The sequence below is a fragment of the Ralstonia chuxiongensis genome (assembly GCF_024158925.1).
Lineage (GTDB): Bacteria > Pseudomonadota > Gammaproteobacteria > Burkholderiales > Burkholderiaceae > Ralstonia > Ralstonia chuxiongensis.
The window spans coordinates 618165-672116 of the sequence record NZ_JAMYWC010000002.1; the positions used below are offsets into that span (position 1 = coordinate 618165).

The 53952-nt window shown below is 63.6% G+C and carries 58 protein-coding genes and 1 tRNA gene (2 of these 59 running past the window's edge); 28 read left to right on the forward strand and 31 right to left on the reverse strand.

Annotation, left to right across the window (positions count from 1 at the left end; genetic code table 11):
* The 4 genes from NKG59_RS07535 to NKG59_RS07550 all read left to right on the forward strand — a co-directional run.
* Positions 1-233, forward strand: the 3' portion of a protein-coding gene (locus tag NKG59_RS07535; protein ID WP_045202462.1) for a rhodanese-like domain-containing protein. 190 nt of this gene lie to the left of the window's left edge; only the last 233 of its 423 coding nucleotides appear in the window; its start codon lies off the left edge, out of view; it ends in the stop codon at positions 231-233.
* 18 nt (positions 234-251) lie between these two features.
* On the forward strand, positions 252-509 hold the full coding sequence (gene grxC, locus NKG59_RS07540) for a glutaredoxin 3 (RefSeq protein WP_004633497.1): 258 nt from the start codon (positions 252-254) through the stop codon (positions 507-509).
* 173 nt (positions 510-682) lie between these two features.
* Positions 683-1201: a protein-export chaperone SecB gene (gene secB, locus NKG59_RS07545; RefSeq protein WP_027678352.1), complete on the forward strand. Its 519-nt coding sequence runs from the start codon at positions 683-685 to the stop codon at positions 1199-1201.
* A 107-nt stretch (positions 1202-1308) separates the two neighbouring features.
* Positions 1309-2325 carry an NAD(P)H-dependent glycerol-3-phosphate dehydrogenase gene (locus tag NKG59_RS07550; RefSeq protein WP_253536178.1) on the forward strand — a complete coding sequence of 339 codons (1017 nt, stop codon included), beginning with the start codon at positions 1309-1311 and terminating at the stop codon, positions 2323-2325.
* 32 nt (positions 2326-2357) lie between these two features.
* On the opposite strand, the gene trmL is transcribed toward NKG59_RS07550, so the two are convergent.
* Complete coding sequence (gene trmL, locus NKG59_RS07555; protein WP_027678350.1) at positions 2358-2828, reverse strand: tRNA (uridine(34)/cytosine(34)/5-carboxymethylaminomethyluridine(34)-2'-O)-methyltransferase TrmL; 471 nt, start codon at positions 2826-2828, stop codon at positions 2358-2360.
* A gap of 111 nt (positions 2829-2939) precedes the next feature.
* The gene (locus NKG59_RS07560) at positions 2940-3662 is read right to left on the reverse strand and encodes a ComF family protein (protein WP_253536180.1); all 723 of its coding nucleotides are present in this window, start codon (positions 3660-3662) and stop codon (positions 2940-2942) included.
* Positions 3663-3770: 108 nt separating this feature from the next.
* Between NKG59_RS07560 and NKG59_RS07565 the strand changes: the two genes are divergently transcribed.
* The 7 genes from NKG59_RS07565 to NKG59_RS07595 all read left to right on the forward strand — a co-directional run bounded on the left by NKG59_RS07565 (position 3771) and on the right by NKG59_RS07595 (position 10256).
* Complete coding sequence (locus tag NKG59_RS07565; protein WP_253536182.1) at positions 3771-4712, forward strand: methyltransferase domain-containing protein; 942 nt, start codon at positions 3771-3773, stop codon at positions 4710-4712.
* 626 nt (positions 4713-5338) lie between these two features.
* On the forward strand, positions 5339-6595 hold the full coding sequence (coxB, locus tag NKG59_RS07570) for a cytochrome c oxidase subunit II (protein ID WP_253536183.1): 1257 nt from the start codon (positions 5339-5341) through the stop codon (positions 6593-6595).
* 41 nt (positions 6596-6636) lie between these two features.
* The gene (gene ctaD, locus NKG59_RS07575; RefSeq protein WP_253536186.1) at positions 6637-8241 is read left to right on the forward strand and encodes a cytochrome c oxidase subunit I; all 1605 of its coding nucleotides are present in this window, start codon (positions 6637-6639) and stop codon (positions 8239-8241) included.
* A 61-nt stretch (positions 8242-8302) separates the two neighbouring features.
* Positions 8303-8431, forward strand: coding sequence for a cytochrome oxidase small assembly protein (locus tag NKG59_RS07580; protein WP_232041850.1), 129 nt, complete (start codon positions 8303-8305; stop codon positions 8429-8431).
* 49 nt (positions 8432-8480) lie between these two features.
* Positions 8481-9089 (forward strand): cytochrome c oxidase assembly protein, encoded by a 609-nt coding sequence (locus NKG59_RS07585; RefSeq protein WP_253536188.1) that lies wholly within the window; start codon positions 8481-8483, stop codon positions 9087-9089.
* A gap of 4 nt (positions 9090-9093) precedes the next feature.
* A complete protein-coding gene (locus NKG59_RS07590; RefSeq protein ID WP_024976749.1) occupies positions 9094-9306 on the forward strand; it encodes a DUF2970 domain-containing protein in 213 nt (70 codons plus the stop codon).
* 89 nt (positions 9307-9395) lie between these two features.
* On the forward strand, positions 9396-10256 hold the full coding sequence (locus NKG59_RS07595) for a cytochrome c oxidase subunit 3 (RefSeq protein ID WP_045202471.1): 861 nt from the start codon (positions 9396-9398) through the stop codon (positions 10254-10256).
* A 129-nt stretch (positions 10257-10385) separates the two neighbouring features.
* Here NKG59_RS07595 and NKG59_RS07600 read toward each other — a convergent pair whose 3' ends face one another.
* Positions 10386-10595 (reverse strand): twin transmembrane helix small protein, encoded by a 210-nt coding sequence (locus NKG59_RS07600; protein WP_024976747.1) that lies wholly within the window; start codon positions 10593-10595, stop codon positions 10386-10388.
* 69 nt (positions 10596-10664) lie between these two features.
* Between NKG59_RS07600 and NKG59_RS07605 the strand changes: the two genes are divergently transcribed.
* The 5 genes from NKG59_RS07605 (at position 10665) to NKG59_RS07625 (ending at position 14876) form a co-directional block, all read left to right on the forward strand.
* Positions 10665-11435 (forward strand): SURF1 family protein, encoded by a 771-nt coding sequence (locus tag NKG59_RS07605; RefSeq protein WP_253536190.1) that lies wholly within the window; start codon positions 10665-10667, stop codon positions 11433-11435.
* Positions 11436-11487: 52 nt separating this feature from the next.
* Positions 11488-12144: an SCO family protein gene (locus tag NKG59_RS07610; protein ID WP_253536192.1), complete on the forward strand. Its 657-nt coding sequence runs from the start codon at positions 11488-11490 to the stop codon at positions 12142-12144.
* A gap of 3 nt (positions 12145-12147) precedes the next feature.
* Positions 12148-13239, forward strand: a complete 1092-nt coding sequence (locus NKG59_RS07615) for a COX15/CtaA family protein (protein WP_253536194.1) — start codon at positions 12148-12150, stop codon at positions 13237-13239.
* Between the two features lie 20 nt (positions 13240-13259).
* Complete coding sequence (gene cyoE, locus NKG59_RS07620; protein WP_024976743.1) at positions 13260-14201, forward strand: heme o synthase; 942 nt, start codon at positions 13260-13262, stop codon at positions 14199-14201.
* Between the two features lie 69 nt (positions 14202-14270).
* Entirely contained in the window at positions 14271-14876 is a 606-nt protein-coding gene (locus tag NKG59_RS07625; RefSeq protein WP_253536196.1) for an SCO family protein, read from the forward strand.
* A gap of 68 nt (positions 14877-14944) precedes the next feature.
* On the opposite strand, the gene rpoH is transcribed toward NKG59_RS07625, so the two are convergent.
* Positions 14945-15838 (reverse strand): RNA polymerase sigma factor RpoH, encoded by an 894-nt coding sequence (gene rpoH / locus NKG59_RS07630; protein WP_419177600.1) that lies wholly within the window; start codon positions 15836-15838, stop codon positions 14945-14947.
* A gap of 235 nt (positions 15839-16073) precedes the next feature.
* On the reverse strand, positions 16074-18992 hold the full coding sequence (locus NKG59_RS07635; RefSeq protein WP_253536198.1) for a sensor domain-containing diguanylate cyclase: 2919 nt from the start codon (positions 18990-18992) through the stop codon (positions 16074-16076).
* Positions 18993-19232: 240 nt separating this feature from the next.
* Between NKG59_RS07635 and NKG59_RS07640 the strand changes: the two genes are divergently transcribed.
* Positions 19233-19637 carry an OsmC family protein gene (locus NKG59_RS07640; RefSeq protein WP_045202480.1) on the forward strand — a complete coding sequence of 135 codons (405 nt, stop codon included), beginning with the start codon at positions 19233-19235 and terminating at the stop codon, positions 19635-19637.
* 13 nt (positions 19638-19650) lie between these two features.
* Positions 19651-20520: a pirin family protein gene (locus tag NKG59_RS07645; RefSeq protein ID WP_253536200.1), complete on the forward strand. Its 870-nt coding sequence runs from the start codon at positions 19651-19653 to the stop codon at positions 20518-20520.
* A gap of 14 nt (positions 20521-20534) precedes the next feature.
* On the opposite strand, the gene ybiB is transcribed toward NKG59_RS07645, so the two are convergent.
* From ybiB to NKG59_RS07670, 5 genes are all read right to left on the reverse strand, one after another.
* Positions 20535-21545 carry a DNA-binding protein YbiB gene (gene ybiB / locus NKG59_RS07650; protein WP_253536201.1) on the reverse strand — a complete coding sequence of 337 codons (1011 nt, stop codon included), beginning with the start codon at positions 21543-21545 and terminating at the stop codon, positions 20535-20537.
* A gap of 178 nt (positions 21546-21723) precedes the next feature.
* Complete coding sequence (locus tag NKG59_RS07655) at positions 21724-22527, reverse strand: ABC transporter ATP-binding protein (RefSeq protein WP_253536203.1); 804 nt, start codon at positions 22525-22527, stop codon at positions 21724-21726.
* Positions 22528-22547: 20 nt separating this feature from the next.
* Complete coding sequence (gene ntrB / locus NKG59_RS07660) at positions 22548-23399, reverse strand: nitrate ABC transporter permease (protein ID WP_253536205.1); 852 nt, start codon at positions 23397-23399, stop codon at positions 22548-22550.
* A 55-nt stretch (positions 23400-23454) separates the two neighbouring features.
* Positions 23455-24735: a CmpA/NrtA family ABC transporter substrate-binding protein gene (locus NKG59_RS07665; protein WP_253536207.1), complete on the reverse strand. Its 1281-nt coding sequence runs from the start codon at positions 24733-24735 to the stop codon at positions 23455-23457.
* Positions 24736-25349: 614 nt separating this feature from the next.
* Positions 25350-25988: an ANTAR domain-containing response regulator gene (locus NKG59_RS07670; protein ID WP_045202488.1), complete on the reverse strand. Its 639-nt coding sequence runs from the start codon at positions 25986-25988 to the stop codon at positions 25350-25352.
* Between the two features lie 148 nt (positions 25989-26136).
* Here NKG59_RS07670 and NKG59_RS07675 point away from each other — a divergent pair, with 148 nt between their 5' ends.
* Positions 26137-26838, forward strand: coding sequence for a fumarylacetoacetate hydrolase family protein (locus NKG59_RS07675; RefSeq protein WP_253536208.1), 702 nt, complete (start codon positions 26137-26139; stop codon positions 26836-26838).
* Positions 26839-26864: 26 nt separating this feature from the next.
* Positions 26865-27515 (forward strand): maleylacetoacetate isomerase, encoded by a 651-nt coding sequence (gene maiA, locus NKG59_RS07680; RefSeq protein ID WP_253536209.1) that lies wholly within the window; start codon positions 26865-26867, stop codon positions 27513-27515.
* Positions 27516-27595: 80 nt separating this feature from the next.
* Here maiA and ftsY read toward each other — a convergent pair whose 3' ends face one another.
* Positions 27596-28786, reverse strand: coding sequence for a signal recognition particle-docking protein FtsY (gene ftsY, locus NKG59_RS07685; protein WP_045202492.1), 1191 nt, complete (start codon positions 28784-28786; stop codon positions 27596-27598).
* Between the two features lie 60 nt (positions 28787-28846).
* Here ftsY and NKG59_RS07690 point away from each other — a divergent pair, with 60 nt between their 5' ends.
* The 5 genes from NKG59_RS07690 to NKG59_RS07710 all read left to right on the forward strand — a co-directional run bounded on the left by NKG59_RS07690 (position 28847) and on the right by NKG59_RS07710 (position 33460).
* Complete coding sequence (locus NKG59_RS07690; protein WP_253536210.1) at positions 28847-30343, forward strand: M16 family metallopeptidase; 1497 nt, start codon at positions 28847-28849, stop codon at positions 30341-30343.
* Positions 30343-31695 carry a M16 family metallopeptidase gene (locus tag NKG59_RS07695; protein ID WP_253536211.1) on the forward strand — a complete coding sequence of 451 codons (1353 nt, stop codon included), beginning with the start codon at positions 30343-30345 and terminating at the stop codon, positions 31693-31695. Before NKG59_RS07690 ends, NKG59_RS07695 begins: the two co-directional genes overlap by 1 nt.
* Positions 31696-31788: 93 nt before the next feature.
* The gene (rsmD, locus tag NKG59_RS07700) at positions 31789-32445 is read left to right on the forward strand and encodes a 16S rRNA (guanine(966)-N(2))-methyltransferase RsmD (protein WP_253536212.1); all 657 of its coding nucleotides are present in this window, start codon (positions 31789-31791) and stop codon (positions 32443-32445) included.
* Positions 32446-32642: 197 nt separating this feature from the next.
* Complete coding sequence (gene coaD / locus NKG59_RS07705) at positions 32643-33146, forward strand: pantetheine-phosphate adenylyltransferase (protein WP_045202498.1); 504 nt, start codon at positions 32643-32645, stop codon at positions 33144-33146.
* 50 nt (positions 33147-33196) lie between these two features.
* A complete protein-coding gene (locus tag NKG59_RS07710) occupies positions 33197-33460 on the forward strand; it encodes a YfhL family 4Fe-4S dicluster ferredoxin (protein ID WP_253536213.1) in 264 nt (87 codons plus the stop codon).
* 68 nt (positions 33461-33528) lie between these two features.
* On the opposite strand, the gene NKG59_RS07715 is transcribed toward NKG59_RS07710, so the two are convergent.
* The 8 genes from NKG59_RS07715 to NKG59_RS07750 all read right to left on the reverse strand — a co-directional run bounded on the left by NKG59_RS07715 (position 33529) and on the right by NKG59_RS07750 (position 40353).
* On the reverse strand, positions 33529-34176 hold the full coding sequence (locus tag NKG59_RS07715; protein ID WP_253536214.1) for a DUF4124 domain-containing protein: 648 nt from the start codon (positions 34174-34176) through the stop codon (positions 33529-33531).
* A gap of 24 nt (positions 34177-34200) precedes the next feature.
* Positions 34201-34803, reverse strand: coding sequence for an aminoacyl-tRNA hydrolase (gene pth, locus NKG59_RS07720; protein ID WP_253536215.1), 603 nt, complete (start codon positions 34801-34803; stop codon positions 34201-34203).
* Between the two features lie 169 nt (positions 34804-34972).
* Positions 34973-35596 carry a 50S ribosomal protein L25/general stress protein Ctc gene (locus tag NKG59_RS07725; protein WP_024976725.1) on the reverse strand — a complete coding sequence of 208 codons (624 nt, stop codon included), beginning with the start codon at positions 35594-35596 and terminating at the stop codon, positions 34973-34975.
* A 152-nt stretch (positions 35597-35748) separates the two neighbouring features.
* Positions 35749-36699 (reverse strand): ribose-phosphate pyrophosphokinase, encoded by a 951-nt coding sequence (locus NKG59_RS07730; protein ID WP_004633415.1) that lies wholly within the window; start codon positions 36697-36699, stop codon positions 35749-35751.
* A gap of 82 nt (positions 36700-36781) precedes the next feature.
* Positions 36782-36858, reverse strand: a tRNA-Gln gene (locus tag NKG59_RS07735).
* Between the two features lie 50 nt (positions 36859-36908).
* Positions 36909-37778, reverse strand: a complete 870-nt coding sequence (ispE, locus tag NKG59_RS07740) for a 4-(cytidine 5'-diphospho)-2-C-methyl-D-erythritol kinase (protein WP_253536216.1) — start codon at positions 37776-37778, stop codon at positions 36909-36911.
* 14 nt (positions 37779-37792) lie between these two features.
* Positions 37793-38416, reverse strand: coding sequence for a lipoprotein insertase outer membrane protein LolB (gene lolB / locus NKG59_RS07745; RefSeq protein ID WP_253536217.1), 624 nt, complete (start codon positions 38414-38416; stop codon positions 37793-37795).
* Complete coding sequence (locus NKG59_RS07750) at positions 38416-40353, reverse strand: tetratricopeptide repeat protein (protein ID WP_253536218.1); 1938 nt, start codon at positions 40351-40353, stop codon at positions 38416-38418. Before NKG59_RS07750 ends, lolB begins: the two co-directional genes overlap by 1 nt.
* A gap of 101 nt (positions 40354-40454) precedes the next feature.
* On the opposite strand from NKG59_RS07750, the gene mutM reads away from it, so the two are divergent.
* From mutM to mutY, 3 genes are all read left to right on the forward strand, one after another.
* Positions 40455-41330, forward strand: a complete 876-nt coding sequence (mutM, locus tag NKG59_RS07755; protein ID WP_253536219.1) for a bifunctional DNA-formamidopyrimidine glycosylase/DNA-(apurinic or apyrimidinic site) lyase — start codon at positions 40455-40457, stop codon at positions 41328-41330.
* A 289-nt stretch (positions 41331-41619) separates the two neighbouring features.
* Positions 41620-43563 (forward strand): dynamin-like GTPase family protein, encoded by a 1944-nt coding sequence (locus NKG59_RS07760; protein ID WP_253536220.1) that lies wholly within the window; start codon positions 41620-41622, stop codon positions 43561-43563.
* Between the two features lie 103 nt (positions 43564-43666).
* A complete protein-coding gene (gene mutY, locus NKG59_RS07765; RefSeq protein ID WP_253536221.1) occupies positions 43667-44815 on the forward strand; it encodes an A/G-specific adenine glycosylase in 1149 nt (382 codons plus the stop codon).
* A 30-nt stretch (positions 44816-44845) separates the two neighbouring features.
* Here the strand turns inward: mutY and NKG59_RS07770 are convergent, their stop codons facing one another.
* The 12 genes from NKG59_RS07770 to NKG59_RS07825 form a co-directional block, all read right to left on the reverse strand.
* Positions 44846-45499, reverse strand: a complete 654-nt coding sequence (locus tag NKG59_RS07770) for an LON peptidase substrate-binding domain-containing protein (RefSeq protein ID WP_253536222.1) — start codon at positions 45497-45499, stop codon at positions 44846-44848.
* Between the two features lie 103 nt (positions 45500-45602).
* Positions 45603-46496 (reverse strand): RNase adapter RapZ, encoded by an 894-nt coding sequence (gene rapZ, locus NKG59_RS07775; protein WP_027678304.1) that lies wholly within the window; start codon positions 46494-46496, stop codon positions 45603-45605.
* Between the two features lie 92 nt (positions 46497-46588).
* Positions 46589-46930, reverse strand: a complete 342-nt coding sequence (locus NKG59_RS07780) for a PsiF family protein (RefSeq protein ID WP_253536223.1) — start codon at positions 46928-46930, stop codon at positions 46589-46591.
* A gap of 186 nt (positions 46931-47116) precedes the next feature.
* A complete protein-coding gene (hprK, locus tag NKG59_RS07785; RefSeq protein WP_004633393.1) occupies positions 47117-48091 on the reverse strand; it encodes an HPr(Ser) kinase/phosphatase in 975 nt (324 codons plus the stop codon).
* A 73-nt stretch (positions 48092-48164) separates the two neighbouring features.
* Positions 48165-48620: a PTS IIA-like nitrogen regulatory protein PtsN gene (gene ptsN / locus NKG59_RS07790; protein WP_012761097.1), complete on the reverse strand. Its 456-nt coding sequence runs from the start codon at positions 48618-48620 to the stop codon at positions 48165-48167.
* A gap of 347 nt (positions 48621-48967) precedes the next feature.
* Entirely contained in the window at positions 48968-49321 is a 354-nt protein-coding gene (gene hpf / locus NKG59_RS07795; RefSeq protein ID WP_024976714.1) for a ribosome hibernation-promoting factor, HPF/YfiA family, read from the reverse strand.
* Positions 49322-49371: 50 nt separating this feature from the next.
* Positions 49372-50883, reverse strand: a complete 1512-nt coding sequence (locus tag NKG59_RS07800) for an RNA polymerase factor sigma-54 (RefSeq protein WP_253536224.1) — start codon at positions 50881-50883, stop codon at positions 49372-49374.
* A 96-nt stretch (positions 50884-50979) separates the two neighbouring features.
* Complete coding sequence (lptB, locus tag NKG59_RS07805) at positions 50980-51768, reverse strand: LPS export ABC transporter ATP-binding protein (protein WP_004633384.1); 789 nt, start codon at positions 51766-51768, stop codon at positions 50980-50982.
* 30 nt (positions 51769-51798) lie between these two features.
* On the reverse strand, positions 51799-52386 hold the full coding sequence (lptA, locus tag NKG59_RS07810; protein WP_253536225.1) for a lipopolysaccharide transport periplasmic protein LptA: 588 nt from the start codon (positions 52384-52386) through the stop codon (positions 51799-51801).
* 59 nt (positions 52387-52445) lie between these two features.
* A complete protein-coding gene (gene lptC / locus NKG59_RS07815) occupies positions 52446-53078 on the reverse strand; it encodes an LPS export ABC transporter periplasmic protein LptC (RefSeq protein ID WP_045202514.1) in 633 nt (210 codons plus the stop codon).
* Positions 53079-53082: 4 nt separating this feature from the next.
* Positions 53083-53667, reverse strand: a complete 585-nt coding sequence (locus NKG59_RS07820; protein WP_253536226.1) for a KdsC family phosphatase — start codon at positions 53665-53667, stop codon at positions 53083-53085.
* 16 nt (positions 53668-53683) lie between these two features.
* Positions 53684-53952 carry the final stretch of a KpsF/GutQ family sugar-phosphate isomerase gene (locus NKG59_RS07825; protein WP_045202517.1) on the reverse strand. Its footprint extends 715 nt past the window's final position, so the window shows 269 of its 984 coding nt (coding positions 716-984); its start codon lies beyond the right edge, outside the window; it ends in the stop codon at positions 53684-53686.

Here is a 53952-nt window from a genome sequence, read left to right on the forward strand (position 1 = left end):
AGTACGCAGCCGGCCATTTGCCGCAAGCCAAGCACGCGCCGCTAGGGGAACTTGCCGGCAAGGCTTCCGGGCTTGCAAAGAACAAAGAGACCCCCATCATCCTCGTATGCCAGACCGGCCAGCGCGCTGGGCGGGCGCAAGCAGTCCTGAAGCAAGCCGGTTACAGTGAGGTGTATTCGCTCGAGGGCGGATTGGCCGCTTGGCAGCAAGCGGGCCTTCCGGTTGTGAAATAAAGATACGAGGTTGAAGTTATGGCGCACGTGGTCATGTACAGCACCACCGTCTGCCCCTATTGCGTGGCAGCGGAACGACTCCTGAAGCAACGCGGTGTCGAGCAGATCGAGAAAATCCTGATCGATCGCGAACCCGGCAAGCGCGAAGAGATGATGACGCGCACGAACCGCCGCACGGTTCCGCAGATTTATATCGACGAGCGCCACATCGGCGGCTTCGATGATCTGTCTGCGCTGGACCGCGAAGGTGGCTTGGTTCCGTTGCTGGCTGCCTGATTCGGCGGCCCGGTTTGGCGACCTGCGCACCATACAAAAACGCCCGGCTTTGACCGGGCGTTGTACTTTTGGGCCGGCTCTCATAGCGGGCCCCATTTGGTCATGTACCATACGCGTTTTGCGCGGCGGACGCTTCCGCCAAGCACTGACCACATTCCATTTGAAGGCGAGTCATGAGCGACCAGCAACAGCAGCAACCGGGCCAGGATGGCCAGCCGTTCTTCAACATCCAGCGCGTCTATCTGAAGGACCTGTCGCTGGAGCAACCGAACTCGCCGCACATCTTCCTCGAGCAGGAACAGCCGTCTGTGGAAGTGCAGGTAGACGTCGCCGCTTCGCAACTGGCTGAAGGCGTGTTTGAAGTGACCGTCATCGGTACGGTGACGACCAAGGTGCAAGAGAAGGTCGCGTTCCTGGTGGAAGCCAAGCAAGCGGGCATCTTCGATATCCGCAACGTGCCGGCCGAACAGATGGACCCGCTGCTGGGCATTGCTTGCCCGACCATCGTGTACCCGTACCTGCGCTCAAACATTGCCGACACCATCGGTCGCGCCGGCTTCCAGCCGATCCACCTGGCCGAGATCAACTTCCAGGCGCTGTACGAACAACGCCTGGCCGCTGCGATGGAGCAGCAAGGTCAAGCCGGCGGCGCTGGTCTGGTGATGCCGGACGGCTCGCAGGCCACGCACTAATCAGTAGGCGCACTGCGCCAGAAGCCCGCGCCAGCCGCACGCTTGCGCGGGCTTTTTTTTGCCCGACCTGTTGCTCGATCTTTGCCTGACCGATGTTGAACACGCGCATGCGAATTTCCGTTTTGGGTGCCGGTGCCTGGGGCACTGCCCTGGCCAGCCACGCCGCACAATCGCACGATGTCGTGCTGTGGGGGCGTGACGCGAACCTCGTCGCGCAAATGGCCGCCACGCACATCAACGCGCCGTATTTGCCGGGCATCACGCTGCAAGCGTCGTTGCATTTTTCCGCTGATTTGCAGGCCGCGCTCGACCATGCGGCGAGCGACGACGGACTTGCCGTCATTGCCTCACCCGTCGCCGGGCTGGCTGACCTGGCGCGCACGATTGCCGCGCACGGCGGCGTGCGCAACTTGATCTGGCTATGCAAGGGTTTCGACCCCGAGACCAGCGCACTACCGCACGCCATCGTCGCCGATGTGTTGAAGGCGTCGGGCCGTACCGACCTCGCTGTCGGTGTGTTGTCTGGGCCGAGTTTCGCCAAGGAAGTCGCGCAGGGTTTGCCGTGCGCCATGACCGTCGCTTCGACCAGCGAGGCGCTGTGCAAGCTCACGCAGCGCGGCTTTCACCATCACGCGATGCGCGTGTACGCGAGCAATGACCTCGTCGGCGTGGAAGTAGGCGGTGCCGTCAAGAACGTGCTGGCCATTGCGACAGGCGCCGCGGATGGCCTGGGCCTGGGATTGAACGCACGCGCCGCACTGGTTACGCGCGGGCTGGCCGAGATGACGCGCCTGGGGTTGGCGCTTGGCGGTCGGCCGGAAACATTCATGGGGCTGACCGGCATGGGCGATCTGCTGCTGACCGCCACCGGCGATCTGTCACGCAACCGCACGGTCGGGATGCAGCTCGCGCAGGGCCGCTCGCTTGACGACATCCTCCACAGCCTCGGTCACGTCGCCGAAGGCGTGCGCTGTGCGCGTGCCGTGGCCGCTCTGGCACGCGCCAAGGGCGTGGACATGCCGATCACCTTTACCGTCTGTGAAGTCCTGTTCGAAGGGCTCTCCGCTGCGAAAGCTGTCGAGCGCCTGCTCCAGCGTGACGCCAAATCCGAATCGGCGCGCTAATCACACTTCAATAAAGGTGGAGGGCGTCCGGCTCAGGCGCCGCCGGCGAACCCGTTTTGCCGCCACGCTTCGAACACCACCACCGCCACGGTGTTCGATAGATTCAGGCTGCGGTTGTCCGGTCGCATCGGCAGGCGAATCCGCTGGGAAGCGGGAAACCACTCGCGCCGCTCTTCCGACAATCCGCGCGTTTCCGACCCGAAGACAAACCAGTCGCCTGGCTGGAACGCCATGCTGGCAAACGGCGTCGAGCCGCGCGTGGTGAGCGCGAACATGCGCGCGGGATCGGGCTGCGCATCGCGCAGGAAGGCGTCCCAATCAGCGTGCACGCGCATCGTCGCGTACTCGTGATAGTCGAGCCCCGCGCGACGCATGCGGGCATCTTCAAGCGGAAAACCCAGCGGTTCAATTAGATGCAGCTGTGCGCCCGTGTTGGCGCACAGGCGGATCACATTGCCCGTATTGGGCGGAATTTCGGGCTCGACAAGGACGACGTTGAACATGATCGGGCGGCAGGAGGCATTTCGGCGGCGAGCTTATCCACATTGGGAAGGGTTGTCACCTCGCCACAGCTTGGCACAGGTGGCGCGACACAATGTCGCATAAGCACGGAATCAGGGCGTGCGCAAGGCAACAACGTTGGTGACGCGGGTGGCGCCGGCGCGTTTGAGTTGCGTGGCAATCTCGCCCAGGGTCGTGCCGGTGGTCATCACATCGTCAACGACGCCGACATGGCGCCCTGCGATGCGCGCAGGCTCGGCGACAACGAATGCACCGTGCAGGTTTGTCAGCCGCTCGGCACGGTCCAGCGTGGCCTGCGCGGGGTTGTCGCGCACACGGTGCAGGGCGTTGGCATGGGCGGGAATGTCCAACTGGCGCGCCAGCTGGCGGGCAATCTCCCACGCCTGGTTGTAGCCGCGCGAGCGCAGGCGTGCAGGCGAGAGCGGCACCGGCAGCAGCACGTCTGGCAAGTCGCCCGGCGCAGCGGCGAGCGCGTTGCCCAATTGGCCGGCCAACCATGCCGCCAACGGCAATTGCGCCCGAAATTTCAACCCGGTGACAAGGTGGTCAAGCGGCCAGTCGTAGTCGGCAATAACGATGGTCGCGTCAAAGTCGGGCGTGCCGGCTAAACAGGCGCGGCAATGTCGGGCGGCGTGCCGCGCCTCTAGCGCAATGGCGCATTGGATGCAGCGCCGCCTATGCAACTGCGGGGCCAGATCGCCCATGCAGCCCTTGCACACCAAGCCGCCCTGCACCGCGCCGCAAAGCGCGCAGGCGCACGGCAACAGATGGCGCAAGCCGGCGCGAAACCATGCCGATAACGCGTGTTTGTGCATACAAAAAGCCACTATCCAAGCCGATTTGCGGCCACTGCGCTATCGGACGGCGCCTCAAACTGCGGGCCGGTATACTTGGCAACCGCAGTATTCCGCCCCGTCTTGTCGATGTCTGATCCCGCTCTTGTTCGTCCTGCCGCCTTGCGGCGCGCCTTCGATCGCCGCGCCGCGCGTTTCGCCGACGTGGATTTTCTGCTGCGCGAAGTCGGCAGTCGCATGCAGGATCGGCTGTCCTATATCAAGGCCACGCCCACGCGTGCGCTGGATTTGGGCTGCGGCCTGGGACAAGGCTTGGCGGTACTGCGCGCGCAATATCCGGACGCACAGATCTGCGGGATCGACTGGTCGTCCGCCATGCTGGCGCAGGCGCAGAAACTCGACCCACAGCGCACCGACGCGGGGTGGCTCGGCCGGCTGCTGAAGAAGCGGCCCGTCTTTGATTTTGCCCAGGCGGACTTCCGCGCGCTGCCGTTTGCCGGAGCTTCATTCGATCTGCTGTGGTCGAATCTGGCGCTGCACTGGGACCCGGAACCGCACGCGATCTTTCCGGAATGGCACCGCATCACCACGGAGGGCGGGCTGCTGATGTTCAGCCTGTTCGGCCCCGACACCTTGCGCGAGCTGCGCAGCGCCCTGGCTGGCATCGACGCGGGCGTCCACACGCTGCGCTTTGTCGATATGCACGATATTGGAGACATGTTGGTGCATAGCCGCTGGTCCACGCCCGTCATGGACATGGAGCAGCTCACGATTACCTACGAAACGCCGCAGGCGCTGCTCGCCGATGTGCACTTGCTTGGCGGCATGGCTGGTTTGACGGATGAGGCGGGCCGCAGCCTCGCCGGCGCCGGTCTGCACACGCCGCGCTGGCGCCAGCGGCTATTCGACGCACTCGATGCGCAACGCAATCCTGACGGGCTGATTCCGCTCACCTTCGAAATCGTTTACGGCCACGCCTGGAAGCTTGCGCCGACCCAGCGGCAGGCGCTGGACGAGGAGGGAAGGGCGATGATTCCAATCGATCAGATCGGCCGCAAACCGCGCGCCTGAAACGTTTTTAATGCGGGAACGGCATTGGCTGCACCTTGTCAAGCCGGGACTTGCATAAAGGCGCTTTACCTTGTTTGGGGTCAATCGCGGCCATATAATGCGCCAGTTTGTCGCAGCAGTCCCCCCAAAGGCCTATCCCGTTTTTTGCCACGGGCGAACCGTTCGGGTATGCATCCGAGGCAGGAGTGGTTCAATGCACGACATTGAAACCGCGCTCCACCCAGCATGCGGCGCGTCCACCATCTCGGAATCGCCGCGCAAGAACTGGCTCATGAAGCGAAACTGCTCGCTTTCAACCCGCCAGACTGGCTGGTCCACCCCCTTGGTCGTCATTCCCCCGTTCGTAATCGCTTGGTTTTCTGTCCGGCAAAGCGCGTGACTGGTGTTGCCTGACGCGGGGCTGGAGGTCGCGATTCTCGGATGGGCATTGCTGTACTATGCCCGCCACGCCTCCGATTATGGGCAAGTCAAGCTGGAGATGGCCGGCCCGTGATCTAGCAGGTGAGCGTCAGGCGGCGCAAGCTTGCGGACGAGCTTTCCCGGTGTTTGGGACACGGGCAACCAACCCAGGTCTCATGAGCCGCGCACCGGGGCAGAGTGGAATCTGTCAATTGGGTAGATAAAAAATGAAAATGTTGAATAAGACATTGGCAAGTTTGCTGGCGGCAGGCTCTCTCCTCGCCCTCAGTCAAACGGCCCTGGCAGTGGAAGACATGCCGGGCGGCCCCGCAGTGCGGCAGCTCAATCTCGCGCCTCCGGTCACCAAGATCGCCGCCGAGATCCATTGGCTGCACTGGATGATGCTGATCATCTGTATCGTGATCTTCATCGGTGTATTCGGGGTGATGTTCTACTCCATTTTCAAGCACCGTAAGTCGGTCGGCCACAAACCGGCGACGTTCCACGAAAGCACCACGGTTGAAATCATCTGGACCATCGTGCCGTTCCTGATCGTGATCGGGATGGCGCTGCCGGCCACCAAGGCCGTGGTCGCAATGAAGGACACCACCAATTCCGACCTCACCATCAAGGCCACCGGTTACCAGTGGAAGTGGGGTTACGACTACCTGAAGGGCGAAGGCGAGGGCATTTCGTTCCTCTCCACGCTCACCACGCCGCGTGACCAGATCAACAACCAGGCGCCCAAGTCGAACACATACCTGATCGAGGTCGACAACGAACTGGTCGTGCCGGTCAATCGCAAGGTGCGCATCGTCACCACCGCCAACGACGTGATCCACTCGTGGATGATCCCGGCGTTTGGCGTCAAGCAGGACGCGATCCCGGGCTTCGTGCGCGACACATGGTTCAAGGCTGAGAAGGTCGGCGTGTATCGCGGCCAGTGCGCTGAACTGTGCGGCAAGGAACATGCCTTCATGCCGATCGTGGTGCGCGTGCTTTCGCAGGACGACTACACCAAGTGGGTCGACGGCAAGAAGAAGGAAATGGCCGCCAAGGCCGATGACCCGACCAAGACCTACACGCTGGAAGAGCTGAAGTCGCGCGGCGAGAAGGTCTACACCGCCAACTGCGCGGTCTGCCACCAGCCCAACGGCAAGGGCGGCGGTCCGTTCCCGGCGCTCGATGGTTCGAAGATCGCGAATGGTCCGCTGGCTGACCACGTGAATATCGTCCTGCATGGCAAGAATGCGATGCCGCCCTGGGCTTCGGCACTCAACGATGTGGAAATCGCCTCGGTCATCACGTACGAGCGCAACAACTGGGGCAACCACACGGGTGACCTGCTGCAGCCGACGCAAGTGAAGGACGCGCGCGGCGGCAAGATGCCCGAAGGCGGTGGCGCCAAGACCGCCGCAACTGAATCCGCCGGCAAGGTGGCGTCCCAACAAGCGAACGCGGCCGAAGACCGCAACGCTGGCTGATTGATCGTCTGCGTGACGAACCGAACCCTAGGAGTTCCTCGATGAGCACCGCTGTTACGCACCCGCAAGATCACGCGCACGGTCATGGAGACGACCATGCGCACGACCATCCGCATGGCTGGCGCCGTTGGCTGTTTGCGACCAACCACAAGGACATCGGTACGCTGTACCTGCTGTTCTCTTTCACGATGCTGCTCTCGGGCGGCACGCTGGCCCTGCTGATCCGCCTTGAGCTGTTCCAGCCCGGCCTGCAGTTCTTCCATCCGGAGCTGTTCAACCAGTTCACCACGCTGCACGGCCTGATCATGGTGTTCGGCGCGATCATGCCGGCCTTCGTGGGCTTTGCGAACTGGATGATTCCGCTGCAGGTTGGCGCGTCCGACATGGCCTTTGCGCGGATGAACAACTTCAGCTTCTGGCTGCTGCCGCCTGCGGCACTGCTGCTGGTGGGCTCGTTCTTCGCACCGGGTGGCGCCACGGCTGCCGGCTGGACGCTCTATGCACCGTTGTCTGTGCAGATGGGCCCGGGTATGGACATGGCGATCTTCGCGATCCACATCATGGGCGCATCGTCGATCATGGGTGCGATCAACATCATCGTGACCATCCTGAACATGCGCGCGCCCGGCATGACGCTGATGAAGATGCCGATGTTCTGCTGGACGTGGCTGATCACGGCGTACTTGCTGATTGCCGTGATGCCGGTGCTCGCGGGTGCGATCACCATGGTGCTGACCGACCGCCACTTCGGCACGAGCTTCTTCTCGGCTGCAGGCGGTGGTGACCCGGTGATGTACCAGCACATCTTCTGGTTCTTCGGGCACCCCGAGGTGTACATCATGATCTTGCCGGCGTTCGGCATCATCAGCCAGATCGTGCCGGCCTTCGCACGCAAGCCGCTGTTTGGCTACAGCTCGATGGTGTATGCCACGGCTTCCATCGCCATCCTGTCGTTCATCGTGTGGGCCCACCACATGTTCACGACCGGCATGCCCGTGACCGGCCAGCTGTTCTTCATGTACGCGACGATGCTGATTGCGGTGCCGACCGGCGTGAAGATCTTCAACTGGGTGGCCACGATGTGGCGCGGCTCGATGACGTTCGAGACGCCCATGCTGTTCGCAATCGGCTTCATCTTCGTGTTCACGGTGGGCGGCTTCACGGGTCTGATCCTGGCCGTGGCCCCGATCGACATCCAGCTGCAGGACACGTATTACGTGGTGGCGCACTTCCACTACGTGCTGGTGGCCGGTTCGCTGTTTGCGCTGTTCGCGGGCTTCTACTACTGGGGTCCGAAGTGGTCTGGCTACATGTACAGCGAGACGCGCGGCAAGATCCACTTCTGGGGTTCGATGATCACCTTCAACCTCACGTTCTTCCCGATGCACTTCCTTGGCCTTGCTGGCATGCCGCGCCGCTATGCCGACTATCCGCAGCAGTTCGCCGACTTCAATGCCGTAGCGTCGATCGGTGCCCTGGGCTTCGGCCTGATGCAGGTGTATTTCTTCTTCTTCGTGGTGCTGCCGTCGTACCGCGGTGGCGAGAAGGCCGCCGACAAGCCGTGGGATGGCGCGGAAGGCCTGGAGTGGACCGTGCCGTCGCCGGCGCCGTTCCACACCTTTGAAGAACCGCCGCACGTGAAGTAATGCAGGTTTCGCGGGGCGGGCTGCCGATCCTGGCGCTGGCCCCGCGATCCTCCGGACAACGATGTCGAATCCAGAAAAAAGCCCAACACCCGAGCAACGCGCCGCCAATCGTCGCCTGGGGCTCATCCTCGGCACGATCGCGTTGGTTTTCTTTCTGGGTGTGATTTTCAAGCGCGTGGTGTTCGGCTAGCCCGACAGGCGACGCGCTGATCGCCGAACCGAGATTTCGCGAGACCCCTATGAGCCAGACACCGGCGCAGCCGGATCCGACCCAAAACGACAAAGCCCTCGAGCGCGGCCTGAACCGGTCCATGCTTGGCAAGCTCGCCGTTGTGGTCGTGATCATGTTCGGCTTCGGCTACGCGATGGTGCCGCTGTACAAGAAGATCTGCGAGCTTACGAACATCAACGTGTTGAACTCACGGGATGAAGATGGCGGCGCGCTGCGCAACTCGCAGGTCGACAAGACGCGCACGATCACGGTGGAATTCGATTCGAACAGCCAAGGGCCGTTCCGCTTCCGCCCCGTCAAGAACAGCATGGATGTGCACCCCGGCGAGATCAACCAGATCGTCTACGAGGTGGTGAACAAGGAGGGGCGTACGGTCGAGGCGCAGGCCATCCCGAGTTACGCGCCCAAGCAGGCAACCGAGTTCTTCAAGAAGATTGAGTGTTTTTGTTTCAAGCAGCAGACGCTGACGGCCAACGAATCACGCGAGATGCCGGTGGTGTTTGTGATTGATCCGGATCTTCCCAAGGACGTGAAGACGATCACCTTGTCCTACACTTTCTTTGAAATCCACGCACCGTCGGCCATTGCGCCGGCGATGCCGAACAAGGGAACGTGAGTACATGGACGAACTGAAGGAAGCAACCAAGCGACGCGCATCATTCGCACAGACGATGAAGGCGGTGTTCTGGTCCTTCTTCGGTGTGCGCAAGGGCCGCGATCATGACCGTGACATGGCGCAGTTGAATCCCGTGCACGTGATCATCGCGGGCATTCTGGCGGCGGTCATGTTTATCGTTGTGCTGCTGTTGATCGTGCGGGCAGTTGTCGGTTGAGGATTGAGAAGGTTGAGGAGACGGCCCTCGCAGCATGGGCTGGGCAACATCAAGTGGATTCCTAAAAAAATAGAGCTGGAGAAAAAGAGATGAGTGCGAATCGAGCAAACGCTCCGTACTACTTCGTGCCCGGGCCGTCGCGGCATCCGATTACGGCAAGCCTCGGCCTGCTGATCGTGCTGTTGAGCTCCGCTGCGTGGGTGAATGCTCAGCCCTGGGCCCCGTGGACGTTCCTGATCGGCCTGCTGTGGTTCCTCTTTGTGCTGCGTGCGTGGTTTGCCGACGCCATCTCCGAATCCGAGACCGGCAAGTACGGCGACCGCGTGGATGCCTCGTTCCGCTGGTCGATGAGCTGGTTCATCTTCTCGGAAGTGATGTTCTTCGCGGCGTTCTTCGGCGCGCTGTTCTATGCCCGCACGATTGCCATGCCGTGGCTCGGCGATCTGAACAACAAGCTGCTGTGGCCCGACTTCAACGCGCTGTGGCCGAATGCCGGCCCGGCTGGCACGGTGGCGCCATTCACGACGATGGGGCCGTGGCCGATCCCGACCATCAACACGGCGCTGCTGCTGACTTCCGGCGTGACGCTCACGTGGGCGCACCATGCGTTGCGTGAAGGCAAGCGCGCCCAAGTCATCCAGGGCCTGCTGCTGACGATCCTCCTGGGCTTCACGTTCATGGGCTTCCAGGCGTTCGAGTACATCCACGCCTATCACGAACTGAACCTGAAGCTGACCTCGGGTATCTATGGTTCAACGTTCTTCTTGCTGACCGGCTTCCACGGCTTCCACGTGACGATGGGCGCGATCATGCTGTCGGTGGTGCTGGGCCGCGTGATCAAGGGCCACTTCACGCCAGAGCACCACTTTGCGTTCGAAGGCGCCGCGTGGTACTGGCACTTTGTGGACGTGGTGTGGCTGGGTCTGTACGTGGTGGTGTACTGGCTGTAAGGCAGTATGGGATTGGAGTGGCGCCCTTTGCGCCGCTCCGCAGTCCGGCCACGACAGGCGAAGACAATGCCGCAGACGGGACACCGCTGCGGCGTTTTCGTTTTTCTGGCGTGAGCGATTTGCTGGCGGCTATTGGCCGAAGCGGATGCCGGTGCTGTGAATCCACCCCAGCCGGTTCGCAACCAGGATGAAGATGAATAGCGCGATCGAGAAACCGACGCGGAACATCAGAGAGCGAACGGTGCGGTTGCTGTGGCCTTTATCGCGCATCAGGAAGAACAGTGCGGAGGCAAGGCTGCCGAGGATCAGTAGAAACGCAATGGCAACGACGATGCGCATGGAGGGTTACGGGTTGGGCGATGAGGGGTTGGAAATGGCTGCCAAGCATTATCTCACCGAGGCTACGCAATGACCGTGCGCGTGCCGATGCGGCGTTGGTTTGCGCCTGTGCCGATGCTGGCGGGTGTGGCGCTGATCGCGCTCACGTGCTCGCTCGGGCGTTGGCAGCTTTCGCGCGCGCACGAGCGCATCGAGCGGCAGGCCCGCATCGTGGCGCTGGAAAATGCGCCCGCCCAGCGCATCACTGCTCAGCCCGTGACGGCAGATTCAGTGATGTACCGACCGGTGCTGCTGCGCGGAACGTTCGATGTGGCGCACACGGTGCTGCTGGAAAATCGCCCACACGTCACCAACGACGTATCGCACCCCGGGTTCGAAGTGCTCATCCCGCTCAAGCTGGAAGGGGCGGGCGGGCGTGCGGTGTTGGTCAACCGGGGCTGGTTGCCGCGCGATCCGGCCGATCGCACGCGCATCGCGCCGTACACCACGCCAGAGGGCGAAGTGCAGGTCGAAGGGATGGCGGTGCCACATGCCAGCCGGGTCTTCAGTCTGGGCCGCAAGGATGGCTCGGATGAAGTTGGCCAGCGACTTAGGCAGAATATCGACCTCGACGCTTTCTCGCGCGAAATCAGTGTGCCGCTCCAACCGTTTGTGGTGCAGCAGCAATCCGACGCGCAGGACGGCCTGTTGCGCGATTGGCCGCGCGCAGACCTCGGCGCCGACCGCAATTACGGCTATGCATTCCAGTGGTTTGCGATGGCGGCGGCGGTACTTGGGTTAATGGTCTTCTACAGCGTGCGGCGTTATCGCCGCTTGGCGGGCACATCTGAGCCCGCTTGAACACGAACTCGCGTTGCGGCTTAGTGCCGCAGCTGAATGTATTGGGAATCACATGGTGAATCAGGAATCCGCACCCGGCGCGCCCGGCACACTTGGCGCGTCCGAAGACCCGCGCATCGACGCGCGCACGCGTCGCGGCCGCTTGATGATGCTGTTCCTGCTGCTGGTGTGTGCCTCCCCGGTGATCGCGTCGTACCTTGCGTATTACGTCTTCACTCCGGCCGGCGGCAAGGCCGCGTACGGCGCGCTGGTCGATCCGCAGCGTCCCATTCCGGCCGGCCTCATGGTGCAGGACGAGCACGGCGCTGAAGTGCCGCTCGCGAGCCTCAAGGGGAAATGGCTGATGGTGTCGGTGGATCGCAGCGCCTGCGACGACAACTGCGCGCGCAAGCTTTTCACCATGCGCCAACTGCGCATCGGCCAAGGCCCGGACCGCGACCGAATCGTCCCCGTCTGGCTGGTGACCGACCGCGGCGACATCGACCCGCGCCTGATCAAGGCCTACAACGACGATTACGGCGCCGTGCGCTTCCTGCGTGCGCCCGAACTGCCGAAGAACTGGCTTGGCGATGGCAAGACGCCGCCCACGGACCACCTCTTCCTGGTCGATCCGCTTGGCAACCTGATGATGCAGTTCCCGAAAGATCCGGACCCGAAGAAGGTGCGCGCAGACATGACGCGGCTGTTGAAGTATTCGCGCATCGGATAAGCCATGCTGCTGCAACTCGCTTCCATCGGCATCCTGATTGCGTTGATCCCACTGTGCTACGTGCTGGTCAAAGGGGATCGCAACAAGTACCGCAGGCTGGTGTGGATCACCGCTTTCCTGACGCTGGACCTCATCATGTTCGGCAGCTTCACGCGTCTGACCGATTCGGGACTGGGTTGCCCGGATTGGCCAGGTTGCTACGGCACGTCCAACCCGTTTCACGCACGTGACGACATCCATGCCGCGCAGGTCGCCATGCCGAGCGGCCCGGTCACGTGGATGAAGGCGTGGATCGAGATGACGCATCGCTACTTCGCGCTTGCGTTGGGCGTTCTGATCATCACGCTGGTGGTGCTCGCGTGGGTCAAGCGCAAGGAGCTGAAGCAATCCCCGTGGTATGCGACGGCCGTGCTCGCACTGGTGTGTGTGCAGGGCGCCTTTGGCGCCTGGACGGTCACGCTCAAGCTGCAGCCTGCCATCGTGGTGACGCACTTGCTACTGGGCATGTCGCTGCTGGCCGCGCTGATCTGGCTCGGCTGCAAGAACGATGCACCCCGGGTGGTGGATGAGCGTGGCGCGTCGCTACGTGCGGCAGCGGCCATTGGGCTGGTGCTGCTCGTTGTGCAGATTGCGCTGGGCGGCTGGGTCAGCACGAACTACGCTGTGCTGGCTTGTACCGATTTTCCGCTGTGCAACGGCCAGTGGGTTCCGCCGATGGACTTTGCGCACGGCTTCACGTTCTGGCGCCAGCTCGGCAAGACGGCAAGCGGCGATTTCATCTCGCACGATGCGCTGGTCGCCATCCATTGGACGCACCGCGTGTTTGCAGTCGTCGTGCTGAGCTACCTGGCGTGGCTCGGCCTGCGCGCACGTCGCATTGGCGGCATCGGCCGTGTCGCGACGGTGCTGCTTGTCGTTCTGGCCGTGCAATTGGCGACGGGCCTTTCAAACATCGTGCTGGGCTGGCCGCTGCTGGCTGCCGTGGCGCATAACGGCGGCGCGGCCGTGCTGCTGTTGCTGATGGTGCGTCTGCATTACCTGATCGGGCTCGCACAAGCGCGGGCGCCGATGCCTGTGGCGGCTGCCGTCGTCTGAAAGCTGTCTGACCGTTTTTTATGAATACCGTGGCAACCCCAACAACTTCCACTCAACTTCCTGGCTGGCGAACGACCGCATCGCAGTATGCGGCGTTGACCAAGCCGCGCGTCACGCAGCTTGCCGTGTTCTGCGCCGTGATCGGCATGTTCCTGGCCACCCCGGGCATGGTGCCGTGGCCGGTGCTGATTGGCGGCGCGGTCGGCATCTGGCTGTTTGCCGGCGCTGCCTTCGCCATCAACTGCCTGGTCGAGCGCAAGATTGACGCGATGATGCGTCGCACGGCCTGGCGCCCCTCAGCAAGCGGCGAGTTGGGCACGCGACAGATCCTGGTGTTCTCGGTAGTGCTGGGCGGTGCGGGCATGTGGACGCTGCACGTGTTCGCCAACGACCTGACGATGTGGCTGACGTTCGCCACCTTCATCGGCTACGCGATCATCTACACCCTGCTGCTCAAGCCGGCCACGCCACAGAACATCGTGATCGGCGGCCTGTCCGGGGCGATGCCGCCGGCGCTGGGCTGGGCGGCCGTCGCCAACAGCGTGCCGGCCGAAGCGTGGATTCTGGTGCTGATCATCTTTACCTGGACGCCACCGCACTTCTGGGCCCTCGCGCTGTACCGCCGCGCTGACTACGCCAAGTCCGGCCTGCCGATGCTGCCGATCACGCACGGCGAGAAGTACACGCTGCTGCATATCCTGCTGTACACGCTCATCATGATCGCCGCGACCATCCTGCCGTTCGTCTACGGCATGAGCGGCTATATCTACCTGGCGACGGCGCTGGTGCTCGGTTTCGGCTTTCTCTCGTATGCGTGGCGCATGTACCGCAAGTACTCGGACGCACTGGCGCAGAAGACCTTCCGCTACTCGATCATCTATCTGTCGATCCTGTTTGCCGCGCTGCTGGTGGACCACTACTTCAAGTTCGGCCCGGCGCTCATGCAAAGCGCGGCGCTGTGACGCACAGGGCCGCCAGCAAGCATGTGCCGTTGGCGTTACGCTAGGCGGTCTGTTTCCAACACGATGACCATGCTTTCTTTCCGACACTTCCGCGCCGCGCTCTTTGCCATGCTGGCGGTTGCCGTGCTGGCGCTGACGGCGTGCAGCGACAAGCCCGCCTTCAAGAACCTCGACATCACTGGGTCCAAGAGCTTCGGCACCGATTTCTCGCTGACGGACCACACCGGCAAGCGCCGCACGCTCGAAGATTTCCGCGGCAAGGTCGTCGTCATGTTCTTCGGTTACACACATTGCCCCGATGTCTGTCCGACCACGCTGGCTGAATTGCGCGCCGTGATGGAAACCCTCGGCAAGGACGCCGACCGCGTCCAGGTGCTGTTCGTCACCGTCGACCCGGAGCGCGATACGCAAGACCTGCTGGCCAAGTATGTGCCGGCGTTCGATCCGCGCTTCATCGGCCTGCGTCCGGCCAACGAGACCGAACTGAAGAAGGTCGCGTCCGATTTCAAGGTGTTCTACAGCAAGGTGCCAGGCAGCTCGCCCGACAACTACACCATGGACCACACGGCCGGCAGCTATATGTTTGATCCGAAAGGCAACCTGCGCCTGTTCATCAAACATGGTCAGGGCCCCGAGCCGATTGCCCACGACATCAAGCAACTGCTGGCTGACTGATCTCCGGTCGCCGCCCAAAGAAAAAGCCCGCCAGTTTGGCGGGCTTTTTTTATGGCGAGGCGGGCAGCTTAGGCGAAAGCCTGCAGTGCGCCCTTCATCTTCTTCATTGCGGCCGATTCGATCTGGCGAATGCGCTCGGCCGACACACCAAACTCGTCAGCCAACTCGTGCAGCGTCGAGCCGCCCGATCCGTCGTCGTTCACATTCAGCCAGCGGGCTTCGATGATGCGGCGGCTGCGGTCGTCCAGCTTGGCGAGGGCGGCTTCGATGCCTTCGCTTTGCATGCGGTCGTTGCCACGCGCTTCGATCACGCGGGTCGGCTCGTTGTGCGTGTCCGCCAGGTAGGCGATCGGTGCGAAGGATTCTTCGCCGTCGTCCATCTGGCCTTCGAGCGCGATGTCGCCGCCCGAGAGACGCGTTTCCATCTCGCGCACTTCAGCGCCCTTGACGTTCAACTCGGCCGCCACGGCGTCGATCTCATCCGACGTGAAGGTCGCCTGCGCGTCCTGCTTGTGGCTGCGCAGGTTGAAGAACAGCTTGCGCTGGGCCTTGGTGGTGGCCACTTTGACCATGCGCCAGTTCTTCAGGATGTACTCGTGCATCTCGGCCTTGATCCAGTGCATCGCGTACGAGACGAGACGCACGCCCTGATCCGGGTCGAAGCGCTTGACGGCCTTCATCAGACCGATGTTGCCTTCCTGGATCAAGTCGGCATGCGGCAGGCCGTAACCGAGATAGCCGCGGGCGATCGACACCACCAGACGCAGGTGCGAGAGCACCAGACGGCGGGCGGCATCGAGATTGTCGTTGTCGCGGTATTCGCGGGCCAGACGCTGTTCTTCTTCAGCCGACAGCATCGGCACACGGTTGACGCTCTGGATATAGGCGTCGATGTTGCCCAGGTTGCCGGGGAACGCCAGCGCCCATCCATTACCGGCGTTGCCGGACGGCTGGGTGGCGATTGCGGAAACGGTATTCACGGGGATGACTGCGTTCACTCAGGACTCCTGTCGAAATCCAGTGGAGGTTTGGAGAGGCATCTTAGCACTCCAACCGGATGAGTGCTAATAGGACATTTTTGTCCGGTTAATAGTTCCCGTAAATCAAGGTGTCTTCATCAATAGTGTGATGTTTGCGCCGCAACAAAAAGCGTGTCATACGCAGTCATAGACCGTGGCGGGCGGTATCGGTTCTCGACTATGCCGCCGTGTTGCGGCCGCGTGACTTAGCCCAATAAAGTGCGCGATCGGCTTCGCGCAGGGCGGCGTCTGGGTCGCGTACTTCCGAGCCCGGGCAGGCGACGCCAATGCTCGTGGTGACGTGCAGCACCGTGCCATCCGGCAGGTGGATGGGCGGACGGATCGCTCCGACGATCTTTTGCGCGGTGTGCAGCGCATCATCCGGGGCGTCAATCGGGTCGAGCAGGATGATGAACTCGTCGCCTGCGAGGCGGGCGACGGTGTCGGTGCGGCGCACGGCACGTTGCAGGCGGTGCGCGACCTCCACCAGCACAGCATCGCCGGCGGCGTGGCCGTAGGTGTCGTTGATGTGCTTGAAGTGATCCACGTCCAGATACAGCACGCCCAAGGGCGCGGGCAGACGCTGACGGCGTTCCAGCGCGGCGCGCAGGCGCTCGTAGAGTTCGTAGCGGTTTGGCAGGCCGGTGAGTGCATCAAAGCGGGCCATGCGCGACAACTCCATCTCGCTGCGTTTGGCTTCGGTCACGTCCTGCACGAAGGCGTAGAAACCGCAGCGGCCGTCGCGCGCTTCTCCGGCATCGGGGACGAGCTGGCCGCGGAAATGCCGGGTGCGGCTGCGCGGGCCGTTGGCGTGCGGCTTTTCGTACCACGGCGCGGTGATCTCGAATTGGACGGATTCTCCGCGCTGGGCGCGCACCAGATACGGTGCTAGCAAAGCGTACGTGCCCGGCGTGAACACCCGTTCCGGCGTTTGGCCGCAGACCTCCTCGGGCGTGCGCTGCAGCCAGCGCGCATGCGTGACGTTGCAGAAAGTGAAGACGCGGTCGGGGTTGATGTGCGACACCAGCAGCGGCGCGTTGTCGAGCACGAGCTTGAGTGCGCGTTCGCTGCGCCCCAGGGCCAGCTCGGCACTCGTGCGGGCCGTCAGATCTTGCAGTACCGAGAAATAGCCGCGCAGCGTGCCGCGATCATCGTAGTCGGGAAAGTAGTGGCCGCTCAGGTAGCGGGGCACGCCGGTGCGCATGGACTGCATCTCGAATTGCACCGGGTAACCGGCCTGCACTTCCGTCATGTAGGGCAGCAGCGCGCAGTAATCCTCGGGGGCGTAGATGTCGCGCACATGGTGGTCGAGCGTCTCATCTTCATTGCGGCCGAAGGCTTCGAGCAGTGTGCGGCTGGCAAAGCGGACGATGCCGTCGGGGTCGACATAGCTGAGCTGCGCGGGCACGTTGTCGGCCACCAGGCGGAGTTGTTCGCGGCTGGCACGCAGGGCATCACGCCGGCGTTCGAGGCTTTCGTTGGCGGTGCGCAGCGCACGTTCGGACGCGGCCAGCCGGTTGGCAAACGGCCGCACCGTCAAGCGGATGGCCAGCACGCTGCCGATCATCAGGCACAGCATGAAGGCCGCAAGCCGCTCGAACTGCACCCGCATTGGGGCATACAGCTCGGCGCTGGCGATCTTGCTGATCAACGCCAGACCCGTGTGGCCGATGGGCGTGTAGCTGAACGACGTCGGCATGCCATGGATGTCCTGCCACTGGCCGTAGCCAGCCTCGCCCGCCAACGCCAGGCGCGACGGGAGCGGCCTGTGGTCGACCGTAAGTGGCGGCAGCTCGAACACATAGGCATCGAAGCGCTGCGGAAACGACATGGCGCGGCCGCGCGCATCAAAGCCCGACATCGCCAGCGTTTCGGTCATCCCCGTACCGCGTTGGCTGTTGTAGCGGCCGGTCATATGGGCGAGCGGTTGCTCGGCGACCAGCCAACCGATCTGCATGCCGTCTGCCATGACGGGCGTTTCGGTGCGCATGGCAAAACCGTGTACCCATTGCAGCGTGACACGCTCGGGCGCGAGGCCGGCGTGCACCCGAATCGACAGCTCCGGTTCAAGCGTTTGGGTGCCCAGGCTGACGACGCCCTCGCCTGCGAGCGTACGCAGTTGCAGGTACGAGTAGCCTTGCTCGCGATACGCCTGCAACGCACTCTCGCTGCGCAGGCGCGCTGCGTTGTCGGCCGGATGGCGCAGCACTTCCTGGATGTGCGTGGCGGCGGCCACCAGGCGCGGGCTTTCCGCGCGCATGGCCAGCAGTCGGTCGAACTCTTCTGCGTAGCTGGACAGGGCTTGCGCCCGTGTGGTGCCGAAAGTCAGTGTGGCGCTATCCACCTGGATGATGAACGCCGTAATGGTGGCCCCCAGGCTCGCCAGCACCACACAGCCGCCGCTGGTCCACACGATGGTGTCTTCCGGCGACAAGCGCAGGCGCAACAGACCAGGATGCCGGGCCACCGCGGCGCACAGCGTGCCCGTGACCACCAGCAGCGAGCAGACAGCAGCCGCGTCCGGGGCACGCCATCGCAGCCACGCCGGGTACAAGTATTCGAGTGCCATGGCGCGGCCGAGCAGGTCGCCTGCGCAGAGCAGCATCGCGAAGCCGATGAAGCCCCAGAACCACTGCGCGCGGTGCGGTTTGCGCAGGGTGGGCACGAGGCTCAGTGCGATTGCTGATGCGGCCATCGCCAGGGCGTGGCTGGGGTGCATGCCGCCAATCCATCCGGTCACCCATTGGCGGTCGAGCCAGACGTGCAGGCCAGGAAAGTCCAGTCCGATCGGCCATCCCGTGATCATCTCGGCCAGCCGCAGCGCGGACAGCAGCGCCACCGCGCCGCTCAGCCCGCGTGCTGTCGGATCTGCCCAGCGGGCGTTTGGTCGAACCGTCCCGACTAGCAGCGCACCCAGGCCAGCGCCCAGCAGCGTCAGGTTGATCCCCGTGGCAAACACGATCAGCAGGCGGTCCGTGCCGAGCTTCACCGCCCATGGCCAATGCTGCAGCCAGCCGACCACCACGGTCAGCCCAATAAGGACGAGGAGAAAGCCGATGCCGCCGGCAATGGCGACAAGCGGCCGGCGAGGAACCATGTAGGGGACGCGTAAGCGGGGCGGTTTCGGGGCGGATGTCTTCTAACCGGAAGATCGGCGGAAAACCGCGCCGCTTGAGCGTTTTCACCCAAATGGGTGGGCTGGATTGCCATGTTTGCAATGTCGAGTGATCGAAGCGCCAATGAATGCGATGCACTCGGCACATCGCGTCGCCTCGCGTGCCGTCACGCAAGTTAGCTACACTGCCCGGACATCGCAGACACCGTTACAGGAGCCGTCATGACCATCGTCGTCAGCAAGGACACCGAAGGCCTTTTTCGTCACAAGATCACCTTCCCTGAAGGCGTGACCTACACCGACGTGCCCAAGCCGGCGGGCGAGGGCAGTGCGCCCGATCCGCACGCCTACTTTGATGCGGCATTGGCAAGCTGCAAGGCGCTGACCGTGACGCTGTATGCGCGCCAGCGCAAGTACCCGCTCGATTCGATCGACGTGGCCGTCGAGCACGACGGCAGCCAGGAGCGCCAGGGCCGCTACAAGCTGCGCACCGTCCTGACGCTGCACGGCGATCTGAGCGACGAGCAACGCGCCGACCTGCTGCGCGTGGCCGGCAAGTGCCCCGTTCACAAGCTGATGACCGAGGTGGAGATCAGCGTCGACACCGAACTTGCCGAGCGCGCCTGAGGAGCCTTCCGTCATGACTTCCATTCAGCACATCATTGGCCCGCACGTGCGCGACCTGGGCGGTTTCTCGGTCAAGCGCGTGCTGCCCTCGGCGGCGCGCCAGACGGTCGGGCCGTTCATCTTCTTTGATCACATGGGCCCCGTGGATTTCGCCCCCGGCGAAGGCATCGACGTGCGCCCGCACCCGCACATTGGGCTGGCCACCGTCACGTATTTGTTTGACGGCAGCATGGTCCACCGTGACAGCCTCGGCAGCGTGCAGACCATCACGCCCGGCGACGTGAACTGGATGACGGCCGGCAACGGCATCGTCCACTCCGAGCGCTCGTCGCCCGAGGGGCGTGAAAAAGGCGCGCGCGTGCATGGCATCCAGACCTGGGTGGCGTTGCCGAAGGATCAGGAAAAGGTGGACGCCAGCTTCGCCCACCACGCCGCCGACACGCTGCCCAAGCTCGAATGCCCTGGCGTGCAGGGCGTGGTCATTGCGGGGGATGCGTTTGGGCTGACGTCGCCCGTGAAGGTGAGTTCGCGCACGTTGTACGTGGCGCTGGAACTGGCGGCCGGTGCGTCGCTGGTGATTCCGCCTGAGCATGCAGACCGCGGGCTGTATCTCGTCGACGGCGCCGTCACCATCGACGGCGAGGCGCTCGACCCGCATCACCTCGCCGTGCTGGAACCCGGCGGCGACGTGACGCTCACCGCGCAGGCATCGTCACGCGTGATGCTGCTGGGCGGTGACCCGACCGACGGCCACCGCCACATCTACTGGAACTTCGTCGCCAGCGACAAGGCCGACATTGAAGACGCCAAGCAGCGCTGGGAGAACGACACCTTCGCCCACGTGCCGGGCGAGACGGAGCGCATTCCGCTGCCGTCCAAGTAAGACCGAGCGATCGATCAGGCAGCCTGCGCCGGTCGTGCACACCGCACGATCGCGCGGACCTGCTTGGCGATCGGCTCCGGCACCGGCTGCTTGCCGTCGAGCACCGCTTCAATCCATCGCGCCGTTGCCGCCACGTCCGTCCCCGCAGGCAATTCAGGCGGCGCATCGCTTGACCCTTCCACCGCTTCAATCACGGTTTCGTGTGATCCATCGTGCAGCCACTCCACCGCGCTGCCGCGCCGCGCGTCAGCCACGGCCTCGCCTTCGGTGCCGCGTGCGAGCAGCACATTGGCCGGATGGCGCAGGAAGTAATCGGTGAGCGTGTCGCGGTATTCCGGGTGCGTGTAGCTGACCAGCCGTAGCGCCTCGTGCGGGGCGTGTCCGCCAATGGGCTGCAGCATCTTCACCACCGTGTGGGCCGAATTGCGCAGGCCGACGATCTCGCGCTTGTCCAGCAGCGACGCCAGCTCTGGCGATAGCACGTCAATTGGCACGAACGCCAGCCGATCGCTCTCCAGGCGCTCGCGGGCGTCGTCCATGTGTTCGCAGACCGGCCAGCCAAGCGCTTCGAACAGCGCGGCCGTGGTGATGCGGCCGTCGAAGCGGCGGATGCCATGCACCAGCACCGGCACCCCTTCGCGCGCCAGCAGCTTGGCCAGCAGCGGCACGAGGTTTGGCTGGCGGCGGGCACCGTTGTAGCTGGGGATGACGACCGGCAGCGCGCGATCAGGCGTATCCGGTGCCGGCAGCGGCCGGCAGTGCGCATGCGTGGCTTCCAGCATGCCGTCGAGTTCTTCCGGCGTCTCCCCTTTGATGCGGTAGGCCATCAGGATGGCGCCGAGCTGCACGTCGGAGATGCGATTTTCCAGCATGGCGGTGAAGAGCGCCCGGGCGTCGTGCTTGACCAGGGCGCGGGCGCCGTCTGCGCCGCGACCGATTTCCTTGATGAAGCGGGCGGCGGGGAAGGGGCCGGTGGACGCAGCTTCTTCAGCGGAGGGGGTGGGGAGGATGGGGGGAGCGGGCATCAGGATGCTGGGCGGGGTGTTTGCGTGGGTTTGATCATAGCGCTGTGGTTTGCGCTGGCGCTAGCGTGGGACGTGGGATGTTTTTTGTTGGTGGTGAATCCCTTGTTTCAGCCCCGGCAGGGGATGAAATAGGGGATGGACCACCAAGGTCAAACAACAAAAAACATCCCCACCTAAATCACGCCGCCTCCGCCACCGGATGCCTCTGCTTCCGATACAGAAAATCCAACACCGCCGTCCGACAAGCGTGATACGCCGGATCATCAGCAAGAGCCATCCGATCCCGAGGCCGCGGCAAATCCACCCTCAACACCTCACCAATCGTCGCAGCCGGCCCATTCGTCATCATCACGATGCGATCCGCCAGCAGCACCGCTTCATCCACATCGTGCGTGACCATCACCACCGTGCTGCCGGTCGCGGCAACGATCTTCAGCAGCTCATCCTGCAGATGCGCCCGCGTGAGTGCGTCCAGCGCGCCAAAGGGCTCATCCATCAGCAGCACCTTCGGCTCCATGGACAGCGCCCGCGCGATCCCCACCCGCTGCTTCATCCCGCCAGAGATCTCGTGCGGATGCTTCTGCTCGGCATGCGTGAGCCCGACCAACGCCAGCGCCGCATGCGTGCGCTCACGCAGTTGCCCCTTCGTCTCGGTCTTCCCAAACACACGCTCGACCGCGAGATACACGTTGTCAAAGCACGTGAGCCACGGCAGCAGCGAGTGGTTCTGAAACACCACCGCCCGATCCGGCCCTGGCCCAGCGATCTCGCGTTCGGCCAGGATCAACCCACCCGTGGTCGGCCGCGTGAGCCCGGCAATGAGATTGAGCAACGTCGATTTGCCGCAGCCTGAGTGGCCGATCAATGCGATGCACTCACCGCGCGCGACCGTCAGGTCGATGTCGCGCAGGGCAACGAACGGGCCCCTCTTGGTCTTGAACGTCTGCCCGACGTTTTCGATGCGCAGGAATTTGTCTGTCATGGCGATCCCCCCAATTTCCCTCAAACCGCGTCGTACGAGAAGCGCCGTGCAATCGCCAGCAGCGCGTGCTCCAGCAGCAAGCCCACCACCCCAATCACGAAGATGGCGATGACGATGTGCTCCACCTTCAGGTTGTTCCACTCGTCCCATAGCCAGAAGCCGATGCCGACACCGCCGGTGAGCATCTCTGCCGCGACGATCACCAGCCACGCGGTGCCGATGGACAGCCGCACGCCCGTCAGCATGTACGGCAGCACAGCGGGAAACAGCACGCGCGTGAACACCTTCCACTCAGACAGGTTCAGCACACGCGCCACGTTCAGGTAGTCCTGCGGCACGCGCGTCACGCCCACGGCGGTGTTGATGACCATCGGCCAGATCGAGCAGATGAAGATCGCCCAGATGGCCGCTGGGTTGGCCGATTTGAACAGCAGCAGCCCAATCGGCAGCCACGCCAGGGGCGACACCGGCCGCAGCAGGCTGATGATGGGCGAGGCCATCGCATTCAGAAACGCAAAGCGCCCGATGATGAAGCCCGCCGGAATGCCGATGACCGCGGCCATGCCGAAGCCCGCACCCACGCGCGCCAGCGACGCCAGCACGTTCCAGCCCACACCTTGATCATTCGGGCCGTTGCGATAGAACGGATCGGCAAACAGCGCGACCGCCGCCTTCCACGTCACCGCCGGTGTGGGCAGCGCCGGGATGGCGGTGGCGATGCCCTGCCACGCCAGCACAAACAGCACAAAGCCCAACACGGGCGGAAAGCCGCGTACCACGGCGGCGACAAACCAGTCGCGCACGGCAAAGCGGCGATGTTCAGGGGCGGCGTCGGACTGCACGCCGGACAACGTTTTGACGAGCGTGTTCATGTCGGGCTCCATCGACGTGAGGGACCGCAATCAGAAATTCAGGAGGGCAGCGGCGTCAGGCTTTCAGCTTGAAGCCGTCGGCATACGCGGCGGGGTTCTTCGCGTCCCACACCACGCCGTCGATCAGCTTGGCCGTGCGCATGTCGCTCTTGGGCAGCGGCGTGCCGGTGGCGGCTGCGGCCTGCTTGTAGATGTCGACGCGGTTGATCTGCTTCGCTACGGCCAGGTAATCCGGATGCGCCTTCAGCAGGCCCCAGCGCTTGTGCTGCGTGAGGAACCACATGCCGTCCGACAGGTACGGGAAGTTGACCGCGCCATCGTGATAGAAGCGCATCGGGTCCGGGTCGTCCCAGGTCTTGCCCAGACCATTCGAGTAGCGGCCCAACATGCGGTCGAGAATGATGTCCATGTCGGTGTTGACGTAGGACTTGGCGGCAATGGTCTCGGCCGTCTTGCGGCGGTTTGATGCCGACGCATCGATGAACTTGCTTGCCTCCAGCACCGCGGCCGTGAGCGCACGCGCCGTGTTCGGATACTTCTGCACGAACTCTGCCGTGGTGCCCAGCACCTTCTCCGGGTGGTCTTTCCAGATGGCCTGTGTGGTCTCGGCGGTAAAGCCGATGTTGTCGGCAATCGCGCGGGCGCCCCACGGCTCGCCCACGCAGAAGCCATCCATATTGCCCACGCGCATGTTGGCCACCATTTGCGGCGGTGGCACGGTAATCGCCTTGGCGTCTTGCAGCGGGTGGATGCCATGCGCAGCCAGCCAGTAGTACAGCCACATCGCGTGCGTGCCGGTCGGGAAGGTCTGCGCGAACACATATTCGCGCTTGTCCTTCGCCATGACGGCCTTCAACGACGTGCCGTCCTTGACGCCTGCTTCCTTGAGCTTGGATGACAGCGTGATCGCCTGGCCGTTGTTGTTGAGCGTCATCAGCACGGCCATGTCCTTCTTGGGGCCGCCAATGCCGAGCTGCACACCGTAGATCAAGCCGTAGAGCACGTGCGCCGCATCCAGGTCGCCCGACGCCAGCTTGTCGCGCACACCGGCCCACGAGGCTTCTTTCGATGGCGTGATCTTGATGCCGTACTTCTTGTCGATGCCCAGCGTGGACGCCATGACCACCGAGGCGCAGTCCGTGAGCGGGATGAAGCCGACCTTCAGCTCGGTCTTCTCGGGCGCATCGGAGCCGGCGGCCCAGGCGCCGGCACGCACCAGCGGATCGATCAATGCCACGGCACTGCCTCCTGCAATCGTCGCCGCAGCTTTCATGATGCTGCGGCGCTTGGGGTTGATCGGGTTGACGAGGGCGTCGGTCTTGTCTGGCGCGGCCATCCATGGCTCCAAAGAAAAGGCGTCCCGACGCAGGACTGCCGCCCATCCGCAAAGAGGGTCGCGCTGCCGTGCATCGGGACGCCGTTGTCCCGTGCCGATACCCACGTTGGCACCGGCTTCGAAGCGACACTTGCAAGGGGTATGCCAACGTTGAGCGGTGGGGCTCGGCGTTTCGCGTTCGGAGCTCCACAGGCCGAGCTTTTTTCTCGGCGCCCCGAGCTCAGAGCTCCGCGTGCGAGGCTTTTAGCTCGGCAATCGGAGCTCAGAACTCGACGCGCGAGGCTTTTAGCTCGGCGGTTGAGGTTCGGAGCTCGGCGCGTGAGGCTTTTAGCTCGGCCGTTGGGGTTCGGAGCTCGGCGCGTGAGGCTTTTAGCTCGGCGGTTGAGGTTCCGAACTCGGCGTGTGAGGCTTTTAGCTCGGCGATTGAGGTTCTGAACTCGGCGCGTGAGGCTTTTAGCTCGACGGTTGGGGTTCGGAACTCGGCGTGTAAGGCTTTTAGCTCGACGATCGGGGTTCGGAACTCGGCGTGTGAGATTCCGAACGCCGCGCGCGACTGGTGCGTTTCCAGCGCCGGAGTTGTGCGGCGCACCAAAACTGGGCGGTGGCCCGACCGCTCAACTGGCCATCACATCGATCACGCGTTGGGCGGCTTCCACCAGCTTGATGTTGCGGTCCATCGCCATCTTGCGCAGGCGTTTGAAGGCGTCGTCTTCCGACAGGTTCATCTGCTTCATCAGGAGGCCCTTGGCGCGTTCAAGCACTTTGCGTTCGGCCAGCTGCGTCTTGGCGGTGTCCAGCTCGGCGCGCAGTGCACTCTCGTGCTCGAAGCGAGCGTAGGCAACATCCAGCACGGCCTTGACGCGCGTGGGTTTGATGCCGTCGACGATGTAAGCCGTGATGCCGGCGGCAAACGCCGTCTTGATGCGCGTGGCGTCGTCGTTGTCGGTAAACAGCACGATCGGGCGCGGCGCATGCTGTGTGGCCACGCAGACGTGCTCGATGGTGTCCCGCGCGGCCGATTCAGACGCGACGATGACCATGTCAGGCTGTGTCTCGGCAATGCGCTCTGGCAGTGTCAGGTCGGCGTCCGCCAGGCCCACATCCACAAAGCCAGCCTCGGCCAGTCCGGCGCGGATCAGCTCGAGGTTGATCTGTTCAGCATCGAGCGGATCGCGCACCAACAGCACGCGCATCGGCGCAGCCGGGTGTAGGGCGGCGGGCGGGGCAGATGGGGCGGGTGGTTTCGTTTGCATGGTGCAAAGTGGGGCAGGGTGCACGCCACTCATGCAAGAACCGCGCCGGGCCGGTGCGGGTGTATTCTCGCAAACTCGTCGGTCGCCGGGGGGCGGTGGCCGCAGTGTCCCCACCTGTTCCAATCCAGCTTAGCTTCAGGAGACCCGCATGACCGAGTTCGTCGTCACCCCGCCCGCCGTCAATGGCATTCCCGTCCGTGGCGGGCATGGCCAGTTTCCGGTGCGCCGCGTGTATTGCGTCGGCCGCAACTACGCCGCCCATGCCCGCGAGATGGGCTCCGACCCCGACCGCGAACCGCCGTTCTTCTTCTGCAAGCCGGCCGACGCCGTGCGCTACGTTGCCGACGGTGAGACCGGCCAGTTCGTCTACCCGACCGAAACCAAGGATTGTCACTACGAGATCGAACTGGTGGTCGCCATCGGCACGGGTGGCCGCGACATTTCCGTGGAAACCGCTGCCAACCACATCTACGGTTACGCCGTCGGCCTGGACATGACGCGCCGCGACCTGCAGAACGCCGCCAAGAAGGGCGGTCGTCCATGGGAAACCGGCAAGGCGTTCGACGGCTCGGCACCCATCGGACCGATCGTCCCGGCCAAGGATGTCGCCCACGCAGACAAGGGCGCTGTCACGCTGTCGGTCAATGGCCGCGAACACCAGCGCGGTGACCTGTCGGACCTGATCTGGTCGGTGCCGGAAACCATTGCGTATCTGTCGCGCCTGTTCGAACTGCGTCCCGGCGACCTGATCTACACCGGCACGCCCGAAGGCGTCGGCCCGGTCGTCGTCGGCGACCTGATGGTCGGCAAGATCGACGGCGTGGGCGAGCTGCACGTGAAGGTCATCTGATAGACCCGATAGAAGAGTCAGAAGCCATGTCGATCAAGCTGTACAACTACTTCCGAAGCTCGGCGTCGTTCCGTGTGCGCATTGCCCTAGAGGTCAAGGGGCTGCCGTACGATTACGCGCCGGTGCACCTGCTCAAGGGCGAGCAGATGGCGCCCGACTTCGTCAAGCTGAACCCCGATGCGCTGGTGCCCGTGCTGTGCGACGGCAACGATGTGTTGAACCAGTCTTTGGCGATCGTCGAGTACCTGGAAGAGACGCATCCCGAGCCCACGCTGCTGCCGGGCTCGCCGAGCAACCGCGCCCACATCCGTGCGATTGCGCTGGCCATCGCGTGCGAGATCCATCCGCTGAACAATCCGCGTGTGCTCAAGTACTTGAAGAACACGTTCAACGTGGAAGAAGAGGCGCGCAACGACTGGTATCGCCACTGGGTGAAGCTGGGGTTTGCTGCGCTTGAGGCGCGCTTGTCGGCGTCACCGCTCACAGGCGCCTACTGTGTTGGCGACACGCCGACGCTGGCGGACGTGTGCCTCGTGCCGCAGGTGTTCAACGGCAAGCGGTTTGATGTAGCGGTGGAGGATTACCCGACGCTTGCGCGCATCTTTGAGCACTGCATGGCGCAGGAGGCGTTTCAGAGGGCTGCGCCTGGGGTGCAGCCGGATGCGGTTTCCGCGTAATCTGCAGCGTTACTGCGCAAGACAAAACGCCTTGATCGAGTCAGGGCGTTTCTACGTTGAAGCGTTGCGCGCGAGGGTGGTCAACCCAACAACGCATCCGCAAATTCCCGCGCAGAGAACGGCTGCAGGTCTTCCACCTGCTCACCCACGCCAATGAAGTACACCGGCACCGGCCGCTGCCGTGCGATGGCGGCCAGGATGCCGCCCTTGGCGGTGCCATCCAGCTTGGTGACGATCAGGCCCGTGAGGCCCAGCGCTTCATCAAAGGCTTTGACCTGCGCGAGGGCGTTCTGCCCCGTGTTGCCGTCGATCACCAGCAACGTTTCGTGCGGCGCCGTGGCCATCGCCTTGGCGGTCACGCGGCGGACTTTCTTGAGTTCTTCCATCAAGTGCAACTGCGTGGGCAGGCGGCCGGCGGTGTCGGCCATGACGATGTCGATGCCGCGTGCGCGTGCGGCGTTCACCGCATCGAAGATCACGGCGGCCGGGTCGCCCGATTCCTGCGCCACCACCGTGACGTTGTTGCGCTGACCCCAGACCACGAGTTGTTCTCGCGCGGCGGCACGGAACGTGTCACCCGCGGCCAGCAGCACCGATTGGCCGTAGGTCTGGAAGTGCTTGCATAGCTTGCCGATGCTGGTCGTCTTGCCGGCGCCGTTGACGCCCGCGATCATGATCACCATCGGCTGTTCGCGGCCAAGCACCATGGTTTTTTCCAGGGGGTGCAGTAGCTCGACCAGCAAGTCGCGCAGGGCGGTCTTCACCCCTTCGGCGGTTTCGATGCGCTGAGCCTTGATGCGGCGGCGCAGTTCGCCCAGCAGGTATTCGGTGGCGTCGACCCCGGCGTCGGCCATCAGCAGCGCGGTCTCCAGCTCTTCGAACAGCGCTTCGTCCACCTTCACGCCAACGAACAGCGTGGTCAGGCCCTTGCTCGTCTTCGACAGGCCGGAGCGCAGGCGTGACATCCAGCCCTTGCGGGCCTGTTCGATCACGGCGGGCGTGGGCACGGTCTCGACATCGTCGGCTTGCACGTCGAGTGCGGGCTGCACGGCAGGTGCGTCCGGCACGGCAATGTGAGCCGGCGGTGAAACAGGTACGGGTGCGGGAGCGGGTGCAGCGACGGGCTGGGGGGCTGCAACCGGGGCGGGTACGGGCGCGGGGGCAGGGATGGCAGCCGGGGCAGGTGCCTGCGCGGCTTCGGGCGCCACTGCGGGCGTGGGTTCGGCGGCCGGTTGGGGCTCTGCCTTGCGCTTCTTCCAGAAACTAAACATCGTAAAAGGCAGTCTATTTCGCCGTTAGAATCAAGCGTCGAATTTTATCAGACAGCCCTTATGCGCTCTTCCATGCGAATCGTTTCAAACCGGGCTCGGTCGCGAGTCTGGCTATTGGCCGCGACGGCCCTGGCGGCGGGCCTGCTGGCCGGCCATGTTGGCGCGCAGGAACTGGCCGCTGCACCGGGGCGCCCGGTGGCTACCGCCAGCGGCGCCAAAGTGGGCGCCAGCCAGTCCGACACGCACGAATACAAGCTGCCCAACGGGCTGCAACTGATCGTCAAGGAAGACCACCGCGCCCCCACCGTGGCGCACATGGTCTGGTATCACGCCGGCAGCATCGACGAGCACAATGGCACCACAGGTGTCGCCCACATGCTTGAGCACATGATGTTCAAGGGCACCAAGACTGTCGGCCCCGGCGAGTTCTCCCGCCGCGTGGCAGCCCTGGGCGGCCGTGAAAACGCCATGACCACGCGCGACTTCACGATGTATTTCCAGCAGATCGAGAAGTCGCACCTGGCCGATGTGATGGGACTTGAAGCCGATCGCATGGCCAATCTCCAGCTGACCGACAAGGAATTCAAGCCGGAGATGAATGTGGTGAAGGAAGAGCGCCGCATGCGCATCGACGACTCCGCCCGTTCCACTGTCTACGAGCAGATGCTCGCTACGCTGTTCAACGCTGCGCCGTACCGAAACCCGACCATCGGCTGGCCGGGCGACCTCGACACGATGACGGTGCAGGACGCGCAGAACTGGTACCACGCCTGGTACACGCCCAACAACGTCACCGTGATCGTCGCGGGCGACGTGAACCCCGATGAAGTCTTTCGCTTTGCGCAGCGCACCTACGGCAAGCTCAAGCCGCATGCGTTGCCGCGCCGCTATGCACAGGAAGAGCCCAAGCAGATTGGCGTGAAACGCATCTGGGTGAAGGCGCCTGCCGAGAACCCGTACGTTGTGCTGGCATACAAGGTGCCGCGCCTGAGCGATGTGGAAAAAGACGTCGATCCGTACGCGCTGGAAGTCCTGTCGGCCGTGCTGGATGGCTATGACAACGCGCGCCTCTCGAGCCAGCTCGTCAAGGGCGAAAAGCGTATCGCCGACGATGTCAACGCCGGCTACGACGGCCTGAACCGCGGTCCGTCGATCTTCCTGATGGACGGCACGCCCGCCGACGGCCACACCACCGCCGAGATCGAACAGGCCCTGCGCGCGCAGATCGAGCGCATCGCCAAGGAGGGCGTGACCGATGCCGAACTGAAGCGCGTCAAGGCGCAGGTTGTGGCCGCGCAGATCTACAAGCGCGACTCGGTGTTTGGCCAGGGCATGGAGATCGGCATGAACGAGATGAGCGGCCTGTCGTGGCGGTCCATTGATCGCCAGCTGGAGAAGATCAAGGCCGTGACGTCGGCGCAGATCCAGCACGTGGCGCAGACGTACTTCAGCGAAGACAACCTCGTCGTCGCCACGCTGCTGCCGCAACCGATCGATCCCAACAAACCGGCGCGCAAGCCTGTTCCTGGCATGCGCGAAGAAGGAGGGCTGCGTTGATGCGCGCCATGTCTCTGACCCTGAAGACGGCGCTGGTCGCCATTGTTGCCGCGGCGGCGCAGAGTGCTCTGGCCGCGCTGCCCATCGAACACTGGACAGCCCCGACCGGCGCGCGCGTGTTCTTCGTGCCGAGCCCGTCGATCCCGATGCTCGACATCAATCTCGACGTGGATGCGGGTTCGCGCTATGAGCCAGCCGCGAAGGTGGGCCTCGCCTCGTTGACGGCCGGCATGCTCGACAAGGGCGTGGCTGCGCTAGGCAATGCGCCCGCGCGCGATGAAGCGGCGATTGCCGATGCGTTTGCCGATGTGGGCGCCAGCTTTGGCGGCGGTGCGGGCGGCGATCGCACCAGCCTGCGTTTGCGCACGCTGTCCGACCCTGCCGAGCGCGGCCCGGCCATCGCGCTGATGACGCAGATTGTCTCGGCGCCGACTTTCCCCGACACGGTGCTCGCGCGGGATAAGCAGCGCTTGGTGGCCGCCATCCGCGAATCGCTGACCAAGCCGTCGGTGCTGGCCGAGCGCGCGTTCGGCAAGGCCATCTACGGTACACATCCGTACGGGCAGACCGCTTCGCCGGAAACGGTGGAGAGCATCACGCGTGACGACATCGTGCGCTACTACCAGGCCAACTACACGGCCAAGCGCGCAGTGGTGACGCTGATCGGTGCGATCAGCCGTAAGGAAGCCGAGGCCATCGCCGAGCAGATCACGCGCGGCCTCCCCCCTGACGGTGCCACGCCGCCGGCGCTGCCCGACGTGAAGATGCCGCTGGCGAAGGCGGAGACGATCCGCATTCCGCATCCGGCGCAGCAGGCGACCATCATCCTTGGGCAACCGGGCATCGCGCGCGGCGACAAGGATTACTTCCCGCTGCTGGTCGGCAATTACGTGCTGGGTGGTGGCGGTTTCAGTGCGCGCCTGACCAACGAAGTGCGCGAGAAGCGCGGCCTGACGTACAGCATCGGCAGCTACTTTGCGCCAGCCGCGCAGCCCGGTCCGTTCGAGTTGGCGCTGCAGACGCGCAAGGACCAGACCGAAGAAGCGTTGGGCGTGGTGCGTGACACCGTTGCCAAGTTCGTCGCCGATGGCCCGACCGACGCGGAACTGAAGGCGGCCAAGGACAACCTCGTCAACGGTTTCCCGCTGCGCCTGGACAGCAACCGCAAGCTGCTGGACAACGTGGCCAACATCGGCTGGTACAACCTGCCGCTCGACTACCTGGACACGTGGACGCAGCGCATCGCGGCTGTCACGCGTGACCAGGTGCGTGCGGCATTCCAGCGTGCACTGCAACCGCAGACCATGGCGACGATCGTGGTGGGCGGTCCGGACAAGGCCGCCACGAACTGACGCACGGCGGCTTTATCCGAAAAACCGGCGGCATCCCCCGCCGGTTTTTGTTTGCGCTCGTTTTATGGAGCAACAGCCCCTAAAATCCCGCCCATGGCACCTCGTACCTCCAGCTCCAAAGGCCCCAAGGCCAAGACCGCCACGTCGCATGCGCGCGCACCGCAGCAGGTTCGCATCATCGGCGGGCAATACAAGCGCACGCCGCTCCCTGTGGTCGACGCCGACGGCCTGCGCCCGACCAGTGACCGCGTCCGCGAGACCGTCTTCAACTGGCTGGGTCAGGACCTGACCGGCTGGCGTTGCGCCGATATCTTTGCGGGCACCGGCGTGCTCGGCTTCGAGGCGGCTTCGCGCGGCGCCACGCACGTGACGCTTGTCGAAAACCACGCCCCGGCCGTGCGCGCTTTGCACGCCATCCGCGACAAGCTTGGCGCACGCATGGTCGACATCGTCTCCGGCGACGCCTTTGCCTGGCTCGCCCGCCAGCCCGATGCTGCGCTCGATGCGGTGTTCATCGATCCGCCGTTTGCTCAGGATTGGGCACTGCGAGCATTGGAAGCCGCAGCCCGAGTGGTCAAGCCAGGAGGCGTGATCTACGTTGAAGCGGCACAGCCGTTGGTGGATGTGAGTACTGATTCACATGGCGACGAGCCGGGCGCCGGCATCGCGTTGCCTGCCGATTTGGTGCTTCACAAACACCTGCGCGCCGGTGCGGTGCATGCACATTTGCTGCTCCGCAAAAACGGTTAAACTACGCCGCTCGCAACCGATGCATGAGCATCGGGCGGCACCTGCAACGCGGGTGCGCTCGGTCGGTATCGGTGGCCCAGGCGGCAGGCTCGGGACCTGCTGCGCTCGATAACGCAATGGTGTCCGAATGCAGTACCGGCGCGGCAATGTCCCACGCCGACGCTTGCGGATGCTCTTTTCCCCTTGGTGGAGGAACCATGGTGATCGCGGTTTATCCCGGCACTTTCGATCCGTTCACGCGCGGCCACGAAGACCTCGTGCGGCGTGCGTCCAATATCTTCGACGAGCTGATCGTCGGGGTGGCACAGAGCCCGAACAAGCGGCCGTTCTTCGCGCTGGAAGAGCGCATTGAGATCGCCCGTGAAGTGCTCGGCCACTACCCGAACGTGCGAGTGGAAGGGTTTTCCGGCCTGCTCAAGGATTTCGTGCGCAAGAACAACGCGCGCGTGATCGTGCGGGGCCTGCGTGCCGTGTCGGACTTCGAGTACGAATTCCAGATGGCCGGCATGAACCGCTACCTGCTGCCGGACGTGGAAACCATGTTCCTCACACCGTCGGATCAATACCAGTTCATCTCGGGCACGTTCGTGCGCGAAATCGCCGTGCTTGGCGGTGATGTGAGCAAGTTCGTGTTCCCGTCGGTCGAAAAGTGGCTCAAGGAAAAGACCGGCAAGACGGAAGGGTCGGGGAAATCGGAATAAAATGAAGCTTTGGCGAGCGCTGGCTCGCCGGCCATTTCAAGGAAGGCACCATGGCGCTCATAATTACCGATGAGTGCATCAATTGCGACGTATGCGAGCCTGAGTGCCCCAACGGCGCGATTTCGATGGGCCCGGAGATCTACGTGATCGACCCGGGCAAATGTACCGAATGCGTCGGCCACTTTGACGAGCCTCAGTGTCAGCAGGTCTGCCCGGTGGATTGCATCCCCAAGGACCCGGCCCATGAGGAAACGCACGAGCAGTTGGTGCAGAAGTACACCCAGCTCACCTCGGCACCACCACGCGCAGCGTGAGCACACAAAAAAGAGACGGCTTTGGCCGTCTCTTTTCGTTGGTGCCTACCGTTTCGTTGGCAGCACGCTTACTGGATCGGTAGCAGATCTTCCGGCCCTTCGTACGCATAGCCCGGCTCACAGACGATGCGGTAGTGCGGGTAATGCGGACGCGGCGGGCGCGGCACGATCGGTGTGGGCGCCACCGGCGCTTGCGCGAACGGCTTCGGGCCATTGCCAGGTTGGCGTAGCGCGCCCGCAGCCGGCGCGGGAGGTTGGCGGATCACCGGCATCGGCGTCGGATAGGGTTGCGGATATGGCGCCGGGTACGGCAACGGCCCCACGTAGACGCGATGGCAGTAGCGAACGCCTTCCTGCGCAACCACCACTTTCTGCCGTTGCTCGCGGCGTGCCTGTTCCGCCGCCTGCGCGGCCATCTGGGCCTGCCGGGCATCTTCCGCTGCCTGCGCTTTGCGGCGCGCGCTTTCCATCTGCTGCACTTCGGCGGCTTCGGCGCTGGCGCGTTCGCGGGCAGCTTTTTGATCGGCGGCGCTGGGCGTGTTGTCGATCATGGGCACGGCCTGCGCGCGCGTACCGCAGGGATGGTCGGAATAGGTCGTCTGGCCGTTCTCGCTGCAGCGATACACCTGCGCTTGCGCCGGCAAACTAGCCGCCAGGCCGAGCGCCAGCCCCGCCAGCACGGCGGCGCGTGAGGTCAGTTTGGCGAACGGTGTCATGGCGGTGTCCTCGGTGTCGGCGGATCAGCGCGCGGTGTGCAGGCGCATCATGGCCTTCTCAGCGTTGCCGGCAATCAGTTCGGGCAGCGCGTCCAGGCTCTGATCGATGGCGCGGTCGATGAGGTCCTGCTCTTCCTTGCGAGGCGCTTTGAGCACGAAGTTGGCGACGTCATGCTGACCGGACGGTGACGTGCCCGGCGGCAACAGGTTGCGCGGGTGGCCAATGCCCAGCCGCAGCCGCCAGAACTGTTGCGTGGTCAGATGTGCGGCAATGTCCTTCAGGCCGTTATGACCACCCGAACCGCCGCCGAGCTTGAGCTTGACAGCGCCGGGCGGCAAATCCAGTTCGTCATGCACGACCAGGATTTCATCGGGCATCACTTTGTAGAAGCGGGCCAGCGCCACGGTGGCCAGGCCGGAGCGGTTCATGAAGGTTTGCGGCTGCAGCAGCCACACCTCGTTGCCCCAAAGGTTGGCGCGCGCTGCATAGCCGTGAAAGCGCGTCTCGTTGCGCAGCGTCACGTTGCCCATGCGCGCGAGTTGGTCGACCAGCCAGAAGCCGGCGTTGTGTCGCGTCGCCGCATATTCGGCCCCCGGATTGCCGAGGCCGACGATGAGTTTGATCATGCGATTCGTATCAGTTTGAGGTGCAGGAAGCGCCCCTTGATCGTACAAGCATAGCTGCTTTCCGCAGGCTGGAGGCGGTGCGCCGCGCGCCGCCCAGACAGAAAAAAAGCCCGGCGAGACAGGCTCGGCGGGCTTCTTTCGCTCGCACCGAAGTGCGAGGTGCGGCAACTTAGGCTGCCGGCTTGTCTTCGCCTGCAGCAGCGCCTTCTTCGGCGGCAGCGGACTTCTCGCCAGCCGGCACGCTGATGTTGGCAACAGCCGGGTTCTCATCGCCACCGTGGGTGAGGATGGTCACGCCCTTCGGCAGTTTCAGGTCAGCGATGTGCAGGGTCTGGCCGATTTCCAGCGTACCCAGATCCACTTCGATGAACTCGGGCAGGTCGGCCGGCAGGCACGACACTTCAACGTCGTTCAGGATGTGGTTCACGATACCGTGGCCCAGCTTCACGCCAGGAGCAGTTTCCTGATTCATGAAGTGCAGGGGCACCTTGACGTGGATCTTTTCCTTGGCCGACACGCGCTGGAAGTCGACGTGCAGAACCAGTTGCTTGAACGGGTGCAGTTGGAAGTCACGCAGCAGCGCCTTTTCCACCTTGCCAGCCACTTCGATGTCGAGGATCGACGAGTGGAAGGCTTCCTTCTTCAGCGCGTGGTACAGCGCGTTGTGATCGAGTTCGATCAGCTTCGGCTCGGCGCCAGCGCCGTAAATGATGGCCGGCGTCTTGCCGGAATTGCGCAGGCGGCGGCTCGCACCAGTGCCCTGAACGCTACGCTCGAAAGCGACAACTTTCATGATTGCTCCAAACGAAAAAGACGACTCGCGACCAAGCCGTCTGGTGAACGGGGCGCCATATTGTGCCCCGCAGACACCGCAGAAGTGCCGTCTAGTCGACGTTTTCTGCAGTAAAGCCTTGAATTATAACAGTAAGCCGCTCGAGTGCCGAATCATTCCGCAAACAGCGACATGATCGAGTCACCGCGCACGATGCGAGTGAAGGTTTCGGCCAGCAGCGGTGCCGTCGAGAGCTGGCGGATCTTGCCGCACTTGATGGCGTCTTCGCGCAGCGGGATGGTATCGGTCACGACCACTTCGTCGAGCGCCGAGTCTGCAATGCGTGCAGCTGCGCCGCCCGACAGCACCGGATGCGTGCAATACGAAAACACTTGCTTGGCACCGCGCTCCTTGAGGACCTGCGCGGCTTTGCACAGCGTGCCGCCGGTGTCGATCATGTCGTCCATGATCACGCAGTTGCGGCCGTCGACTTCACCGATGATGTTCATCACCTCAGCCACGTTGGCCTTCGGGCGACGCTTGTCGATGATCGCCAGATCCACGCCGAGTTGCTTGGCGAGTGCACGTGCGCGCACCACGCCACCGACGTCAGGCGACACCACCAGCAGGTCTTCGTAGTTCTTCTTGCGCAGGTCTTCGAGCAGGATCGGCGACGCGTAAATGTTGTCAACCGGGATATCGAAGAAACCTTGGATCTGGTCAGCGTGGAGGTCCATCGTCAGCACGCGCTCGACGCCGGCGACCTCCAGCATGTTGGCCACGACCTTGGCCGTGATCGCCACACGCGCCGAACGCGGGCGACGGTCCTGGCGGGCATAGCCGAAGTAGGGGATGGCGGCCGTGATGCGGCGGGCCGACGCGCGCTTGAGCGCATCGACCATCACCATCAGTTCCATCAGGTTGTCGTTGGTCGGGGCGCAGGTGGACTGCAGGATGAACACGTGCTTGCCGCGCACGTTCTCCTGAATCTCGACTTGGACTTCACCATCGGAGAATCGGCCGACGAGGGCCTTGCCTAGCGGAATGCCTAGGTGCTTGACGACAGCTTCGGCGAGTTTCGGGTTGGCGTTGCCGGTAAAAACCATCAAGCCTTCGCTGCTCATCGGGGCACCTGTTTTTCGACTTCAGACGCGCCGGTTAGTTAAAGCACCAACCGGGCTATTGCTGGGAACATGAGGAAGAAAATGGCAGGGGCGGAAGGATTCGAACCTACGCATGCCGGAATCAAAATCCGGTGCCTTAACCAGCTTGGCGACGCCCCTACACAACCTATCGGTTACCGCCTCCATTGCAGAAGCGATAACTGCAAACCTTACACAGCAAATCTTGCGAGCGGGTGATGCGTCAGACCTGCCGCACACCGACCTTCCCATTCGGAAGGCACCTGATCCGCTACCGCTTGCGCATGCTCGACGTTCTCGAACGGAGCAAACACGCAGGCACCGGATCCGGTCATTCTTGCCAGAGGGCTGAATTGACGCAGCCAGACAAGTGCTCGGGCGATTTCGCCGTATTTCCTTTCCGCCACTGCTTGCAGGTCGTTGCGACCGTAAGCGAAAACAATTTGTTGGTCAGGAAAGTCCGTAATTATGGTGAGTGGCGTATCGCGTGTCAACCCTTCATCGGAAAAAATTGCGGGGGTGGGCACATGCACGCGTGGGTGAATCACCACGAAGGCGGCCGGCGGCAGCGTGATGGGCGTGAGTTCTTCGCCGATGCCCTCGGCGAAGGCGTTCTGGCCGAACACAAAGAAGGGTACGTCGGCGCCGAGCTTGAGGCCGATCGCCATCAGTTGCGTGCGCGGCAGATCAAGGCCCCAGAGGCGATTGAGCGCAAGCAGCGTGGTGGCGGCATCAGACGAGCCACCGCCAATGCCACCGCCCATCGGCAGGCGTTTCTCGATGGCGATATCGACGCCGTAGGTGCAGCCCGTTTCCGCTTGCAGCAAGCGCGCGGCGCGGATCACGAGGTCGTCATCGGCGGGCACGCCCGGGATATCGGTGATGCGCACGAGACGGCCGTCGGTGCGGCGCGCGAAATGCAGCGTGTCGCACCAGTCGATCAACTGGAAGACGGTTTGCAGCAGATGATAGCCATCGGGCCGGCGGCCAACCACGTGCAGGAAGAGGTTGAGCTTGGCGGGCGCTGGGCAATCACGCAGCTCGACGGGTGCGGAAGACATGACGAAGCGAGGCGTTACCGGTCGAGCACGAGCCGCACCGAGAGCGGGCCATTGGTGCCCTGCGGGCGGTCAAGATCGAGCCGACGGATGCCGACCTTGGCGCCGTCGGCATTATTGCCGTCGTCAGTCCAAGCGACGTAGTGGACAGTCCAGCCATTCTGCTCAATGGTTTCGGGGCGCGATTGGGCGTCACGTGCCACGCGTGCCGGTGTGCCGGGAGCGGGGCGGGCGCGCAGCCAGTCGCGCAGGCCCGAGACCGGCAGCGAAAAGCCGAGCGCATCCTGCATCAGCGCGTCGACTTCGGGGGCGCGGCGCGGCGGCTGGTTCGGCAGTTCGAGCGTGGCGCCCTGGTTGCTCTGGCTGACGATGGCCAGCGTCTGGCCCAGCGGCGACATCAGCTCAAGCTGCACGTCGGGTCCGCGCTCACGCCAGAGGAAGCTGCCGACGGCGCTTTGCTCGGCATTGTTCTGCGTGTAATGGGCTGAAAAGCGACCCTGATAGCGCGTGATGGTGGCATCGGCGTCTTGCGCGCCGGCGAAAAGATCGTTGGCTGGCCGCAAGTTTGCACAGCCGCTGAACAGCGCGCAGCCAGCGCCGAGCATCAGCGCGCCAAGCGCGCGCGTGAACCGCATCGCCATCAATTTGCGCTCACGGGAACATTGGGCACCGGCTGGCCGAAGCGGCGCAGCGTGTCGCGCAGCGTGGTGTCGTTCACGTCCAGCTTGGACGCTTCGGTCCAGACCTGGCGCGCGTCGTCCTGCTTGCCCGATTGCCACAGCACTTCGCCCAGGTGCGCGCCGATTTCGGCTTGCGGGGCGGCAGCCCACGCCTTGCGCAGGATATCTGTGGCGGCGGGCAGATCGCCGCGACGGTATTTGACCCAGCCCAGGCTGTCGGCAATGTAGGGATCATCCGGCGCCAGCGACACGGCTTTCTCCAGCAGCTCCTGCGCTTCCTGCAGGCGCACATTGCGATCGGCCAGCGAGTAGCCGAGCGCGTTGTAGCCGATGGCTTGGCCGGGGCGCAGGTCGATCACCTTGCGCAGCAGCGTTTCCATGTTGTCGTAGTGCCCGTCGTGCTCTTCGAGCATCGCCAGTTGGTACGTGTATTCGACGTTGTCCGGATCGCTCTTGAGCAGCTCGTTGACGCGGGCGCGGGCGCGGCCGTAAGCCTTGGCGTCCATCAGCATGCCAATTTCTGCCTGGCGGATGCCGTCCATCAGGGCCTGGCGGCGCGGGCCATCGGGCACGTCTTCGGAATCGGCGACGAGCTCGTCGAAGGTCTGCTGTGCCTCGTCGATGCGGCGCAGCTTGCCGAGCAGCTGGCCGCGCTTGATGCCCGCTGCCAGTGCGGTCTGGCCATCGGCGTCGCCGTTGGCGGAACCAGTGATCTTGTCGACCCAGCCCAGCGCGGCGGCGTAGTCGTGCTTTTCTTCAGCCAGCTGGGCGAGGCCCTGGTAGCCAGGTTCGGGGCTCAGCGTGGGCGACTTGGCGGTGACGGCGACGTATTCCTTCAGATAACGCTCGGCGTCGTCGTATTGACGCTGCTGCAGGTTCAGCAGGCCCAGGGCAAGCGTGATGCGCGCATCGTTGGGCGCGATCTTCTTGAGCGCTTCGAATTCAGCGCGCGCCTTGTCTTGCTGATTGCGCATGAGGTACATGCGGGCGAGCGTCAGATGGCCGTCGATGGACGCTGGCGCGGCTTTCAGGAAGCTGCGCAGGCCGGCGATGGCGGCATCGGGGTCGCCATCGGCACGCAGTTCGGCAGCGAGGATGGCGGCATCTTCATAACCGGGGCGCAGCTTGAGCGCGGCGTCCAGGTCCGTCAGCGCGCCGGGGACATCCTTGGCGGCAACCTTCGCGCGGGCCAACGCCAGATGCGTTTCGGGGCGCTGCATGTCATGCGAGGCGATACGCTGCAGTGCGCCTACGGCACCCGCCGGATCGCTGCTCTTGGACATCTGCTGCTGCAATTGCAGCAGGGCATCGGCACGCTGGCCGGGCGAGACCTTGTTCAACTGCGCTTGCAGTAGCGGTTCGACTTCCGGCCACTGGCCCGTGGCAACCAGCAGGAGTTGCTGCACCTGGCGTGCCGGCATGGACGTCGGTGATAGCTCCACCCATAGGCGCGCGGCGGTCAGCGCTTGCGCGGGGGAGCGTGTCAGAAATGCGATTTCCGTGGCGCGCTGGGCAAAGCGGGGGTCGCGCGTCTCCTGTGCGAGGGAGAGGTAGGTGCGGTACGCCGGTTCGACCAGCCCGCGCTGCAGCGACACTTCAGATGCCAGCACGCGGTACATGATGTCTTCAGTGAGCGCGACGCGCGGCAGATCAGTGCGCTCCGAACTCAGTAGACCAGTGCGCGGGCGCGAGCGCTCAATCTGGATGGCTGCGCGGCCGCCTGTGCCGCTTTCCTGCGCCACTTGGGCAATGAGCGGTGCACTGGCAGCCGACTGCGACGACCAGGCCGGCAGGCTCATCAGCCCTCCCGCCACCAGCGCGGCCAGGAGGGCCGTTCGGCTGCGCGGAAATCGCTGCGGGCGTTGCATCGCAGGCGAACGGGAGAGGGCGTGAGGCATGGTCTCGAAGCTCCGGATAAGGGTTCAGGGCATTGTAGCCTGACCGCTACAATCGCCCGCATCGTAAAGAAGGTTGGAGCAGCACATGGGATGGAGGTTCGATGCCTGAGTTGCCGGAGGTCGAGGTCACTCGCCTGGGTTTGCTACCGCATATTACGGGGCGACGTATTGTGCGCGCCGTGGTGCGCCATCACGGCTTGCGCTGGCCTATTGATCCGGCGTTGCCGGAGTTGCTCGCGGGCCTCACTGTCACGCGCTTGCTGCGCCGGGGTAAATACCTGCTCATCGAATGCATGCCCGCGGTAAGCCAATCCGCAAGCCACGCCGATGCCGCAGGCGGCTGGCTGTTGATCCACCTGGGCATGACCGGCACGTTGCGCGTGCTGGAGGCGCCCGTGCTGCCCGGCCCACACGATCACGTCGATATCGAGCTTGCCGACGCAACTGGCGTACGCATCACACTGCGCTATCGAGACCCGCGCCGCTTTGGTGCCGTGCTTTGGCACGCCGGGGACGAAGCCGGCTTGGCCGAACACCCGCTGCTGCGCAATCTCGGCATTGAGCCGTTCGATGCGCGATTCGACGGCGACTGGATGTTTGCCCGCACGCGGGGGCGCCGGGTTGCCATCAAGTCGGCGCTGTTGGCAGGCGACATCGTGGTCGGCGTGGGCAATATTTATTGTTCGGAGAGTCTGTTCCGCGCCGGTATCCGGCCGACCACGGCGGCGGGCCGCATCAGCCGGCCACGCTATGCGGCGCTGGCCGAGGCCATTCGCGCCACGCTGGCCGATGCCATCGCACGGGGCGGCAGCACGCTGCGCGATTTTGTCGGGTCAGACGGACAGAGCGGCTACTTCCAGCTCGAAGCCTTCGTTTACGACCGCGCTGGTCTGCCGTGCCGCGTGTGCGGCACGCCGATCCGCCAGATTGTCCAGGGGCAGCGCTCCACTTTCTACTGCCCGACCTGCCAGCGCTGATCGGCCTGCCAAGGGCATCGAAAGCCGCCTGAAAACGTGGTGCTGGAGCGATCTGGCCGCCATTTCGCAAGGTTTTTGAAGTGGGGTGTCCGGCCGCCGATGGCATCCCGCAACACTTGTCTGCCCGGGCTGGAGAACCTTGCGGAAAGTTCGCCCGGAAGCTGGCGGTTCGCTGTATCGTTCCACCTAAATTTGTGCATTTCTGTGCCGTAATTGGGCGGAACAGCGATGTCGAGGGGCGCGCGCATTTTTCTTTGCGGTCGGGTCGCGCACACAATAAGACAGAACGATGAACAACACACTGAGCACACAGTTCGAGCAGTACAGCGCCTGGCGCGCTTCGGTACTGCAGTCGGTGGGGGAATTCCAGGACTGGCTGCAAGCGCAGGAGCTGTATGACGCCCAGGCTGACATGCGCGCGCAGCGCATCCGCGGCGTCCTGCGCAGCGACAAACTGAAGGTGGCCTTCATTGCCGAGTTCTCGCGCGGCAAGAGCGAACTGATCAACGCCATCTTCTTTGCGGATTTTGGCCGCCGCATTTTGCCGTCGTCGGCGGGCCGGACCACGATGTGTCCGACCGAACTGATGTACGACGACAGCTACGCGCCGTCGATCCGCCTGCTGCCGATCGAGACGCGTCTGCATGATGCATCGACGGCCGATTTTCGCGATGCGGGCAGCCACTGGCTGTCAGTGCCGCTCGATCCGTCGTCGCCCGAGGGCATGCTCGAAGCGTTCCGCCACGTGGTGGAAACCGTGCGTGTGCCCAAGGAAGAAGCTGAACAACTGGGTCTCTATAACGACGCCGATCCTGACGCCGCGTTCTCGGTGGATGCCGCAGGCACGGTCGAAGTGTCGAAGTGGCGTCACGCGATCATCAATTTCCCGCACCCGATGCTCAAGCAGGGGCTGGTGATTCTGGATACGCCGGGCCTGAACGCCATCGGTACCGAGCCGGAACTGACGCTGCGCCTGATTCCCGATGCGCATGTCGTCGTGTTCGTGCTGGCAGCGGATGCCGGCGTGACCAAGAGCGACCTGGAGCTGTGGCGCTCGCACGTGGGCGGCGGCCAGCGCAAGGGCTGCATCGCGGTGCTAAACAAGGTCGATGGCCTGTGGGATCCGCTCAAGTCCGAAGAGGAAGTCGAGAACGAAGTCAGCCGCCAGATCATGACGACGGCGCAGGTGCTCGATATCGATGTCGAGCGCGTGTATCCGGTGTCGGCGCAGAAGGGTCTGGTGGCCAAGGTCAGTCATGACCATGAGCTGCTGGCCAAGAGCCGGCTGCCGGAGCTGGAGTCGGTGCTGTCGGATCAGCTGATTCCGCAGCGTCGCGAGATCGTGACCGAGCAGGTTCAACTGGCCGTGAAGGACATGGCCACCGGCGCGCAGCAACTGCTGCAGATGCGCCGCCGCGACATCGTCGAGCAGTTGTTCGAGCTGCGCGGCCTGCGCGGCAAGAACCACACGATGGTCAAGCACATGCTGATGCGCGTGCAGGGCGAGAAGGAAGAGTTCGAGCAGAGCATCGCCAAGTTTCAGGCGCTGCGTACGGTGTTCGGCCGCCACAGCGCGGAGATCATCAAGAGTGTGCAACTCAAGCAGATCCGCTCGACGATGCGCGAAGCACGCGAGAAGATGAAGGAGCGCGTGTTCTCGCGCGGCCTGCGCGACGACATGGACAAGCTCTTCGGCCACCTGACGGGCCTGGTGCGAGATGCCGCCAACCGCATCGACCAACTGCACCAGATGGTCGATGGCATGTACAAGAAGTTCAACGCCGAGCACGGCTTCACGCTGTCGCCGCCGCTGCGCTTCCTGGGCACGCGCTATGACGCCGATCTGAAAGAAACGCTGATGCTCGCGCACAACCACTTTGGCGCGTTCAGCTTCCTGACCCGTCCGAAGCCGCAACTCGTGCATGGTGCGTTCTCGACGGTGGCCAGCCGCGTGCTGGATACCTTCCAGGACATGAACCGCGACATCGAGATCTGGCTGAAGTCGGTCATGACGCCGCTCGAAGCGCAGGTGCGCGATCACCAGAAGCAACTGCGCAAGCGTGTCGATTCGATCGAGCGCATTCACGAGGCGACCGATACGCTGGAAGCGCGCATTACTGAACTCGAAGCGCTGCTCAATACGCTGGATGAGCGCAGCGGCACGATAGCCCAGTACACCGATCGCATTCTCGCGGCCGGAACGATTCTGGAGCGGCAGTCATTCGCGGCCTGACGCGCATCGCTGGTCACGGAGAAGGCGCCTGAGGGCGCCTTTTTTGTTCTGGTAGGATCGCCGCCAGCGCGCATCTTCTGCTCGCCGCTTCCCCATCACACGCATGACCGCCACCCCTCGCCGCACGCGCCGCGCCGCGCAACCTGCTGCCGTATTGCCTTCGCTCCCCGATGATTTTGCCGTGCGCGTCATCGCATGGCAGCAGCGTCATGGCCGCCACCATTTGCCGTGGCAGAACACCGGCGACGCATATCGCACGTGGCTGTCAGAGATCATGCTGCAGCAGACGCAGGTGAGCGCGGTGCTGGGCTATTACGCACGCTTCATCGAGCGCTTCCCGACCGTGCAGGCGCTGGCCGCTGCGCCTGCAGACGACGTGATGGCTGCGTGGGCCGGCCTCGGCTATTACACGCGCGCGCGCAACTTGCATCGCTGCGCGCAGATCGTGGTGGCGGAGCACGGCGGCATCTTCCCGCGCGATCCCGACGTGTTGGCGACGCTGCCGGGCATCGGCCGCTCGACCGCGGCGGCCATCGCAGCGTTTTCGTACGGCGTGCGCGCGGCCATTCTGGATGGCAACGTCAAGCGCGTGTTTGCGCGTGTGTTCGGCATCGATGGCTTTCCTGGCGACAAGCGCGTGGAAGACACCATGTGGCGCATCGCTGAAGCCGTGCTGCCGCCAGCCAAAGGCATTCAGCCGTACACGCAGGGTTTGATGGACCTGGGAGCCACCGTCTGCACGCGCGGCAAACCGGCATGCCTGACCGGCGAACGCGCCTGTCCGCTCGAATCGCTATGCGAAGCGCGTAGTGCCGATCGCGTGATGGAATTGCCCGTGCCGCGCCCGCGTAAGGCGATACCCGAACGGGCCGCGACGCTCGTCATCGCACTGCACGCTGACGCGGTCTTGCTGCAGCGTCGGCCGCAACGGGGCATCTGGGGTGGATTGTGGTCTTTGCCGCTGGTGGGCGAGATGGACGACGCGCTCGACGCGCATCCGTTGGATGCGGGCACCGTGCGTCGTGCCGCGCAGGCATATGGCGCGGTCTCGACCGTGGAAATGGCAGGCGCGCTCACGCACACCTTTACGCACTTCCGCCTGCATATGCACCTGCTGCGCGCGGACGTCACCATGCCCGTCGCGCTCAATGATGACTGGCGCTGGATACCGCTCGCGCAACTCAATTCGGTGGGATTGCCTGCGCCGGTGAAGTTGGCGCTGGAGACGCTGGTGCAGCCAAGCCTGATCTAGCCAGTTCGGCCGGGCTTGGCTGATACGGCATCACAGAATGTGATGCTGCTTCATGTAGCGATGGACGATCTCGATGCGCATGCCGGCATCCATCAGTTCCATCAACTTCTGCTTGGCTTTGAGCGGCACCGGCAGCAGTTCACAAAGTCGATTTGCGACCCAGCTGGGGCTGGTCCACTCATAGGGTTCCGCCATCGGGACGTTGCCATCTTCGCGTGATCCGAGCGTGGTGATGATGCGGCGCAGGGCGCCCACGCAATCGTCGAAAAGTTCGCCCTTGCAGTCTTCCACGTCCTGGCCGATGGGCTCGACCGTGCCGCGCATGAGGCCGTCGGGCGTAGTCTCGAACGAAAGCACCTTGAAGCGCTGCGTGCCGCGCACCTTGATCATGAGCAGGCCGAGTTGCTCCATGTCGCATTCGACGATGTGGGCGATGCAGCCCACGTCGACCGGTACGGTTGGGCCATCCGTGGCGGCAACTTCGTTGCCGCGCTCGATCAGGCAGACACCGAACGGCGTCTTGTCGCGCAGGCACGTGCGCACCATGTCGATGTAGCGGGCTTCGAAAATGCGTAGCGGGAGAAGGCCGCCGGGAAACAGCACCGTGTGCAACGGAAACAGCGGCAGCTCGGTGGGCAGCGGTGGCAGCGGCGAGAACGGTGAGAGAGCGATGTCTTCTTGCATGGACGGGCTTTCAGCAGACGGCGGCAAGACTTTCGCGTGGCGCCGCGCAAGAAGCCGCATCCAATGAGGCTGGCCAACGCGCTCGGTGTGTCTGGCGCGCAGTTCAGCCGTCTACGGCCAATTCGCGGTGGCGGACCAACACATTACCATGCGCGCGGAAGTACGTGGCAAGCCGTTCTGCGATGTACACCGAACGATGCTGGCCGCCCGTGCAGCCGATCGCGACGGTCAGGTAGCTGCGGTTGTCGGCGATGAAACTCGGCAACCACTTTTCCACGTAGGCGCGAATATCCTCTGCCATTGCAAGGACCATCGGCTGGCTTTGCAGGAAATCGATGACAGGCTGGTCGCGCCCGGTGAGTGGGCGCAGTTGCGTGTCGTAGTACGGGTTGGGCAGCGAACGCACGTCGAAGACGAGATCGGCGTCGGTCGGCACGCCATGCTTGAAGCCGAACGATTCGAACATCAACGTGATGTCATGCGGCTCGTCGCTGATGAATTCCTTGATGTACGCGCGCAGGGCGTTTGTGCGCAGCGTGCTGGTGTCGATGCGATGGGCCGGATCAGCAAGCGGGCTCAGCAGCTCGCGTTCCATTTCGATCGCTTCGATGAGCGAGGTGTCCAGGCCCTTGGCGGCCGCTTGCACGTTTGCGGCGGTGTCAGGGCGGCCGTTACGGATCGACAGCGGATGCCGACGGCGCGTCTCGGAATAGCGCTGCACCAGCGCGTTCGTGCTTGCTGTCAGGAAGAGCATGCGCACGTCGTGTTCCTTGCGCAGCACGGTGACCGTCTCGGGCACCTTGCGCAGCGATTCACGGCTGCGGATGTCAGTGGCCACGCCCAGATGCGTATAACCCTGGTCCGCCAGATAGCGCGCCAGTTCGGGGATGAACTGCGCGGGCAGGTTGTCGACGCAGTAGTAACCTGCGTCTTCGAGCACGTTCAGGGCGACCGATTTCCCTGAACCCGACATACCGGTGATGAGAATGATCCGCATGCCGCGAGGATAGCATCCCTGTATTGCAAAGCAGCGACCAGTAAAAAAGGCGACCGATCTGGCCGCCTTTTTTTACGAAGCTAAAGGAATGCTCAGCCCTTCGAGAGGCACTCTTTCTGGGCGTTCTTGTAGGCGTCGCCCTTCTTGCCCTTGTTGGCCTTAGAGCAGGCCGCCATCTTTTCCTGCTGCGTCATCGGCTTAGCGGCTGCGGCCGGCTTGTCAGACAGACAGCCTTTCATGAAAGCCTTGCGCTCGTCGCCCTTCTTGCCGGCGGCGTCCATGTTGCATTGCTTCATCTTTTCTTGCTGCGAATTCTTGGCTGCCGGAGCGGTTGCAGGTGCGGCCGGCGCGGCTGCCGGTGCGCTGCCTTGGGCGAAAACCTGGCCAGCCAGGAACGGGAGCGCGAGGGCGCAAGCGGCAAACAGTTGTTTCATCGTCGTGTTCTCCTTGGGTACCGTCAGAAGAGCGGGCGAAGACGGCCGCCGCGCTCGCGATGAACGCCGCCGCGTGCGTGCTCGGCGCATTCCCTCCCACAACGGAGAGGTCGCATGTCAGGTTGACGTTTCGTAACGAAAACTAGGGTAAAACCGGCCCGATAGCGAAACTTTGTGGCGACTTTGTTAAAGCAGGCGACCCTGAGGCGAGTGCGAGGCAGCTTCGGCCTGCATGGCGGCGCGCTGGCGGTCCATGAAGTCGCGCAGCGTATCGATGCCGCGCAAGCGCAGGATCGTGTTGCGCACGGCCGCCTCGACCAGCACGGCCAAGTTGCGGCCCGCCGCCACCTGGATCTTCACCATGTGGATCGGCAAGCCGAGCACATCGAGGTACTGCGAATCCAGTGGCAGGCGCTCGAACTCGCCATCGTTGCGGCGCACGAGCTGGACGATCAGCTTGATCTTCATCTTCCGGCGCACCGCCGTCTCACCGAAAATCGTCTTGATGTCGAGCAGGCCTAGCCCGCGCACTTCCAGCAGATTCTGCAGCAGCGGCGGGCAGCGGCCTTCGATAAAGTCCGGCCCGAGGCGAACGAAATCGACTGCGTCATCGGCCACTAGACCGTGACCGCGCGAGATCAGCTCCAGGCCCAATTCGCTTTTGCCCAGGCCAGAATCGCCCATGATCAGCACGCCCATGCCGAGGATGTCGAGAAACACCCCGTGCATCGTCACGCGCGGTGCCGAGATGCGTGACAGATACAGACGCAGATGATCAATGACCGCGGCCGACGAAATCGGCGACGTGAACAGTGGCGTGGACGAGCGGGTGCAGCGCAGTTCCAGATCGGGCGGCGGATCCACACCATCGGCCACGACCAGGAAGGGCGGCTCAAGCAGGATCAACTCGCCCATCTGCCGCTTGCGGTTTTCTTCCGACAAGCGCTGGTAATAGGTGATCTCGGGCTTGCCGAGCACCTGGATGCGATTCGGGTGGATAAGGTTCAAGTGCCCGACCAGGTCGGCAGCAGATGTCGCTTCCTTGGCGAAATCCACGTCGAACGCGCGGTCCGCGCCCTCCAGGCCGGCGACCCACGACAGCTTCAGATCAGCTGCGTTGTCGTCAAAGATCGATTGGGCGATGACGCCGGTCAGTTCCATAGCAGGGCACAGTGGTGCCGACGGGGCATAGCGCGTTCGCAATCGGTTGCGCTTGCCACCGATTGCGCTGCGATCAGGGCCGCCAGTCGGTCAGTAGCTGGTGAATCGCCTCGGGCGACGGCAGGGTGGCGAGGCCTTCGCGCATGTCTCGGTCGGACAGCAACTGGGCGATTTCAGAGAGGATTTCCAGATGCTGCTGGGTGGCCTGTTCGGGCACCAGCAAAAAGATCAGCAACGAGACGGGTTTGCCGTCCGGTGACTCAAAAGGCACCGGCTCCGATAGGCGCATGAATGCAGCCAGCGGTTGCTTGAGCCCCTTGATACGGCCATGCGGGATCGCCACGCCGGCGCCCAGACCCGTGGAACCAAGCGACTCGCGCGCAAACAGGTTGTCGGTGACGACTGCGCGCGTCACGCCGTGGTTGTTCTCGAACAGCAGGCCGGCCTGTTCAAATACCCGCTTTTTGCTGGTTACGCTGACGTCAAGGGCAATGTTCCCGGGCGGCAGCAGTTTGGCCAAGCGATTCATGTGCAATGCGTGAAATGAGCGGCGTCCTTCTGCACCAAGATGGCGCGCGGACAATGGGGTCATTATAGACCACGTGCCGCGCGGCTTTGTGCGGCGCACCAGCGGCGCACCGCGTAGGGCAGAGAAGCGAATCCCCCAGGGGCTGCGATCAGCCGATGCCGGCAATGTGCGCGCGGCATCGACCCTGTTTTTGCCAGCATCGCGCCAAAAACCGCGCCACGCCAGCATTCATACTTTCGTCAGATTTTAGCCCGACTTAAATCCGTTGCAATCGGATTCGTCACGAATGCACCACGGCATAAAAAAACCGCGCCAACTTGGGGCGCGGTTTTTGCGGTGCCGTCCTGCTATTGCTGCATCTGCACGGCCTGGAGGGCTTGGTGCTTCATGCTGTCACGATCGTGCCCTTGCACGCGGTCCTTGTACTTGATCACTTGCCTGTCCAGTTTATCGACGAGTAGGTCGATGGCCGCATAAAGATCTTCATGGTGTGATTCGACGAAGACGTCCTTACCCTTGAGGTGCAAGTTGATTTCCGCGTACTGACGCCGATCCTTCTCCTTGTGGTTATCGACCGATAGCAACACGCTGACGCCAATCACCTGATCGAAGTGCCTGATCACACGCTCCAGTTTCGTTTCCACGTACTCACGCAAAGCGGGCGTGATGTCCAGGTGGTGTCCACTGAGTTTGAAGTTCATAGCGGTTCTCCTTCTCAAGATGAGCCGCACCGGAACTGCCCGCGATGCGGCTATAAAGACTTGCGCAAATTCACTGCAGGGATCTTGAGGGCTTCGCGGTATTTGGCCACCGTCCGACGGGCCACCACGAATCCTTGTTCACCTAACAGCTCGGCAATTCTGCTATCGGACAGAGGATTCTTCGGGTCTTCGGCTCCTACAAGTTGCTTGATGAGCGCGCGTATCGCAGTGGATGACGCAGCCCCGCCGGTTTCCGTCGATACATGGCTGCCGAAGAAGTACTTCAACTCGAACGTCCCCATCGGGGTCGCCATGTATTTGTTGGTTGTCACACGGGAGATCGTGGACTCGTGTAGACCCAGTGTATCGGCTATTTCCCGCAAAACCAAGGGGCGCATGGCGATTTCGCCGTGCGTGAAGAAGCTCTTTTGACGCTCGACAATGGCTTGCGAGACACGCAGGATCGTATCGAAGCGCTGCTGAATGTTCTTGATCAGCCAACGTGCTTCCTGCAGCTTCTGCTGCAGATTGGCGGCCCCCGATTCACCGCGGCTGCCGCGCAGGATTTGCGCGTACATGTCGTTGATGCGCAGGCGCGGCATGACATCGGGGTTCAGTTGCGCCATCCAGCCAGCGCTCGTTTTGCGCACGATCACGTCAGGCACTACGAAATCCGCCTCAGCGCGGCCGAATGCATGACCCGGGAACGGTGTCAGTGAACGAATCAGCTCATGCGCTGCTTTCAGTGCGGGTTCGTCGACGGACAGTGCCTTCTTCAGACGCGTGTAGTCGCGCGCGGCCAGCAGTTCGAGATGCTGATTGACGATGATGAGCGCCAGCGCTTTCGCAGGCGAATCGAGCCGATGCAATTGCAGTGACAGGCATTCAGCAGCTGAACGCGCGCCGACGCCAGGCGGGTCGAAGCTCTGCAGCATGCGCAGGGCGGCTTGCAGTTCGTCGAGTTCGACTTCGAGTTCGGCGGGCAGATCCGCGAGGATTTCATCGAGCGTGCCCGAGAGATAACCTTCGTCGTCGAGCGATTCGATCAGGAAGATGACGAGGCCCTTGTCGAGCATCGACAGCTTGAGCGGCGCGAGTTGCTCCATGAGGAATTCGCGCAGGCTTTGTTCGGCTTCGCGCAACTGCAGCGGGGCGCGGTCGTCTTCGTCGGATTGCGGTTTGCGGGCGAAGTCGTCAAGGCTCCAGTCGGAGCGGTCGGAGCCGTAATCGCTGTCGAAATCGGCGCCGCTGTCGTGACCGTTCTCGTAGCTGCTGTCTGAGCTGTTGCTGCTGTCGGCACCGTTCGGTGCGGGCGGGGGCGATTCGGTGGGTAGGGGCGTGGCGCTGTTGCTTTGCAGTGCGTTCACGGAGCCGTCCGCGCCAATGCGCGCGGAGGTGTCGAGCCACTCATTTTCCCGCTCCAGCAGCGGGTTCTCGGTCAGGGCCTGCTCAACTTCTTGCTGCAGTTCGATGGTCGATAACTGCAGCAGTCTGATCGATTGCTGCAACTGCGGCGTGAGCGCGAGATGCTGGGAGAGACGGAGCTGGAGCGACTGTTTCATGCGGGCTATTCTATGCCCAACACTCGGTCGATGGAACGGATTTTGCTTTAAGGTGCGGCTTTGCCACGTCCTTAAGGCGTAAGCGTGCAGCGTGGCTTACATTCGGAAGTTATCGCCCAGATACACCTTGCGTACATCCTCGTTTTCGATGATCTGTTCCGGCATGCCTGCAGCCAGCACGGTGCCTTCGCTGATGATGTACGCGTGATCGCAGATGCCCAGCGTTTCTCGCACGTTGTGATCGGTGATCAGCACGCCGATATTGCGGTCTTTCAGGAAGCTGACGATGCGTTGAATCTCGCCCACCGCGATCGGATCGACGCCGGCAAACGGTTCATCGAGCAGGATGAAGCGCGGCGACGAGGCCAGCGCGCGGGCAATCTCCACGCGGCGGCGTTCACCACCCGAGAGCGACAGCGCAGGGTTGTCGCGCAGGTGGGCGATCTGCAAGTCGTCGAGCAGGCCATCGAGGCGGCGGTTGACTTCGTCTTGCGAGAGCTTCTTGCCGTTCTGTTCCTGCAGCTCGAGCACCGCGCGGATGTTTTCTTGCACGTTGAGCTTGCGGAACACCGACGCTTCCTGCGGTAGATACGACAGGCCCATGCGCGCACGCTGGTGGATTGGCAAGCGGCTGATGTGTTCGCCGTCGAGCACGATGTCGCCGGCGTCCAGCGCTACCAGGCCGACGATCATGTAGAAGGAGGTCGTCTTGCCCGCGCCGTTGGGGCCGAGTAGGCCGACCACTTCGCCACTTTTAACGTCAAGCGACACGTCCTTGACCACCGTGCGCGTGCCGTAGCGCTTCTTCAGATGGCGGACGACCAGCGTGCTGGAAGTCGTGGCCTGCGGCGCTGCAGTTTTGGGGGCGAGGGTGGTGGCAGACATAAGCGAAACAGAAAAGACAGGCGGTGCGGATCAGGGCTTGGCGGCCGGGCTGGATGCCGGCGCGGCAGGCGTGCTTGTGCGCGGTGCGAGAACGGCGCGCACGCGGCCCGACGGGTTGGCGGAGGTGGCGTTTTCCGCGCCGCCCGAGGCCGTGTAGAACTCCTTCTGACCGTCGTACGTGATGACCGCGCCGCGGATTTCGTCGAGCTGCGTCGCGCCTTGCAGGCGCTCCATGCGTGCGCGGGTGATCAGCTTGGAAATCTCTTGCTTGCCGTCGTATTCGATGCGCTCGCCCCAACCCTGGATGTATTCGTCGACGTTGTCCCGCTTCTGGCGAATGAAGGCGAGATTGCCGGGCTTGGATGTGGCGACAGCGTAGTTGTAGCCCTCGGGATCGGTCCGCAGATCGGCCTCGTCTGAGCGCAGCACCATGGTGCCCTTGGTCAGCACTACGTTGCCGGTCAAGTGGTAGACCTGCTTCAGATCGTCGTAGCTGGCGTTGTCGGCTTCGAGCACGAGCGGCTTGTCGCGGTCGGCGCGCTCGGCGTGCGCGGGCAGGGCCGGGAGCAGCAGCGCAGCGAGGATGGCGAGGCCGGCAGCACGGAGGGAATCAGTCATGGGGATCACGTCGGAGAAGGGCGCGGTCGGTGGGCGTAGTCAGGTGTCGGGGGCAGAGTTTACTGCTTTGGCGCCCCAAGCCCTTCGATTCGGCCGCGCACATTGCCCAGCAATTGTACTTGGCGCGTCACGTTGTTGAAGGTGAGGCCGTTGGCGTTCATGATCGACGGCCCCCGGTGCAGCTCGACCGGCTTGTCGGTGCGCACGATGTCGTCGTTGAGCAGCACCTGGAAGTACGTCGAGTCGGCCGTCATCAGCGGGTCCTGGCGGGCGTCGGGGCCCTGCGCGCGGATGACCTTGGCGTTGTTGTACAGATCGATGATGGTGCCGTCGCCGTTCATCTTGCCGAGGTCTGCACGGGCGGTGACCTGCGGGCGGTCGGGCGCATACACGCGCAGCGCGGGATACGTGACGTCGTAGGTCAGGTCATCCTCATAGTGATTCATGTGGACGCCGGTGAAGCGGTATTTGGTCGTGCCGGTCTCGTCCAGGGCGGTGGCCGAGATGCCGTCCATCGTGTAGTCGGCGATGTGGCGCTTGGGCTGGGTGGCGGCTTCGTCGGTTTGAGGCGTATTGACCTGCACGAGCAGGAACGTGACGCCGCAGACGATCGCCATCAGCAGAATGGGCAGCCCGCGCAGCATGACCTGCAGCACGGTGGAGACGAGGCGTTGGGAGCGTTCGCTGGCCATGGAGTCAGAAGGATTGCGGGGCCTGCAGCAGTTGCGCAAGCAGGTCGTCGTAGGCGCCTTGGGCCTTGAGGATCAGATCGGCGACTTCGCGCACTGCGCCGCGTCCGCCCGTGGCCTGGGCTACATAGTGGGCGCGGCTGCGCAGTTCGGCATGGGCCTGGGCGGGGCAGGCGGTAAAGCCCACCATCGTCATCACCGGAAGGTCGGGCCAGTCGTCGCCCATGTAGCCGGCGTCGGTGGCCTGAAGTTGCGTGGCGGCCAACAAATGGGCAAATGCCTCGCGCTTGTCGGATACGCCTTGGTACAGATGTTCGATGCCGAGTTCCCCGGCGCGCCAGGCCACGATCTCGGATTGCCGTCCGCTAATGATGGCCGGCATGACGCCGGCCTGTGCCAGAAGCTTGATGCCGTGGCCGTCGAGCGTGTCGAACGCCTTGCTGATTTCACCCTCAGGGCCGACCAGCAGGCGGCCGTCGGTCAGCACGCCATCCACATCGAACACCATCAGACGCACGCGCGCGGCGCGTTCCATTGCCTGCGGAAAGCGAGCGTCGATGTTGCTGTGGACTGGATCGGCCGGGGTGGTCATCAGCAGCGTGGGCGGGTCAGATGACCTTGGCCCGCGTCAGGTCGTGGATGTGCAGGGCGCCGACCAGCAGGCCGGCGGCATCGACCACCAGCAACTGGTTGATGCGGTGCGTTTCCATGACTTCGACGGCTTCAACAGCGAGCTGGTCGGGGCCGACCGAGCGCGGGTTGCTGTGCATGACCTCGTGGATGGGCACTGTGCGCCAGTCGCGCGGGGTTTCGAGCAGGCGGCGCAGGTCTCCGTCGGTGAACACGCCCACGGCGCGGCCTTGCGCATCGACCACGG

What these genes read in the sequence shown, in the direction of transcription:
- maiA (WP_253536209.1), top strand. Translation starts at nt 26,865, where the DNA reads ATGTCGATCAAGCTGTACAACTACTTCCGAAGCTCGGCGTCGTTCCGT.
- NKG59_RS07695 (WP_253536211.1), top strand. Translation starts at nt 30,343, where the DNA reads ATGCGCGCCATGTCTCTGACCCTGAAGACGGCGCTGGTCGCCATTGTT.
- ptsN (WP_012761097.1), bottom strand. Translation starts at nt 48,620, where the DNA reads ATGAATCGCTTGGCCAAACTGCTGCCGCCCGGGAACATTGCCCTTGAC.
- NKG59_RS07565 (WP_253536182.1), top strand. Translation starts at nt 3,771, where the DNA reads ATGTCTGATCCCGCTCTTGTTCGTCCTGCCGCCTTGCGGCGCGCCTTC.
- NKG59_RS07715 (WP_253536214.1), bottom strand. Translation starts at nt 34,176, where the DNA reads ATGACACCGTTCGCCAAACTGACCTCACGCGCCGCCGTGCTGGCGGGG.
- lptC (WP_045202514.1), bottom strand. Translation starts at nt 53,078, where the DNA reads ATGGCCAGCGAACGCTCCCAACGCCTCGTCTCCACCGTGCTGCAGGTC.
- NKG59_RS07610 (WP_253536192.1), top strand. Translation starts at nt 11,488, where the DNA reads ATGGTGAATCAGGAATCCGCACCCGGCGCGCCCGGCACACTTGGCGCG.
- NKG59_RS07645 (WP_253536200.1), top strand. Translation starts at nt 19,651, where the DNA reads ATGACTTCCATTCAGCACATCATTGGCCCGCACGTGCGCGACCTGGGC.
- NKG59_RS07560 (WP_253536180.1), bottom strand. Translation starts at nt 3,662, where the DNA reads ATGCACAAACACGCGTTATCGGCATGGTTTCGCGCCGGCTTGCGCCAT.
- NKG59_RS07655 (WP_253536203.1), bottom strand. Translation starts at nt 22,527, where the DNA reads ATGACAGACAAATTCCTGCGCATCGAAAACGTCGGGCAGACGTTCAAG.
- coxB (WP_253536183.1), top strand. Translation starts at nt 5,339, where the DNA reads ATGAAAATGTTGAATAAGACATTGGCAAGTTTGCTGGCGGCAGGCTCT.
- NKG59_RS07590 (WP_024976749.1), top strand. Translation starts at nt 9,094, where the DNA reads ATGGACGAACTGAAGGAAGCAACCAAGCGACGCGCATCATTCGCACAG.
- mutY (WP_253536221.1), top strand. Translation starts at nt 43,667, where the DNA reads ATGACCGCCACCCCTCGCCGCACGCGCCGCGCCGCGCAACCTGCTGCC.
- NKG59_RS07625 (WP_253536196.1), top strand. Translation starts at nt 14,271, where the DNA reads ATGCTTTCTTTCCGACACTTCCGCGCCGCGCTCTTTGCCATGCTGGCG.
- NKG59_RS07595 (WP_045202471.1), top strand. Translation starts at nt 9,396, where the DNA reads ATGAGTGCGAATCGAGCAAACGCTCCGTACTACTTCGTGCCCGGGCCG.
- NKG59_RS07600 (WP_024976747.1), bottom strand. Translation starts at nt 10,595, where the DNA reads ATGCGCATCGTCGTTGCCATTGCGTTTCTACTGATCCTCGGCAGCCTT.
- NKG59_RS07550 (WP_253536178.1), top strand. Translation starts at nt 1,309, where the DNA reads ATGCGAATTTCCGTTTTGGGTGCCGGTGCCTGGGGCACTGCCCTGGCC.
- cyoE (WP_024976743.1), top strand. Translation starts at nt 13,260, where the DNA reads ATGAATACCGTGGCAACCCCAACAACTTCCACTCAACTTCCTGGCTGG.
- NKG59_RS07760 (WP_253536220.1), top strand. Translation starts at nt 41,620, where the DNA reads ATGAACAACACACTGAGCACACAGTTCGAGCAGTACAGCGCCTGGCGC.
- NKG59_RS07580 (WP_232041850.1), top strand. Translation starts at nt 8,303, where the DNA reads ATGTCGAATCCAGAAAAAAGCCCAACACCCGAGCAACGCGCCGCCAAT.
- NKG59_RS07800 (WP_253536224.1), bottom strand. Translation starts at nt 50,883, where the DNA reads ATGAAACAGTCGCTCCAGCTCCGTCTCTCCCAGCATCTCGCGCTCACG.
- mutM (WP_253536219.1), top strand. Translation starts at nt 40,455, where the DNA reads ATGCCTGAGTTGCCGGAGGTCGAGGTCACTCGCCTGGGTTTGCTACCG.
- ispE (WP_253536216.1), bottom strand. Translation starts at nt 37,778, where the DNA reads ATGTCTTCCGCACCCGTCGAGCTGCGTGATTGCCCAGCGCCCGCCAAG.
- coaD (WP_045202498.1), top strand. Translation starts at nt 32,643, where the DNA reads ATGGTGATCGCGGTTTATCCCGGCACTTTCGATCCGTTCACGCGCGGC.
- lptA (WP_253536225.1), bottom strand. Translation starts at nt 52,386, where the DNA reads ATGACTGATTCCCTCCGTGCTGCCGGCCTCGCCATCCTCGCTGCGCTG.
- NKG59_RS07665 (WP_253536207.1), bottom strand. Translation starts at nt 24,735, where the DNA reads ATGGCCGCGCCAGACAAGACCGACGCCCTCGTCAACCCGATCAACCCC.
- ftsY (WP_045202492.1), bottom strand. Translation starts at nt 28,786, where the DNA reads ATGTTTAGTTTCTGGAAGAAGCGCAAGGCAGAGCCCCAACCGGCCGCC.
- NKG59_RS07675 (WP_253536208.1), top strand. Translation starts at nt 26,137, where the DNA reads ATGACCGAGTTCGTCGTCACCCCGCCCGCCGTCAATGGCATTCCCGTC.
- ybiB (WP_253536201.1), bottom strand. Translation starts at nt 21,545, where the DNA reads ATGCCCGCTCCCCCCATCCTCCCCACCCCCTCCGCTGAAGAAGCTGCG.
- NKG59_RS07770 (WP_253536222.1), bottom strand. Translation starts at nt 45,499, where the DNA reads ATGCAAGAAGACATCGCTCTCTCACCGTTCTCGCCGCTGCCACCGCTG.
- NKG59_RS07690 (WP_253536210.1), top strand. Translation starts at nt 28,847, where the DNA reads ATGCGCTCTTCCATGCGAATCGTTTCAAACCGGGCTCGGTCGCGAGTC.
- trmL (WP_027678350.1), bottom strand. Translation starts at nt 2,828, where the DNA reads ATGTTCAACGTCGTCCTTGTCGAGCCCGAAATTCCGCCCAATACGGGC.
- NKG59_RS07670 (WP_045202488.1), bottom strand. Translation starts at nt 25,988, where the DNA reads ATGCAAACGAAACCACCCGCCCCATCTGCCCCGCCCGCCGCCCTACAC.
- NKG59_RS07585 (WP_253536188.1), top strand. Translation starts at nt 8,481, where the DNA reads ATGAGCCAGACACCGGCGCAGCCGGATCCGACCCAAAACGACAAAGCC.
- NKG59_RS07710 (WP_253536213.1), top strand. Translation starts at nt 33,197, where the DNA reads ATGGCGCTCATAATTACCGATGAGTGCATCAATTGCGACGTATGCGAG.
- NKG59_RS07605 (WP_253536190.1), top strand. Translation starts at nt 10,665, where the DNA reads ATGACCGTGCGCGTGCCGATGCGGCGTTGGTTTGCGCCTGTGCCGATG.
- NKG59_RS07635 (WP_253536198.1), bottom strand. Translation starts at nt 18,992, where the DNA reads ATGGTTCCTCGCCGGCCGCTTGTCGCCATTGCCGGCGGCATCGGCTTT.
- NKG59_RS07730 (WP_004633415.1), bottom strand. Translation starts at nt 36,699, where the DNA reads ATGAGCAGCGAAGGCTTGATGGTTTTTACCGGCAACGCCAACCCGAAA.
- hpf (WP_024976714.1), bottom strand. Translation starts at nt 49,321, where the DNA reads ATGAACTTCAAACTCAGTGGACACCACCTGGACATCACGCCCGCTTTG.
- hprK (WP_004633393.1), bottom strand. Translation starts at nt 48,091, where the DNA reads ATGGAACTGACCGGCGTCATCGCCCAATCGATCTTTGACGACAACGCA.
- NKG59_RS07615 (WP_253536194.1), top strand. Translation starts at nt 12,148, where the DNA reads ATGCTGCTGCAACTCGCTTCCATCGGCATCCTGATTGCGTTGATCCCA.
- lolB (WP_253536217.1), bottom strand. Translation starts at nt 38,416, where the DNA reads ATGGCGATGCGGTTCACGCGCGCGCTTGGCGCGCTGATGCTCGGCGCT.
- lptB (WP_004633384.1), bottom strand. Translation starts at nt 51,768, where the DNA reads ATGTCTGCCACCACCCTCGCCCCCAAAACTGCAGCGCCGCAGGCCACG.
- NKG59_RS07780 (WP_253536223.1), bottom strand. Translation starts at nt 46,930, where the DNA reads ATGAAACAACTGTTTGCCGCTTGCGCCCTCGCGCTCCCGTTCCTGGCT.
- rapZ (WP_027678304.1), bottom strand. Translation starts at nt 46,496, where the DNA reads ATGCGGATCATTCTCATCACCGGTATGTCGGGTTCAGGGAAATCGGTC.
- ctaD (WP_253536186.1), top strand. Translation starts at nt 6,637, where the DNA reads ATGAGCACCGCTGTTACGCACCCGCAAGATCACGCGCACGGTCATGGA.
- rsmD (WP_253536212.1), top strand. Translation starts at nt 31,789, where the DNA reads ATGGCACCTCGTACCTCCAGCTCCAAAGGCCCCAAGGCCAAGACCGCC.
- pth (WP_253536215.1), bottom strand. Translation starts at nt 34,803, where the DNA reads ATGATCAAACTCATCGTCGGCCTCGGCAATCCGGGGGCCGAATATGCG.
- grxC (WP_004633497.1), top strand. Translation starts at nt 252, where the DNA reads ATGGCGCACGTGGTCATGTACAGCACCACCGTCTGCCCCTATTGCGTG.
- NKG59_RS07725 (WP_024976725.1), bottom strand. Translation starts at nt 35,596, where the DNA reads ATGAAAGTTGTCGCTTTCGAGCGTAGCGTTCAGGGCACTGGTGCGAGC.
- secB (WP_027678352.1), top strand. Translation starts at nt 683, where the DNA reads ATGAGCGACCAGCAACAGCAGCAACCGGGCCAGGATGGCCAGCCGTTC.
- NKG59_RS07640 (WP_045202480.1), top strand. Translation starts at nt 19,233, where the DNA reads ATGACCATCGTCGTCAGCAAGGACACCGAAGGCCTTTTTCGTCACAAG.
- NKG59_RS07820 (WP_253536226.1), bottom strand. Translation starts at nt 53,667, where the DNA reads ATGACCACCCCGGCCGATCCAGTCCACAGCAACATCGACGCTCGCTTT.
- ntrB (WP_253536205.1), bottom strand. Translation starts at nt 23,399, where the DNA reads ATGAACACGCTCGTCAAAACGTTGTCCGGCGTGCAGTCCGACGCCGCC.
- NKG59_RS07750 (WP_253536218.1), bottom strand. Translation starts at nt 40,353, where the DNA reads ATGCCTCACGCCCTCTCCCGTTCGCCTGCGATGCAACGCCCGCAGCGA.